A 57,671-nucleotide genomic window follows, 5' to 3' on the forward strand; every position below is an offset into this window, starting at 1 on the left:
ACCTGGCCGCCGCTGGTGATCGACAGCACCTCGTCGCCCTCCTCCACGATGAACGCGCCGACCAGGCCGCCGCGGTCCTCGTTGCTGAGCCGGACGGCGCGGATGCCGACACCGCCGCGGTTGGTGATGCGGTAGTCGGTGATGCGCGTGCGCTTGGCGTAGCCGCCGTCGGTGATCGTGAAGACGTACTGCTCCTTCACGTCGGGCAGGTCGCCGGGCGCGATGTCGGCCGGCGCCTCGCCGTCCTCGACGAGGCGTGCCTCGGCGGCCTCCTCGGCGGCGACCTGCGCGGCGCGGATCACCGAGAGGGAGAGCACGGAGTCGTCGTCGTGCTTGAACTTCATGCCGCGTACGCCGCCGGTCGCGCGACCCATCGGGCGCAGCTGGTCGTCGCTGGCCTGGAAGCGGATCGCCTGGCCCTTGCGGGACACGAGCAGGATGTCGTCGTCGCCGTTGACCAGCTCGGCGCCGATCAGCTCGTCGTCCTCCTCGCGGAAGTTGATCGCGATGACGCCGGCCTGGCGCGGGCTGTTGTAGTCGCCCAGCTTGGTCTTCTTCACCAGGCCGTTGCGGGTGGCGAGCACGAGGTAGGGGGCCTGCTCGTAGTCGCGGATCGCCAGGACCTGGGCGATGTCCTCGTCGGGCTGGAAGCTCAGCAGGCCGGCGACGTGACCGCCCTTCGCGTCGCGCGCCGCCTCGGGCAGGTTGTAGGCCTTGGTGCGGTAGACGCGACCCGCCGTGGTGAAGAACAGCAGCCAGTGGTGGTTGGTGGTCGCGATGAAGTGCTGGACCACGTCGTCACCGCGCAGGGTGGCGCCGCGTACGCCCTTCCCGCCGCGCTTCTGCAGGCGGTACTGGTCGGCGCGGGTGCGCTTGGCGTAGCCGCCGCGGGTGATGGAGACGACCAGGTCCTCGTCGGGGATCAGGTCCTCCATCGAGAGGTCGCCGTCGGCGGCGATGATCTGCGAGCGCCGGTCGTTGCCGTACTTCTCGACGATCTCGGTGAGCTCGTCGGCGACGATCTGCCGCTGGCGGGCCTCGTTGGCGAGGATGTCCTCGAGGTCGGCGATCACGCGCTCGAGCTCGGCGAGGCGGTCCATGATCTTCTGGCGCTCGAGGGCCGCGAGGCGACGCAGCTGCATCTCGAGGATCGCGTTGGCCTGGACCTCGTCGATGTCCAGGAGCTCGATGAGGCCGGTGCGGGCCTCCTCGACGTCGGGACTGCGCCGGATCAGCGCGATGACCTCGTCGAGGGCGTCGAGCGCCTTGGCGAGCCCGCGGTAGATGTGGGCCTGGCGCTCGGCCTCGGCGAGGCGGAAGCGCGTACGCCGCTGGATGACCTCGATCTGGTGGGTCACCCAGTGCGAGATGAACTGGTCGATGGGCAGGGTGCGCGGCACCCCGTCGACCAGCGCCAGCATGTTGGCCGAGAAGTTGGTCTGGAGCTCGGTGTGCTTGAACAGGTTGTTGAGCACCACCCGGGCGACGGCGTCGCGCTTGAGGATGATGACCAGCCGCTGGCCGGTGCGCGAGCTGGTGTCGTCGCGGACGTCGGCGATGCCCTGGATACGGCCGGAGTCGGCGAGCTCGGCGATCTTGAGCGCGAGGTTGTCGGGGTTGACCATGTAGGGGAGCTCGCTGATGACCAGCATGACGCGGCCCTTGGCGTCCTCGTCGATCTCGACGACCGCACGCTGGGTGATCGAGCCGCGGCCGGTGCGGTAGGCCTGCTCGATGCCCTGGCGGCCGACGATCAGGGCGCCGTTGGGGAAGTCGGGGCCCTTGATCCGCTCGACCAGCGCGTCCTGGAGCTCTTCCTTGGTGGCGTCGGGGTGCTCGAGCGCCCACACGGCGCCCTCGGCGACCTCGCGCAGGTTGTGCGGCGGGATGCTGGTCGCCATGCCCACCGCGATGCCGGCCGAGCCGTTGACCAGCAGGTTGGGGAACCGCGACGGCAGGATGGTCGGCTCCTGCGACCGACCGTCGTAGTTGGGGCGGAAGTCGACGGTGTCCTCGTCGATGTCGCGCACCATCTCCATCGCCAGCGGCGCCATGCGGCACTCGGTGTATCGCATGGCGGCGGCGGAGTCGTTGCCCGGTGAGCCGAAGTTGCCCTGGCCGTTGATCAGCGGCGCACGCAGCACCCACGGCTGCGCGAGGCGGACCATGGTGTCGTAGATCGCGGTGTCGCCGTGGGGGTGGTACTGACCCATCACGTCGCCGACGACGCGCGAGCACTTCGAGAAGCCACGGTCGGGGCGGTAGCCGCCGTCGTACATCGCGTAGAGGATGCGGCGGTGCACCGGCTTGAGCCCGTCGCGTACGTCGGGCAGCGCGCGGCCGACGATGACGGTCATCGCGTAGTCGATGTAGGACTGCTGCATCAACGTCTGCAGCTCGATCGGCTGGATGCGGTCGTCGCCGAACCCGAAGCCGCCTGCTCCGGTGCCGGTAGGGGTCTCAGTCATGTCTGTCTCTTCTCCTGCGTTCTATCGATGTCTAGGTCTGGTCGTAGATGCGGCTAGCGACCTAGATATCGAGGAAGCGGACGTCCTTGGCGTTGCGCTGGATGAAGGAGCGGCGCTGCTCGACGTCCTCGCCCATGAGGATCGAGAAGATCTCGTCGGCCTGGGCGGCGTCCTCGAGCGTGACCTGCTTCATCAGGCGGGCGTCGGGGTCCATCGTGGTCTCCCACAGCTCGTCGGCGTTCATCTCGCCGAGACCCTTGTAGCGCTGGACCGGGTTCTCCTTGGGCAGCTTCTTGCCCTGGGCCTGGCCGTCGGCGAGCAGTGCGTCGCGCTCGGCGTCGGAGTAGACGAACTCGTGGTCGGCCGGCTTGTTCCAGCGCAGGCGGTAGAGCGGGGGCTGGGCCATGTAGACGTACCCGTGCTCGATGAGCGGCTTCATGAAGCGGAACAGCAGCGTTAGCAGCAGGGTGTTGATGTGGTGGCCGTCGACGTCGGCGTCGGCCATCATCACGACCTTGTGGTAGCGCAGCTTCTCGAGGTTGAACTCCTCGTGGATGCCGGTGCCGAGCGCGGAGATGATCGCCTGGACCTCGGAGTTGGCGAGCACCTTGTCGATGCGGGCCTTCTCGACGTTGAGGATCTTGCCGCGGATCGGCAGGATCGCCTGGATGCGCGGGTCGCGGCCCTGGCGGGCCGAGCCGCCGGCCGAGTCGCCCTCGACGATGAAGACCTCGCACTCGGCGGGGTTGGTCGACTGGCAGTCGCTGAGCTTGCCGGGGAGGCCGCCGCCACCGAGGAGTCCCTTGCGGTTGCGGGCCAGCTCGCGGGCCTTGCGCGCGGCGATCCGGGCGCTGGCCGCGGCCTGCGACTTGCGGACGATGTCGCGGCCCTCGGCGGGGTTCTGCTCGAGCCAGGCGCCGAGCTGGTCGTTCATGATCCGCTGGGTGAAGCCCTTGGCCTCGGTGTTGCCGAGCTTGGTCTTGGTCTGGCCCTCGAACTGCGGCTCTCCGAGCTTGATCGAGATGATCGCGGTCAGGCCCTCGCGGATGTCGTCGCCGGAGACCCGGTCCTCCTTCTTCTTGATCAGTCCCCACTCCTCTCCCCAGTTGTTGACCAGGGAGGTGAGCGCGGCGCGGAAGCCCTCCTCGTGGGTGCCGCCCTCGTGGGTGTTGATGTTGTTGGCGAAGGTGTGGACCGACTCGGTGTAGGAGGTGTTCCACTGCATCGCGACCTCGAGGCTCATGTGCTGCCCGGCGGCGCCCTCGGCGGTCTCGGCCTCGAAGGCGATGACGCTCGGGTTGGCCACGGTCTTGCGGCGGTTGAGGTGCTCGACGTAGTCGACGAGACCGCGGTCGTACTTGAAGACCTGCTCGAGGCCGCCGGTCTCCGCGCGCTTGATCGCGTCGTGGCCCGCGTTGTCGATCTCGTTGTCGATCGTCTCGTCCTGGACGGCGTCGACGCGCGACTCGGCGTCGGGGCGCTCGTCGCGCACGACGAACTCGACGCCCTTGTTGAGGAACGCCATCTCGCGCAGCCGCGAGGTGATGGTCTCGAGGTTGTAGTTGGTGTGCTCGAAGATCTCCTCCGAGGCGTACCAGGTGACCGTCGTGCCGGTCTGCTCGCCGTCCTCCATCGGGCGCACCTGCGCGAGGTCGGCGTCGGGCACGCCGAGCTGGAAGCTCTGGCGCCACAGGTGGCCGCGGTTCTTGACCTCGGCGACGAGGCGGGTGGACAGCGCGTTGACCACGGACACGCCGACGCCGTGGAGGCCGCCGGAGACCTTGTAGCCGCCGCCGCCGAACTTGCCGCCGGCGTGGAGCATGGTCAGCGCCATCGTGAGAGCCGGCATCTCCTGGCCCGGGGCGGTGTCGGTGGGGATGCCGCGGCCGTTGTCCTCGACCCGCACGCCGCCGTCGGACTGAAGGGTCAGCACGATCCGGGTGGCGTAGCCGGCGAGCGCCTCGTCGACGCCGTTGTCCACGATCTCCCAGATCAGGTGGTGCAGGCCGCGCTCGCCGGTGGAGCCGATGTACATGCCCGGGCGCTTGCGGACGGCCTCGAGGCCCTCGAGGACCTGGATCGCGGAGGCGTCGTACTCGACGCTGCCGTCGACGGCGGTGGTGGAGCGCTTCTCCTCGACGGCCTCGACCGCGTCCTCGACGGCCGCGGCGAGGGCCTCGGCGCGCTCGGCCTCGCTGGGCGCCCCGTCGGAGGGAGGGGAAGGCTGTGGAGTGGGGTCAGAATCGGGGGTGGTGGCCGGGGTGGACTCGTGATTCTGTTCGCTCAAGGCACAGCCTTCTGCTCGTCGCCGCGGATCTCGTCCGAGGGCGTTCGACATGAGTCGAGTCGCTGCGGTTGCGTCTGCAACACGACGTGCGACTCGTACGCTCATATTACCTGCCAGCAGCCCTGAACCGAAGCACCCACCCCGGGTTGGGGATGGATAGGTGCGAAAAATGCCCTCAGCGGCCCCGTGGGGGCCGTTCAGCCGGTCGAACAGGGGGGTCGGTGGGGCCCCATGTGGTCGTACGGCTCCCAGATCGGCAGAACGGTGCTCTCGCGCGATCAGCCGTAGGTGTCGCGCGGGCCGCGGCCGTCGCGGCTCGACAACCGGCCCTTGGTCCAGCTCGGCAGGTGCGGTCCGAGCACCTCGATCACGGTCACGGTGCCGTGCCCGAGGTCCTCGTTGAGCCGGCGCACGATGCTCGGGGCGAGCAGCTTGAGCTGCGTGGCCCAGGCCGTGGAGTCGGTGCGGACCACGAGGCGTCCGTCGTCGAAGGACTCCGGCGTGCAGTGGTCCGCGACCTCGGACCCGACGAGCTCGGCCCAGCGGCCGAAGACGCCCTGCACGCGGAGGTCGACCTCCCAGCCGTGGTTGGCGATCAGCCGGCCCATCGCCTGCTCGAGCAGCTGGGGGTCGCGGTCGTCGGGACGGGCGCCGGACGACGTGGTCCTGGTCCTCTTCCGGAAGGAGGAGGACGTACGCCGCCGCGCGGGGGACCCGCCCGGGTTGGCCGCTGCTGCTCGGGCTGCCGCACGTGCGAGGTCGAGGCCGTCGGGGCGGTGCTCCTCGGCTGCCGCGTCGGGGGTGGCCTCGGCGGGGGTGGCCTCGTCTGGCCCCTGCCCCTCATCCGTCACGGGTCACCGTCCCGTCGGCCACGATGAACCGCACGCCCTGCAGCGAGGCCGGCACGTCCGCGGCGACCGCCGCGGTGACGAGGACCTGCTCGGCACCGGCCACGAGCTGGGCGAGCTGGTTGCGGCGCTCGGCGTCGAGCTCGGCGAAGACGTCGTCCAGCACGAGGATCGGGTCGTCGCCGTCGGCGCGCAGCAGGTCGTACGACGCCAGCCGCATCGCGAGCGCGAACGACCAGGACTCCCCGTGGGAGGCGTACCCCTTGACCGGGAGGCGCAGCTGCGGGTCACCGAGGGTGAGCAACAGCTCGTCACGGTGCGGGCCGACGAGGGAGATGCCGCGGTCGAGCTCCTCCTTGCGACGTGCCGCGATCGCCTCGAGCAGGGCACCCTGCAGCGCTGGTTGAGCAGGTTGCGCAGCAACCGTGTCGAGACCCGGATCATCCAGAGCCTCGGTTTCGACACGGGCTCGTCCCTCGCCCTGCTCAACCAGCGGACGTTCGATGTCGATGCTGGCCTTGTACTCGAGGTCGGCGTCGTCGCGGCTCGCGCCGCGGGCCACCGCCTCGTAGGCCTTGCCGAGGTAGGGCCGGAGGTCGTCGACCAGCCGCAGCCGGGCCCCCAGGATCTCCGCGCCGACGCGGGCGAGGTTGTCGTCCCAGATCTCCAGCGTCGACATCGCGGCGTCCCGCGAGGAGCCGCGGGCGAGCCCGGCGGTCTTGAGCAGGCTGTTGCGCTGCTTGAGGATCCGGTCGTAGTCCGACCGGACGCCCGCGAGGCGCGGCGTACGCAGGATGAGCAGGTCGTCGAGGAACTTCCTGCGGTCCGACGGGTCGCCCTTGACCAGGGTGAGGTCGTCGGGCGCGAAGACCACCGTGCGCACGAGGCCGATGATCTCGCGCGGCCGGGGGAGCGGGGACCGGTTGATGCGGGCGCGGTTGGCGCGGCCCGGGTTCAGCTCGACCTCGAGGAGGGCCGTACGCCCCTCCTTGACCACCGACGCGCGCACGACCGCCTGGTCAGCGCCCGCCCGCACCAGCGGCGCGTCGGTCGCGACGCGGTGGGAGGACAGCCTGGAGAGGTAGTCGATCGCCTCGACGAGGTTGGTCTTGCCCTGGCCGTTGCGGCCGATGAAGGCCGTGGCCCCCGGTTCCAGGGCGACGTCGATGTCGCCGTAGGAACGGAAGTCGTGGAGGGTCAGGTGCGCGACGTGCACGGGTGCATCAGCTCTCGGCCGGCTCCTCGGCGCTGCCGGCGCCGGCCTTCTGGGAGCTCTCGGTCTGGTCGGCGGGGCCGCCGTCCTCGACGTCGCCGCCCTTGGGGGCCGGGGTGCGCACCGCGTGGCCGCCGAACTGGTTGCGCATCGCGGCGACCGCCTGCATCGCCGGGCTGTCGTCCTGGCGCGAGACGAAGCGGGCGTAGAGCGCAGCGGTGATCGCCGGGGTCGCGACGGCGTGCTCGATGCCCGCCTCGACGGTCCAGCGACCCTCGCCGGAGTCCTCGGCGTAGCCCGCGATCTTGCTCAGGCCGGGGTCGTCGTCGAGCGCGGCGACCATGAGGTCGAGCAACCAGGACCTGATGACGGTGCCCTCGCGCCACGAGCGGAAGACCTCGGTCACGTTCTCGACCATGTCGACCTTCTCGAGCAGCTCCCAGCCCTCGGCGTAGGACTGCATGATCGCGTACTCGATGCCGTTGTGGACCATCTTGGAGAAGTGCCCGGCGCCGACCTTGCCGGCGTGGACGGAGCCGAACTCGCCCTCGGGTGCCAGGGCGTCGAAGGCCGGCTGCACCTTGGCGATGTCGTCGGCGTCGCCGCCGTACATCAGGGCGTAGCCGTTCTCCAGACCCCACACGCCGCCGGAGACCCCGCAGTCGACGTAGCCGATGCCCTTGCCGGCGAGCAGCTCGGCGTTGGCGAGGTCGTCGGTCCAGCGCGAGTTGCCGCCGTCGACGACCACGTCGCCCTCGCCGAGGAGGTCGGCGAGCTCCTTGACGGTCGCCCGGGTCGGGTCGCCGGCGGGCACCATGACCCACACGACCTTCGGGCTGGGCAGGGCCTCGACGAGCGCGGCGAGCGAGTCGACGTCGCTGACGTCGGGGTTGCGGTCGTAGCCCACGACCGTGAGTCCCGCACGGCGCATGCGCTCGCGCATGTTGCCGCCCATCTTGCCGAGTCCGATGAGTCCGATGTCCATGGCGGTGAGCCTAGTCCCCACCCCTCGGTGGTCGGCCTACGAGAGGAGGCGGCGGGGCATCAGCAGGTAGCGGAAGGAGCTGGCGTCGTCGTCCGCGGCATCGGTGCCGGAGATGACGACCGGCTTGGTCGCCTGGGTGAAGGCCAGGTCGACGAACTCCCCGTCGATGGCGGTGAGGCCGTCGAGCAGGAACTGCGGGTTGAAGCCGGTCGTCAGGTCGTCGCCGTTGATGTCGGCGTCGACGGCCTCGGTGGCCATCGCCTCGTCACCGGAGCCGGCGTCGAGCACGATCTGGTTCTCGCCGAACTTCATCTGCACGGCCGTGTTGCGCTCGGCGACCAGCGCGACGCGCTTGACGGTCTCGATCAGCTCGGCCTTGTTGACCTTCGCGACCGTCAGGTGCTCGGCGGGGAACAGCGAGCGGACCTTGGGGAACTCGCCGTCGAGGAGGCGGGTCGTGGTGCGGCGTACGCCACCGAGGCCGGTGCCCTCGAAGCCGATGAGGCCCTCGCCGGTGCCGCTGGTGCTCAGCGCGATCGTGATCTCGGCCCCGGAGGTGAGCGACTTGGCCGTGTCGCCGAGGACCTTGGCCGGCACGAGCGCGGCGACGGACACGTCGGGGGACTGCGGGTTCCAGGTCAGCTCGCGGTGCGAGAGGCGGAAGCGGTCGGTGGCGAGCAGCGCCATCGTCGAGCCGTCGATCTCGATCCGTACGCCGGTGAGGACCGGCAGCATGTCGTCGCGGCCGGCAGCGGTGACCGCCTGGGCGACGGCGTGCGCGAAGTCGGCGCTGGAGACCGTCCCGGTGGCGGACGGCATCTCCGGCAGCGTGGGGTAGTCGGAGACCGGCATGGTCTGGAGGCTGAAGCGCGCCGACCCGCAGGTGAGCGACACACGCGGGCCCTCGAGGGTGAGCTCGACGGGCTTGGCGGGGAGGCTGCGGCAGATGTCGGCGAGCAGGCGGCCGCTGACCAGGGCGCGACCCTCGTCGTTGACCTCCGCGGACAGGGTGGCGCGGGCCGAGGTCTCGTAGTCGAAGGTGGAGAGCACCAGGCCGGCGTCGCTCGCCTCGATCAGCAGGCCAGCCAGGACCGGGGAGCTGGGGCGGACGGGCAGGCTGCGGGCAGCCCACGCAACGGCATCGGCGAAGACGTCGCGTTCGACGCGGAACTTCACAAGGGTCTCCTCGACGAGGGGTGGGGCGAGCACCTGGTGGGCAGGGGCTCAGGCAGACAAGGACCACACACGTACGCGTGGGAAGTGCATCCTGCCACGCGCCGGTGACGCTTCGGCAGGGTTCTCCCCAGAGGGAGGTCGGTCAGTCGTTGGTGGGAGATCGGACCAGTGTTGAGGTTCATAGCAGTCATAGGGTCGGTGGAATCTGTGGAGAACTCACGTTCGTGCAGGTCAGCGGCCGGGAACTGTGTGGATGACGGGTGTGGACGCGCGCTGGTCAACCCGTGGGGCCGTGTGGACGCCGCGCCTCCGCTTGTCGTTCGTCCCGAGGTGTCCACAGGGGCTGGGGACGAAGCGCCGTACCGAATCACATGTTCTCCACACGAACGCGCGGCGATCGACGGCCAGCGGGCGCGAGCGGCTCAGGCCTGACGCGCCTGCATCTTGACCCGGTTGGTGAGCTCGCTGACCTGGTTGAAGACGGCGCGACGCTCGGCGAGCAGCTGGCGGATCTTGCGGTCGGCGTACATCACCGTGGTGTGGTCGCGGCCGCCGAACTCGCGGCCGATCTGTGGCAGCGACATCGAGGTCAGCTCCCGGCAGAGGTACATGCCGATCTGGCGTGCCATCACCAGGTGGCGGCCCCGCGAGGGGCCGGTGAGGTCCTCGAGCGAGACGCCGAAGTAGGCCGCGGTCTGCGCGATGATCAGCGCGTGGGTGATCTCCGGCTCGCCGCCCTCGGGGATCAGGTCCTTGAGGACGATCTCCGCCAAGGTCATGTCGACCTCCTGGCGGTTGAGGTTGGCGAAGGCCGTGACCCGGATCAGCGCGCCCTCGAGCTCGCGGATGTTGGTCTGGATCTTGGAGGCGATGAACTCCAGCACGTCCGGCGGCGCCGTCAGCCGGTCCATGGCGGCCTTCTTGCGCAGGATCGCGATGCGGGTCTCGAGGTCGGGGGGCTGGACGTCGGTGATCAGGCCCCACTCGAACCGGTTGCGCAGCCGGTCCTCGAGTGCCTCGAGCCGCTTGGGCGCGCGGTCGGAGGTGAGCACGATCTGCTTGTTGGCGTTGTGGAGGGTGTTGAACGTGTGGAAGAACTCCTCCTGCGTCTGGGTCTTGCCCTCGAGGAACTGGATGTCGTCGATGAGCAGGACGTCGACGTCGCGGTAACGCCGCTTGAACCGGTCCTGGCGGTCGTCGCGGATCGCGTTGATGAACTCGTTGGTGAACTCCTCCGACGAGACGTAGCGCACCTTGGCGTTGCTGTAGAGGCTGCGGACGTAGTGGCCGATCGCGTGCAGCAGATGGGTCTTGCCGAGACCGGACTCGCCGTAGACCAGGAGCGGGTTGTACGCCTTGCCGGGCGCCTCGGCGACGGCCACGGCGGCGGCGTGAGGGAACCGGTTGGACGAGCCGATCACGAACGTCTCGAAGGTGTACTTGGGGTTCAGCCGCGTCTCCAGCGCGGACGGCCGACGCTCGCCCGTGCTCGGCGTGGGCTCCAGGTGGTCCAGCTGGTCCGGGACCGACGCCTCGTAGGACGGCTGGTCATTTGTCGACATGGCGACAGATCGATCTGTCGATTCGTCGACCGGAGCGGGCTGGGCGTCCTCCAGGGCAGGGTTGACCGTGACGAGCATGCGGATCTCGCGACCGAAGCCCTCGCTCAGCGCGTCCTCGATGTGGTTGCGGAGCCGGCCCTCGAGCTGGTTGCGGGTGAAGTCGTTGGGCACTGCGATGATCGCTGTGTTCTCGTGGAGGGTCATCGGGACGCTGGGGCGCAGCCACGCACGCTGGTTGGGCTGGAGGTCCGCGACGATCTGCTGCCACGCCGTCCCGAGATCTACCTGCTGGTCGTCCACCGGACCGCCTTCGCTTCCACCATGTCGTCGTGCCAGTCGTGTCGCCCACGGGCACGTGGATCCGTGCCCGTCCCGGTCTGTCAGGTGTGTTCTGCGCGACCCTGACCGGTTGTGCTTCCACAGAGTTGTCCACAAGCTGTGCACTGATTGTCCCGACCCGGGTGGTCGAGGCCCCCGGGCGACGCCGTCGCGTGATCCTTCCAGCGTTTCCGCAGGTCAGAGGCCTGTTTGTGCGGCGTGTGAGCCAGATCACAGCAGGCTTCGGACCCTGGAGGGACCGTGGTCGGACGCGACCGCGGAGACATGGAACGTAACAACCGGGACGCGTACGGAGCAAGACGTCATCCACAGGCTGGCTCCCGGAGGGGCCGCGAGGGTTTGACCCCCACTTTCCCCTCCGCGTACCGTTGGCCGGTCGCTCCCTGTCGACGGGTGCCGCATGTCCACGATCCGCCACCTGGCGGCCGCGTGGGTGGGCGGTGCCGGCCGAAGTACCTGATCTTTGGGGCCTGAACCTGGGCCAGCGCCGATTCCTCGCGCGGAGTGGACATCCCTCGAAACCTTCGGAGAAATAGCCGTGAGCAAGCGTACGTACCAGCCGAACAACCGTCGCCGTCACAAGGTGCACGGCTTCCGCCTCCGCATGCGGACCCGTGCCGGCCGCGCGATCCTGTCGAGCCGTCGCCGCAAGGGCCGCAAGAGCCTGGCCGTCTGAGGCCCAGGGCTCACGGCAACCCGCCGTGCTCTCCGCTGACCATCGCCTCACCGACAGTGACGGCTTCCGCCGCACGGTCCGCAACGGGCGACGCGCCGGGTGCTCGACGCTCGTCGTCCACCTGTGGGTGGACCAGGCCTCGGCGCCCGGTCCGGCACAGGTGGGCTTCACGGTCGGCAAGACCGTGGGCGACGCCGTCACGCGCAACCGCGTGAAGAGGCGACTGCGGCACCTGACCCGGGAGCACCTCCCCGCACTGGAGGAGCTCCCGGGTCGTGCTGCGCTCGTGGTCCGCGCGCTGCCGGCGGCTGCCGAGGCGTCGTACGCCCGGCTGGGTGCTGACCTGACGCGTACGCTCGACCGGGTGAGCGCGTCGTGAAGCACCTCCTGATCGGCTTCATCCGCGCGTGGCGCTTCGCCATCAGCCCGCTCTACGGCCAGGTCTGCCGCTACCACCCGAGCTGCTCGGCGTACGCCCTCGAGGCCGTCACGGTGCACGGGTCGGTGCGCGGCACCTGGCTGGCCGGGCGGCGCCTCGTCCGCTGCCACCCGTGGTCGGACGGCGGCTACGACCCGGTCCCGCCTCGTGACCAGCCCCGTGTTCCTCCCCACGCCACTGGCGTGGGCCCCACCACCCCGAGCCAGGGAGCTTGAGTGATCGACTTCTTCACCTCCATCGGCGGCGCCATCATGCTGCCGCTCTACTACGCGATCTCGTTCGTGCTGGTGGGCTTCCACAACGTCTTCGGGGACATCTTCGGTCCCACGTCCGGCACCGCCTGGGTGCTGTCGATCATCGGGCTCACCCTCGTCGTGCGGGCCGCGCTGATCCCGCTCTTCGTGAAGCAGATCAAGTCCAGCCGCAACATGCAGCTCATCCAGCCCAAGGTGCGTGAGCTCCAGAAGAAGTACGGCCACGACCGGGAGCGTCTCGCGCAGGAGACGATGAAGCTCTACAAGGACTCGGGGACGAACCCGTTCTCGTCGTGCCTGCCGATCCTGCTGCAGATGCCGATCTTCCTCGCGCTGTTCCGGATCCTCGACCAGGCCGCCCGCAACCCCGAGCGCAAGCGCGGCCTGATGACGCCGGAGCTCAACGAGCAGCTCAGCGCCGCGGTCTTCGCCGGCGGCAAGATCTCCGACACGTTCCTCAACGCCGACGGCGTCGAGGTCCGCGTGCTGGCGGCGGTGCTGGTGCTCGCGATGACGCTGACCACCTTCCTCACCCAGCGCCAGCTGATGAGCAAGAACATGCCGGCCGACGCGCTGTCCGGCCCGTACGCCCAGCAGCAGAAGATGTTGCTCTACGTCCTCCCGGTGGTCTTCGCCGTGGGTGGCATCGCCTTCCCCGTGGGCGTCCTCTTCTACTGGACGACGTCGAACCTCTGGACCATGGGCCAGCAGTTCTACGTGATCCGCAACAACCCCGCGCCCGGCACTCCGGCGGCCGACGCCAAGGAGGAGCGCGACCGCGCCAAGGCGGCGCGCAAGGGCCTCAAGACTCCGGCGCAGCTCGAGGAGGAGCGCCTCGCGGCCGAGGCAGAGGCCCGCCGTGAGGAGAAGTCCCAGACGCGCCAGCAGCCGCAACGCCAGACCAAGGCCCAGCGCAGCAAGAAGAAGCGCTGACCCAGACATCCGCGCGCGTCGCTCCGGTGACGGCGCACCTGATCGAGAAGCAGGGAGACACACTGTGAGTGAGCAGCTGACGAACGGCGCGGCCGTGGACCACGTCGAGCACGACGGAGAGGACGCGGGCGCGTCCGCGCCGGAGGACGGCGGGAAGCCCCGCCCCTCCAAGGTGGAGCGCCTCGAGCACGAGGGCGACATCGCGGCGGACTACCTCGAGGAGCTGCTCGACATCGCGGACCTCGACGGGGACCTGGACATGGACGTCGAGGGTGACCGCGCGAGCGTGCAGATCGGTGGCGCGGACCTGAGCCAGCTGGTGGGCCGCAACGGCGAAGTCCTGGAGGCGCTCCAGGAGCTGACCCGCCTCGCGGTCTACCGCGAGACCGGCGAGCGCTCGCGACTGATGCTCGACGTCGGTGGCCACCGTGCCGAGCAGCGCACGCGGCTCGTCGCCATCGCGGAGAAGTCGATCGCGGCGGTTCGGGAGTCCGGCGAGTCCGTGTCGCTGGAGCCGATGAGCGCGTTTGAGCGGAAGGTCGTCCACGACGCGGTCGCTGCCGCCGGCCTCACGTCGGAGTCCGAGGGTGCGGAGCCCAAGCGCTACGTGGTGATCCTCCCCGCGTGAGCGATGACGTTTCACGTGAAACACCCTCCGTGCCCGCTGAGGCGCGGAGGGTGTTCGCGTCCGAGCGACTGTCCCTCGCGGAGCGATACGCCGACCTGCTGGCGACGGAGGGTGTCGTCCGTGGGCTGATCGGGCCACGCGAGGCTCCGCGTCTCTGGGAGCGCCACCTGTTGAACTCGGCGGTGCTGGCCGAGGCCATCGCGGAGGGCTCGTCGATCTGCGACATCGGGACGGGGGCTGGACTGCCCGGTCTCGTCATCGCGATCGCGCGACCGGACGTACGGATCACTCTGGTGGAGCCGCTGCTGCGGCGCACCACGTTCCTCGAGGAGGTCGTCGCCAACCTCGGCCTCGACCACGTCTCGGTCGTGCGCGGGCGGGCGGACGACCTGCACGGCCGGCAGACCTTCGACGTGGTCACGTCCAGGGCGGTGGCTCCACTCGAGCGGCTGCTGGGGTGGTCGATGCCGCTCGTCGCTCCCGAGGGCGCGCTGGTGGCGATGAAGGGTCGATCTGTTCGCGAGGAGATCGAGGCCGCGCGGTCGTTCCTGAGGACCTGGCGCTGCGCCGAGCCGGAGGTTCTCGAGGTCGGCCTCGACGTGGTTTCTCCACCGACGACGGTGGTACGGGTGTCCTGGGCCGATCCGTCCCGGATAGGTTGGCCCCTTGCCCGTGAAGGAAGGCGGCGTTCGCCGCGACACGACCGACGCGCAGCGCGCGAGAGGTGAGCTGAGTTGACGACCGAAGGTTCCTCCCACGACGCGGGCTGGCGTTCTCGCGAGGACGCCCCGTATCCGTTTTCCACTGGTCCGGACCGGGCCCCTGAGCGCAGCTATCCACAGACTGAACCAGTTCATCCACAGGCTGCAGGTGAGCCCGATGTTTCACGTGAAACGACCGAAAGGGACGTTTCACGTGAAACGCGGCCGGCGTGGCAGGTACGTACGGCGGGCGACCTCGCGGCACGGGACGCCGAGTTCGCCGACCACGGGACGCCGCTCGCGCAGGCCGCCCAGCACTCGGTCCTCGCCCGGTCGGGGGGCTTGCGGCGCCAGGGTGTCCCGCGACCCGACGAGACGAGGGTCGTGGTGGTCGCCAACCAGAAGGGCGGTGTCGGCAAGACCACGTCCACGGTGAACGTCGCGGCCGGGCTTGCCCAGCTCGGGCAGAAGGTGCTGGTGATCGACCTCGACCCGCAAGGCAACGCCTCGACAGCCCTCGGCGTGGAGCACCACCGCGGCGTCCCCTCGACCTACGACATGCTCGTGGACGGGCAGCCGTTGACCGACGTCACGACGGAGTGCGCCGAGCTGCCCGGTCTGTGGGCCGTCCCCGCCACGATCGACCTGGCCGGCGCCGAGATCGAGCTCGTCAGCGTGGTCGCACGCGAACAACGCCTGGCCCGGGCCATCGCCGCGCACCCGCTGGTGGGCACGGCGGCGGAGATCGGCGACGACCGCTTCGACTACGTGTTCGTCGACTGCCCGCCGTCGCTCGGGCTGCTGACCCTGAACGCTCTCGTCGCCGGGCGCGAGATGTTCATCCCCATCCAGGCTGAGTACTACGCGCTCGAGGGCCTCGGCATGCTGCTCGAGACCGTCGAGATGGTGCGCCAGCACCTCAACCCGCGGCTCACCATCTCGACCATCCTGTTGACGATGTACGACGCGCGTACCCGCCTGGCCGCCGGCGTCGCCGACGAGGTGCGCAGCCACTTCGGTGACCAGGTGTTGAAGACCGCCGTACCCCGATCGGTACGTGTCTCCGAGGCGCCGTCCTACGGGCAGACCGTGATGACCTACGATCCTGCGTCGGCGGGAGCGCTTTCCTACCTGGAGGCCGCCCGCGAGATCGCCAGCAAGGGAGCCCCGTCATGAATGCCAACCCCCCTCGTCGTGGGCTCGGACGCGGTCTGGGCTCCTTGATCCCCACGACCCCCAGCCAGTCGACACCCTCGCCGGCGCCCGGTGCCGACGCTCCGAGAGACTCGGGGTCGAGCAACGGAGCACCCCGGACGGACGCCCGCAACGGCGTGGAGGCGACGGCCTCGGTGGGCGGCGGTGAGGTGGCGGGCGCCTACTTCGCCGAGCTCCCGATCACGCAGGTGCGCCCCAACGCTCGCCAGCCGCGGCAGGTCTTCGAGGAGGAGGCCCTCGCCGAGCTCGTCCACTCGATCCGTGAGGTCGGGTTGCTCCAACCGGTCGTGGTGCGCCGGACCGGCGAGGACGCGTACGAGCTCATCATGGGCGAGCGTCGCTGGCGTGCGTCGCAGGAGGCCGGTCGCGACACGATCCCCGCCATCGTGCGCGAGACCGACGACAACGACATGCTGCGCGACGCGCTCCTGGAGAACCTCCACCGCTCCCAGCTGAACCCGCTCGAGGAGGCCGCCGCCTACGGCCAGCTGCTCGAGGACTTCGGGTGCACCCACGACGAGCTCGCGCAGCGCATCGGTCGGTCCCGGCCGCAGATCTCCAACACGCTGCGCCTGCTCAAGCTGTCCCCTGCCGTCCAGCGCCGGGTCGCCGCCGGCGTCCTGTCCGCCGGCCACGCCCGGGCGCTGCTCTCCGTCGAGGACGCCGGCCTCCAGGACAAGCTCGCCGCCCGGGTCACCGCCGAGGGCATCTCCGTGCGCGGTCTCGAGGAGATCGTGTCCGTCGGCGTCGCCCAGGACGACGCGCCGCGTGCGCTGCGGGCGAAGCCGGTCGCTCCCGGCCTCGCCGAGCTAGCCGATCGGCTCTCCGACCGGTTCGAGACGCGGGTCAAGGTCGACCTCGGCAAGGCCAAGGGCAAGATCACCGTGGAGTTCGCGAGCCTCGACGACCTGCGTCGCATCGTGGATGTCATGGACCCTCGCAACCGGAACGACCGGCCGATCTGAGACGCGCAGCCGACCGCGAGGCACGAGCGGTCGGCGTGGGCTCGGCCAGGTTGAGCAAGCGACACGACCGAGGGACGAGGTCGTACGAGCGCGTCGAAACCCTGAGGGGAGGCGAGCCCGCTCGACAGCCGGGCCAGCGGACGAGGTTGTCAGGCTCTCCCTGAAGTTGTCAGGCGTTGCAGAGGCCGACACCATCAGCGATCCCCGGCTGAGCCGGGGATCACTCCAGGAGCACACCGCCACCAAATGTCGACAAAACCACAAAGCGACAAGTCGCCCTGTCGACTGATCTATTTGTCGCCTTGTCGCTTCGCCCTCTTGGCGGCACGCTTGCGGGCGCGGTCGCGCTTCTCCTCGGCGTCGAGGCGGGCCGCCTCCTCGAGCGTGGGGGCGGATCCGCCCATCGACGCCGGCACCCACCAGGACCCGGGGGGTTGTTCGTCGGCCGGGTAGGCGGCGACGGTGTCGGCGAGCATCTGCGACATCTGCGCCTTGAGCCGGGCGGTGTCACCGATGGGGTCGTCGCCGGTGGGCCGCATCGGCTCGCCGACCGTGAGCGCGATGGTCTTGCCGCGCGAGAAGTCGCGCGGGTGGTCCTTGGTCATCATCCGCTGGGTGCCCCACATGATGACGGGGACGAGCGGTACGCCGGCCTCGGCCGCGAGGCGTACGGCACCGGTCTTGAACTCCTTGAGCTCCATGGCGCGTGAGATCGTCGCCTCGGGGAAGATTCCGACGGCCTCGCCCTGTCGCAGGTAGTCGACGGCCGTGCGGAAGCTCTGCAGGCCTTCGCCGCGGTCGACCTCGATGTGGTGCAGCGAGCGCATCAGCGGGCCGACGTAGCGATGGTCGAAGAGCTCGCGCTTGGCCATGAACCGCACCAGGCGACCAGAGGGGTTGGCAGCGAGGCCGCCGTAGACGAAGTCGACGTAGCCGATGTGGTTGTAGGCGAGCAGCACGCCGCCCTCGCGCGGCACGTGCTCCGTACCGGTCATCACGATGCGCTGGCCCAGCACCTTGAAGGCCGCCTTGGCGGTGACGATGATCGGGGGATAGGTCACATCGCGCATGGCGAGGAGCCTAGGGTCCACGGGGTCGGGACCGCGACCCTTCGTGATCAGCGTCGCGTGGCGAGGAAGTCCGCGATCCGGCCGATCGCCTCCTCGAGGACGCCGGCCTCGGGGAGCGTGACGAGACGGAAGTGGTCGGGCGTGGGCCAGTTGAAGCCCGTGCCGTGGGTGACGAGGATCTTCTTGGCCCGCAGCAGGTCGAGGACGAACTCCTGGTCGTCGTCGATCGGGTAGACCTCCGGGTCGAGCCGGGGGAAGCAGTAGAGCGCCCCACGGGGCTTGACGTTGCTGACACCCGGGATCTCGTTGAGGAGCCGGTGCGCGAGCATCGACTGCTCGTAGAAGCGGCCGCCGGGGACGATGAGCTCCTCGACCGACTGGTAGCCGCCCAGGGCGGTCTGGATCGCGTGCTGCGCGGGCACGTTGGCGCACATGCGCATGTTGGCAATGAGGGTCAGGCCCTCGAGGAAGTCGGTCGCGACCTCCTTGGGGCCGGAGATCATGACCCAGCCGGCGCGGTAGCCGCAGACCCGGTAGGCCTTGGAGAGCCCGGAGAACGTCAGGCACAGCACGTCGTTGCCGCCGTAGCTGGCCGCATGGTGGTGCTGGGCGTCCTCGAACAGGATCTTCTCGTAGATCTCGTCGGCCATCACCACGAGCTCGTGGCGTCGCGCGATGTCGACGAGCGCCTTGACCGTCTCCTCGCTGTAGACGGCACCCGTGGGGTTGTTGGGGTTGATGATGACGATGGCGTGGGTGTTCTCGGTGATCTTGGCCTCGATGTCGGCAAGGTCCGGGTTCCAGTCGTCGTCCTCGTCGCACCGGTAGTGCACGGGGATGCCGCCGGCGAGCGTCACGGCGCCCGTCCACAGCGGGTAGTCCGGGGCCGGCACGAGGATCTCGTTGCCGTCGTCGACGAAGGCCTGCAGCACCATCGAGATCAGCTCGGAGACCCCGTTCCCGATGAAGATGTCCTCGACACCCACGTCGCGAAGCCCGCGGGACTGGTAGTAGTGCATGACCGCCGTCCGGGCCGACCAGATGCCCTGGCTGTCGGCGTACCCCTGGGACTGCGGCAGGTGGTGCATCATGTCGGCGAGGATCTGCTCGGGGGCCTCGAAGCCGAACGGCGCGGTGTTGCCGATGTTGAGCTTGAGGATGCGGTGGCCCTCGGCCTCGAGCCGCTGTGCCTCGACGAGGATCGGTCCGCGCACGTCGTAGCGGACACCTTGCAGCTTCTTGCTCTGTCGGATCGGGCGCACGCCTCATCCTCTCAGGCGCCGTCCGCGGCTAGCATCGGAGTTGTGTCCCGCAAGACCGCGCGCCTGACGGTCGACCACCTCGCGGAGCTGGCCGACCCGGTCCGCTCGTGCCTGTTCTGGGAGCTCGGGCCGGTCGACCGGTCCCGGCTCGACGAGCAGGAGCGGATCGCGGAGAAGGAGAGCTGGCTCTCCTCGACGCTGCGCGACTGGGGCTCGTGCGGCCGGGTTGTCCGCGTGGACGGGCGCACGGTCGGCCACATCGTGTACGCCCCGGCGGCCTACCTCCCCGGGGCCGCCGCGCTGCCCACGGCACCGACGTCACCCGACGCGATCGTGGCGGCGACGGCGTGGATCGAGCCGGGCCTGCGCGGGGGCGGGTTGGGACGCCTGCTCGTGCAGGCGATGGCGGCCGACCTGGTCGAGCGTGGACACACCGCGATCGAGGCGTACGGCGACACCCGCGGGCGTACGCAGGGCTGCGTGCTGCCCGCCGAGTTCCTCGGAAGCGTCGGGTTCAAGACCCAGCGTGCTCACCCGACGACCCCACGCATGCGGATGGAGCTGCGGACCGCCCTGAGCTGGAAGGACGAGGTCGAGCTGGCGCTCGAGAAGGTGTGGGGCGTCGTGCGCCCCACGCAGAAGGCGACCCGCCCGATCGGATCGGTGCGGGCCGCCTCCGGCGACTGACGGGTCTCGTGACGGGCGCTGGGCGCCCTCCTCGACCAGCGGGTCAGATGATGCCCTCGAGCTCCTTGAGGAGCGCGGCCTTGGGCTTGGCGCCGACGATGGACTTCACGACCTCGCCGCCATGGTAGACGTTGATGGTCGGGATGCCGGTCACGCGGTAGGACGAGGGGGTGACCGGGTTCTCGTCGACGTTCATCTTGAGGAACGTGAGCTTCTCGCCGTGCTCGGCGTTGAGCTCGTCGAGGATCGGGGCGACCTGGCGGCACGGACCGCACCACTCGGCCCAGAAGTCCACCAGGACGGGCTTGTCGGACTTGAGGACCTGCGCCTCGAACTCGGCGTCGGTCACGGCGGCGATGTTGGCCACGGAACTGCCCCTTTCACATGAGGTCTCTGCGTCGGGTGTCGGTCCCCGACGGGGATGTCCAAGTGAACACCACCCCGGTGACAGTTGTTCCCGACCCGCGACGCAGGAAGGACCGCGACTCCCCGTGGCGCGACAGGGATCGACGGGTCGCCGGCACCGCGTACGGGGACGGACACCCGCAGCCTCCTCGCGACCGACCCGACGTTGGGGCGGCCACGACATCCTGAGGTGAGGACAGCGACGACTGAGTGAAAAATTTCACTCAGGCGCGAGCGGTCTCCTTCTGCTCCTCGATGGCCTCCACGGTCGCAGCGGCGTCGCCGGCGGTCGAGGCCTCGTGGTCGAGGGCGGCGATGAACCGCTCGGCGTCGAGCGCCGCGGCGCAGCCGGTGCCGGCCGCGGTGATGGCTTGGCGGTAGTGGTGGTCGACCAGGTCGCCGGCGGCGAACACGCCGGGCAGGTTGGTGGCCGTCGACGGGTGCTTGACCAGCACGTAGCCGTCGTCGTCGAGGTCGACCTGGCCGGTGAGCAGCTCCGAGCGCGGGTCGTGGCCGATCGCGATGAACAGGCCGGTGACGTCGAGCTGGCGCTCCTCGCCGGTGACGGTGTCGCGCAGGGTGATCGACTCGAGCTTGTCGGCCCCGTTGATGGCCGCGACCTCGGAGTTCCACACCATCTCGAGCTTGGGGTCGGCGAACGCCCGCTCCTGCATGATCTTCGAGGCGCGCAGCTCGTCTCGGCGGTGGATCAGGTAGACCTTCGAGCCGAAGCGGGTCAGGAACGTGGCCTCCTCGACGGCGGAGTCGCCACCGCCGATCACGGCGATCGCCTGCTCGCGGAAGAAGAAACCGTCGCAGGTCGCGCACCACGAGACGCCGCGGCCGGAGAGCTCCTCCTCGCGGGGCAGGCCGAGCTTGCGGTAGCCCGAGCCCGTCGCGAGGATCACCGAGCGCGCCGTGTAGGTGTCGGTGGCGGTCTTCACGACCTTCACCTCGCCGGTGAGGTCCACCTCGACGACGTCGTCGGAGACCAGCTCGGCGCCGAACCGCTCGGCCTGCGCGCGCATCTCGTCCATCAGGGCCGGGCCCATGATGCCGTCCCGGAAGCCGGGGAAGTTCTCGACCTCGGTGGTGTTCATCAGCGCACCGCCGGCGGTGACCGATCCCTCGAACACCAGGGGGTGGAGCGAGGCACGGGCCGCGTAGACGGCGGCCGTGTAGCCGGAGGGCCCCGAGCCGATGATGATGACGTTGCGCGTCTCGGTGCTGGTGCTCATGGGTGGATCGGACTCCTGGGTGATCGGGGGAGGTGACCGCGGGAGGTGAGGGTCAGCCTCGGTGGGCCGTACGCCGTGCTCAACCGATCGTAGGCGACGGTTGTTCCGTGGCCGGCCCCAGCGCTCAGGGCGCGGGCAGCGTGAGCGTACGCACCGGGTCGGGCGTGCCGCACACGTAGAGCTCGACCTGCTGGGCCGCGCCGTCGGGGCGGCGGAAGACGACGACGCCGCGCCCGCCGTCGACCTCGGCGAGGAGCCGGCGACCCTGGCCCAGGCTGGGCAGGGCGCAGCTGCCCAGGGCGTCGGCCGAGCCGAGGTACTGCGACCGCGCGGCGGCGTCGGGGCGCAGCTCGAGCACCCGCTCGTCGAGCGCCTGGTCGGTGGACGACAGCGTCGGGTAGCCGGCGAGCGGGGTGGGAGCGGAGCTCTTGAGCGACTCGGGTGCGAGCTCGGCGCCACCGGCGTCGGAGTCATCGGACCCGGACTCCGACTCGGACTCTGACTCCGACCCTGCCCCCGCCTCGGCGGGTGCGTCGGCGACCGAGGAGTCCGCGCCGGCGGTGCCGGCGTCCTCGGAGCCGCGCGGCAGGACCTGTCCGATGGCGACGCCTGCGACGACGACCGACGCGGCGGCCAGCAGCCCGACGCCGGCCATCCGACGCCGGCGGGAGGCGAGGTCGACGACCGGGGCTTCCCGGTCGGAGGCGTCGGGACGCGGCGGGTCCAGGGGCTTCGAGCCGCGGTCGGCGACGAGCGCGGCCAGCGTCTCGTCGAGGCGGGCGACGACCTCGGCCGGCGGCGGCCCGTCGTGGCGGGCGTCGGCCAGCAGGCGACGTACGGCGTCCTGCTCGGGCGGCAGGTCGGACGCGTCGGCCATCGTGGGTCACCTCCTCGGGGGTCGGGTGGGGAACGGGGGCGGGCTCAGGGCGCGGGCGGGCCGCGGGGCCGCACGGTGGGTTGGACGGGACCGTCCGGGGGCGGGTTCCCGGGAGGGGGGTCACCCGCGGGGTGGCGCAGGTCGCCCAGCAGGCCGGCGAGCCGGGTGCGCCCGCGCGAGCAGCGTGACTTCACGGTGCCCTCGGCACAGCCGAGCATCTGCGCCACCTCCGCCACCGGGTAGCCCTCCATGTCGACGAGGACGAGCGCGGCCCGCTGCTCGGGCGGGAGGGTGGCCAGCGCGTCGAGGACCCGGCGGCGGCGCTCGGCGACCTCGGCCGCCTCGTCGGGCCGGTCGTCGCGGGCGTCGGTCGCGACCACGGTCCCGCGGTCGTCGACGTCGTCGGGGAGCGCGTCGAAGCGCCGGATCTTCGCGGCACGGAGCCGGTCGAGGCAGGCGTTGACCACGACCCGGTGCAGCCAGGTCGTGACGGCCGCCTCGCCACGGAAGGAGCCCGCCCGCCGGAACGCGGCGACCATTCCGTCCTGCAGTCCGTCGGCGGCGTCGTCGGGGTTGCCCATGGTGCGCAGCGCGACGGCCCACAGCCGGTCGCGGTGGCGGGCGAAGAGTGCGCCGAAGGCGTCCGGGTCGCCGTCTACGTGGGCGCGGAGCAGCTCCTGGTCGGAGCGTTCGTCGCTCGCCGGCGTGGTCATCCGAGGACCTGCACCTCGGTGATCGTCCCGCGGAACCCGCCCTCGACCGGCGGCAGGATCGTCAGCCAGACCGTGACGTAGCGACCCGAGACCGCCTCGTCGAGGTCGATGGCCAGGTCGCCGGCGCCGGACGCCGTCCCGACTGGCGTGAGGCCGGCGATGCCGGTCGGCGGCTCGGAGGTGACGTACGCGGCGAGCGCGGTCTGGCCGCCCTCGGTCGACACCAGCACCTGGCGCACCGCCCGCGTCGAGCCGAGGTCGACGACGAGGCCCACACCGGTCTTGAGGCCGGCGGGACCGAAGTTCTGCAGGTAGGTCGAGGTGCTCCACGAGGTGGCCGGGTCGCCGTCGAGGACGTTGGGCACGGAGTCCGGGTTCTCCACGCCGCCGTCGGTGCCCTGGGGGTCGAAGTCGTCGGCGACCAGGTCCTCGAACGGTGTCGGCTCGGCCACGGTCGGGGACGGGGATGTCGTCGGCTCGTCGCTGGAGCCGGGCGTCGGCGGCGTGAGTCCGAGCTGGTAGGCCGCGACCGCCGCCACCCCGACCAGCAGGCAGGCGCCGACGATCATGGCGAGCCGGATCCAGCTGCGACCGGGCACCTGCTCGCCGGTGTCGTCGAGACCGTCGCTGGTCCCCCAGCGGTCGCCGGGCCAGGACCCCGATCCCCACGACCCGGTGTCACGACCCGCAGGCTGCACGCCGGAGCCGCGGCCCGCATCCTGGCTGGACTCCCACGGCCAGTAGTCCGGGTTGGCCGAGGCGGCGCGACTGCCGGCGCGCGGGCGGCGTACGGGCTCTCCCTCGGGCGGGTCGGGAGCGAACAGGGGCTTGGGCGCGGGCTCGTGGAGCGGGGGCGGAGGTGCGGGCTTCTCGGCGCGGGCGCGGAGCCAGTCGACCTCGTCGTCGTCGTGGAAGACCGGCATCCCGGCCTGGGTGGGCAGCTCGGTGACCGGGACGGCGTCGACCTCGGTCGCACCCTCGGGCTCCGGCTCGGGCTGGGGCTCCGGCTCGGGCTCCGGCTCGGGGTCCGGCTGGGGCGCGGGTGCCGGGTCGTCGGCAGCCACGACGGGAACGACCGCCGTCGGCGTCGGGGGCGAGGACGGGTCGGCCGCCTCGGGGACGGCCGGTCGTCCGCCCGCCACCGGCACGTGGGTCCCGGTCATCTCGCCGACGTAGTCGAGCAGGAGGTCGCGGATGGTGCGCGCCGACGGGTGTCCGCTGGTGGCGGCATCGTGCGGGTTGAGCACCTGGTCGCAGAGCGCGTCGAGCACGCGGGGGATGCCCGCGCGCACCCGCCGGGGGCGCAGCACCTCGCCGTGGACCTCGGGCGCGGGCGGCACGGCCGACTCCGACACGCCCGCCCACTTGCCGGTGAGGGTGCAGTAGAGCAGGCCGGCGAGGTCGATCTCGTCGACGTTGGTGCGCCCGGGCGGCAGGCCGCGCAGGGCCGCCTCGACACCGAAGCCGATCAGGCGCACCTGGCCGTGCTGGTCGACGAGCACGTTCTCCGGCGTCAGGGAGCCGTGGGCGAGTCCGGCGTCGTGGGCCTCGGCGATGCTGTCGGCGACCTCGGCGACCAGCCACGCGGCGCGACGGGGCGCGAGTGGACCCTCGCGGGTGAGCAGGATGTCGACGGAGTCCCCCTGCCCCCACTCGTGGACGACGAAGCACAGCCCGTCGGCCGACTCGGCGTCCAGCACCCGCAGGAGGCGACGGTTGACCACCGGGCCGGTGCGGCGGGCCGCGTCGAGCATCGGCTGGGCGCGCTCGTCGTCGGCGGAGAGGATGTGCACGGCCACGGGCCGGTGCAGCACGAGGTCGTGGGCTCGCCAGAACCTGCCCGACCCGGCCTCGGCCAGGAGGTCGTCGAGGCGGTAGCGCTCGGCGAGCACGTCACCGGCCTGCTTCGACGTCGGCACCGCTCACCCCACCTCCCTCACGCTTCCCACTGCTTCCCACTGCTTGCCGCCACTCTAGGGAGTCTCACGTCCTCCGCAGCCGCGCCGCGACGGTGTCGACCAGGCCGGTGACCTCGCTCACCCGCAGCAGACGCGCACCGAGGAGCACGACCACGCCGCCGGCGAGCGTGCTCAGCCCACCGCGGGTCACTCCGACGAGCGGGCCGGGCTGGTCCCCGAGTCCCGCCATCGACAGCCCCACCAGCCACGTCACGGCCGCGGCGGCAGCGAGCACCACCGCCATCCGGACGAGGAACCGCAGCAGCTGGGGCGTCTCCAGGCCACCGACGGTCCGACGGAGCAGGACGAAGCTCGCCAGCGCGCCGACGGCGTACGAGGCGAGGTAGGCGAGCACCAGCATCGGTGCGGTCTCCGAGGCCGGGCGGTTCGGCACGAGCGCGGTCGCGACGGCGATGTTCGTCAGCGAGACGGCGAGCTGGATGAAGAACACCAGCCGGGTCATCTCCATCGCGTAGAAGCCGCGCAGCATGAAGTAGTGGACGGTGAAGAAGACCAGCGCCGGCCCGAACAGCGCGAGGGTCGGCGCGAAGCTGGCGGCCCGCTCGGCACCGTCGCCCCACCCGAAGGCAGCGCCCGCGACGTCGCCCGCGACGATCGGCAGCAGCACGGCGAAGGGCAGCACCAGTGCGAGCGAGGTCCGCAGCGTGGAGCCGACGGTGCTGCCGAGCTCGGGGAGGCGGTCCTCGTGCGCGAGCGAGGAGAGCCGCGGCAGGACGGCCGTCGCCAGCGAGACCGTGACGATCGCGTGGGGCACCATCATGATGAGCAGGCTCGTGGAGTAGATCGTGATGCCGGTGCCGTCGCCGCCGTCGGCGGTGCCGCCCGAGGCGAGCTTGACCACGACGAGGTACGCGGCCTGGGTGGCGATGACGAACAGCACCGTCCACACGCCGAGCGACAGCGTCTTCCTGAGCTCGGGGTCGCGGAAGTCGAAGCGCGGCCGGTAGACGAAGCCGGACGACCGGAGGTAGGGCAGCAGCACCAGGCACTGCGCCGCGATGCCGATCGTCGAGCCGAGGCCGAGCAGCACCTCCTGCGCGGCGTCGAAGGGGGCGTACTGGGCGACGGTCTTGCCGGCGGGGCCCCAGACGACGAGGTAGACCACGAGCATCGCCATGGCGATGAGGTTGTTGGCGATCGGCGCCCACATCATCGGACCGAAGCGGCCGCGCGCGTTGAGCACCTGCCCGACCAGCACGTACATGCCGTAGAAGAAGACCTGGGGCAGGCACCACCGGGTCAGGTCGATGATCGACTCGAGGTGCGCGGCACGGTCCGGGTCGAGGTAGCGGTCGTCGAGGTAGATCTTCAGCAGCTGGGGTGCGAGGACGACCAGGAGCACGGTGACCGCGCCGAGGAAGAGCGCGGAGAGCGTGATGACCCTGCTGGCGTACGCGTCGCCGCCGTCGGGGTCGTCCTTGATCCGACGGACGAGCTGCGGCACCAGGACGGCGTTGAAGATGCCGCCGGCCAGCAGGATGTAGACCATGTTGGGCAGCGTGTTGGCGATGGTGAACAGGTCGGCGCGCAGGAAGGCGCCCAGGGCGGTCACCAGGAGGGCTGCCCGGACGTAGCCGGAGGCCCGCGAGACCACCGTGCCCGCCGCCATCACCGCCGACGAGTGCAGGATGCGCTGCTCGGTCATGGTCGCTCCGCGGTCGTGCCCTCGAGGTCGGCGCGGTCGACGTCGCCTGCGGCCCGCTCCGTGATCGGCGCCGTCCCCGGCTCTGCGTCGGATGCGGCCAGCTCGGCCCGGCGCTGCCGGATCTGGCCGGGCAGCCGGTAGCCGATCATCCCGAACAGCACGAGCGCACCCACGACCATGACGATCCAGATCAGCGCGCTCACCCGCGCCGCCCGGATCGGCAGTTCCGCCGACGAGCCGAGCGGGACCCCGTCGGGGCTGGTGACGGCGAGGCGGAGGTTGTGCACGCCGCCCTGGGTCGTGCTCGCCTCGAACCGCACGACGCTGCGCGCGCGTGGTCCGAGCTCACGCACGCCGTCGCCGCCGGTGACGGTCATGTCGCCGTCGGTCGCCACCTGGATCCGTACGCTCACCGGCTGGTCGAGGCCGTTGACCAGGGTCACGCCGAGCGGCCCGGAGTCGCTGGAGAGCGTCACGGCGGGCGGCACCTCGATGGAGACCTTGTCGAGCTCGGCCTGGAGCGCCGCGTCCACCCGGGCGGCTGCGGCCCGCCCCAGGCGCGGGCGCTCGCGGTGCTGCTCCGACAGGCTCACCAGCACCTCGTCGCGGACCTGGTTCTCGACGAGGGTCTGCTGCGTCAGCACCTGCTCGAGGAGCGTGGCCTTGGCGGAGGCCCGGTTCGCCACCGCGAAGTTGGAGGGGTCGAGCTCCTCGCCCTGGTCCTCCTCATTGTAGGCGAGTCTGGACGTGGCCACGTCCGTCGCCGGGCCGTCGGCGACCTGCTCGACCGGGACGACCTCCAGCCACGACTGCTCGAGGTCGGTGAAGAACGAGTCGGCGTCCTCCCCGCGCCAGACCGTGGGCAGCGTGACCACGAGCGGGGCCCGCTGCCCGTCGATGAGGCGGATCGCTGCCTCGCTCAGCAGCCGCTGCCGCAGCGCGAGTGGGTCGTTGGCCGCGGTCGGCCCGGGACCGCCGGCCTCGGCACCCGTGCTGGTGACGACCACCTCGCGGTCGAGCAGGCGTACGACCGAGCGCTCGGGCGGGATGGCGAAGGCGTTGTCGCCGAGCAGGACGACCGCACTGGTGGGCGTGCGGGCGAGGGCCTCCGCGCTCAGCACGTCGCTGGCGGGCGCGATGGCGAAGCGGGCCGAGATGCCCATGGCGCCCATCACCTCGGCGCTCCGGTCCAGGGCCTGGTCGTAGCGCGTCGCGTCGTTGCGCACCGCGGCCGAGACGTCGAGGTCGCCGTAGGGGAGCACGAGGACCTGGTCGGTGCCCACGAGCGCCTTGAACCGGAGGAGCCAGTCCGACGCGGCCTCGGCCAGCGCGGCCTCCTCCTCGCTGGGCTCCTCGGTGGGCTCGGGCTGCGTGGGGGACAGGGACTCGGTCGGGCTGGCGGTGCTGGTGTCGTCCGTGGCGCCGTCCTCGGTGCCCGCCTCGGGCTCCTCGGTCGGGGTCGGCTCCGGGAGCGTCGCCGGGTCGGGGGCCAGGGTGCGTGGCCCGTTGCCGTTGGCCAGCCTGCTGAGGGCGACGAGCACGGCCGGGTCCACGAGCCAGCTGTACGGCGTGGTGCCGGCCGACTCGGCCATGTCGAGGACGCCGTCGAGGCTCCCGCCCTCTTCGAGGCGCGCGGCCCAGCGCTCGGCTCCCGCGACGGACCCGTCCCGGGCGTACCAGATGCGGTGGCGGACCGGCAGCACGACCGACGCCTCCTGGGTGCGGTCGCCGGTGGGCCGCATCGGGATGAACGTGCGGGCCCGGCCGTCGGCGATGTCGTCGCGCGGCACGGAGCTGTCGCCGAGCGCGTGGATCCCGATCCAGTAGACGCCCGGCTGGCCGGACGTCTCGAAGAGCTCCACCGGGACGGTGTCGGTGAAGGTCGCGGTCTGGCCCGGCGCGAGGGTGTCGACGGTGTCGAAGGTGCCGGGCGCGGTCACCCGCTGCCCGACGAACTCGCTGGCCGGCACGGTCAGCGACGCCTTCAGCGTGGCGGCGTCGAGGATCGGGGTCTGTGCGGAGAACGCATGGAGGTTGACCCGCGTGAAGGTCTCGTCGCTGACGTTGGTCACCGTGCCGGTGATCTCGACGTCGCCGTTGCGCGGCAGCTCGGGGCTGATCGTGTCGATGTGCACGACGAGCGGGTCGGGGTCCTCCGCGGCGGCCGCCGCCACGGACGGCGCCGCGGCGAGCCCGGCGACCGCGCCGCCGAGGGTCAGGAGCCCCGCCAGGGCAGCACGGAACACGGACGGGCGGGGCACGCACCGATGCTAGTTGTTAGGTGGTCCCTGACCGGCACCTAGACTGTCCTGTCGTGTCCGACGCCGCCCTGCCCCCGCTCACGATCGTCGAGATCCAAAGCCGCGTCGCCGCCGAGCTGAGCCGCATCGGCTCGGTCATCGACGAGCTCGGTGCCCGGTTCGCCGAGGCCGGCGAGGAGCTGGCGCTGGTCGGCGGGCCGGTCCGCGACGCGATGATCGGGCGACTGCAGAACGACCTCGACTTCACCACCTCCGCACGCCCCGACGTGACCGAGAGGCTGGTCGCCGGCTGGGCCGACGCGGTGTGGGACATGGGCCGCGACTTCGGCACGATCGGCTGCCGCAAGGGACCGTGGCAGGTGGAGATCACGACGTACCGCTCGGAGACGTACGACCCGTCCTCCCGCAAGCCCGACGTCGACTTCGGCGACACCCTCGAGGGCGATCTCGGGCGACGCGACTTCAGTGTGAACTCGATGGCCGTCCGGGTGCCGGGCCGCGACTTCGTCGACCCGTTCGGCGGCATCGTCGACCTCGCCGAGCGGGTGCTCCGCACGCCCGGAGCACCGGAGGACTCGTTCTCCGACGACCCGCTGCGGATGATGCGGGCCGCACGCTTCGCCGCACAGCTCGGCTTCTCGGTCGCTCCCGAGGTGGTCGAGGCGATGACGGCGATGGCCGGACGGATCGAGATCATCTCCGCCGAGCGGGTGCGTGACGAGCTGGTCAAGCTGGTCTGCGCGCCGTACCCCCGGCTCGGCCTGACCCTCCTCGTCGAGACCGGCCTGGCGACGTACGTGCTGCCGGAGCTGCCCGCCCTGGCGCTCGAGCGCGACGAGCACCACCGCCACAAGGACGTCTACGAGCACACCCTGACCGTCCTCGAGCAGTCCATCGACCTCGAGCACCGCCTCGGCGGCGGCCCGGACTTCGTCAGCCGGTTCGCCGCGCTGATGCACGACGTCGGCAAGCCGCGGACCCGCAGGTTCGAGGACGGCGGCATCGTCACCTTCCACCACCACGACGTGGTGGGCGCCAAGATCACCCGCAAGCGGATGAAGGCGCTGCGCTTCTCCAACCACGACATCGACGCAGTCGCGCGACTGGTCGAGCTGCACCTGCGCTTCCACGGCTACGGCTCCGGCGAGTGGACCGACAGCGCGGTGCGCCGCTACGTCCGTGACGCCGGCGACCAGCTCGAGCGGCTGCACATCCTCACCCGGGCCGACTGCACCACCCGCAACCAGCGCAAGGCCGACCGCCTGCGCCGGACGTACGACTCCCTCGAGGAGCGGATCGCGCGGCTCTCCGAGGAGGAGGAGCTGGCCGCGATCCGGCCCGACCTCGACGGCAACCGCATCATGGAGGTCCTCGGCATCGGGCCCGGCCGCGAGGTGGGGCAGGCGTACGCCTTCCTCCTCGAGCTGCGGATGGACGAGGGACCGAAGTCGCGCGAGGAGGCCGAGGCCGCGCTGCGCGAGTGGTGGGCCGCGAGGTCGTGATGCCGGGCCCGGCTCAGCCGAGTCGGCTCGTCCTGCCCCCCGACATGCGCCGAGTCGGCGCATCCTGACGTGGTCAGGTGTCAGGACGCGCCGACTCGGCGGTGAACAAGTGCGAGGACGCGCCGACTCGGGGATCACGCCCCGGCGATCGAACAGCTCGAGCTCGCTGACCGGCTGGCGAAGCCCTGCCCGAGGATGCTCCGGACCTGTGCGCGATGACGCTGGTCTGACCACTTGACCATTGGTCTGACCAGTCGTAGCGTCGCGGGCATGCCGCTCTCACCCGTCGCCCGTCGTTCCGTCCCTGACGAGGTCTACGACCAGCTCGTCGGCGAGATGCTCGGGGGCGACCTCGCCGCGGGGGAGCCGCTCCCGAGCGAGCGACGCCTGGCCGAGGTGCTGGGTGTCTCCCGTCCCGCGGTGCGGGAGGCACTGCAGCGACTGGCCAGCGCCGGCTTCGTCGACGTGCGGCAGGGCGGCTCGACCACGGTCCGCGACTTCCGGCGCCTCGGCGGGCTCGACCTGCTGCCGCGGCTGCTGCTGGCCGGCGGCGGCCTCGACCTCGCCGTCGCCCGCAGCATCCTCGAGGCCCGTGCGCACGTCGGGCCCAGGATCGCGGAGCTCGCCGCGGCCCGCGGTGGGCCGGAGGCGGCCCGTCTCCTCGACCGGGCGGTGGCGGAGCTCGCAGCCGACGACGACGGCGTACGACGCCAGCACGTCGCCCTCGTCTTCTGGGAGCACCTGGTCGAGGCGGCCGACTCCATCACCTTCCGGCTGATGTTCAACAGCATGCGCGCGGCGTACGTCCCGCTCATCGAGGCGCTGGCGCCGCTGATGGCGGCCGAGGTCGACCGGGTGGAGGCCTACGCCGCCCTCGCCGAGGCGGTCCGGGCGGGCGACGCCGACCTCGCCGGGGCGCGCGCCGGCGACCTGCTCGGCGCCGCGACCACGAGCCTCGTCGACGCGATCGACCGGATGCAGGCGGGCGAGTCGTGAGCGACGACGCGGTGCAGCAGCTCGCCCGGCAGCGGCTCGAGGCCGCCGAGCGCCGTCACGGCCGCCGGCGGACGGTGAGCCTGGCGGAGACGGGCCGGGCGTTCTGGCGCTACCCGTCGCCGTGGATCATCAGCGGCTACCTCGCCGCGACGCTCGTGGCGCGGGTCGTGGTCGGCGGCTGGTCGTGGCTCGACCTGCTCGCGCCGCTGGTGTTCCTCGCCGTCTTCCCCGTGGTGGAGTGGCTGATCCACGTCTTCATCCTCCACTGGAGGCCGCGGACGGTCGCGGGGGTCGAGATCGACACCCTGCTCGCGCGCGACCACCGACGCCACCACGCCGACCCGCGCGACGTACCCCTCGTCTTCGTCCCGTGCCGGGCGCTGCTCTGGGTGGTGGCCCTGCCGGGCCTCGCGATCCCGCTCGGCGTCGGGGCGCTGCTCGGCGCGGAGCTGTCGGTGACGCTGTCGTTCGTGCTGACGCTTGCCGTCGTGCTGCTGACCTACGAGTGGACGCACTACGTCATCCACTCCGACTACAAGCCGCGCACCCGTGCCTACAAGGCGATCTGGCGCAACCACCGCCTCCACCACCATAAGAGCGAGCACTACTGGTTCTCGGTGACGACCTCGGGCACGAGCGACCGGCTGCTGGGGACGTACCCCGATCCGGCCTCGGTGCCGACGAGCCCGACCGCCAAGGACCTGCACGGCCGACCCGGCTCGTCCTGACCCCCGAAATGCGCCGAGTCGGCGCATCCTGACGTGGTGAGGTGTCAGGACGCGCCGACTCGGCGGCGAATCAGCGCGAGGACGCGCCGACTCGGGGATCACTCCCCGGCGATGAACTTCTCGAGCTCGGCGCGGCCGAGGTCGTCCGGCATCTGCACCGGGGGCGACTTCATCAGGTAGGTCGAGGCCGCGATGATCGGGCCGCCGATGCCGCGGTCGAGCGCGATCTTGGCGGCGCGTACGGCGTCGATGATGATGCCGGCCGAGTTGGGGGAGTCCCAGACCTCGAGCTTGTACTCGAGGTTGAGCGGGACGTCGCCGAACGCGCGACCCTCGAGGCGGACGTAGGCCCACTTGCGGTCGTCGAGCCACGCGACGTAGTCGGACGGGCCGATGTGGACGTTGCGGTCGCTGACCTTGTCGGCGAGCTCGCCCTTGAGGTTGGACGTCACAGCCTGGGTCTTGGAGACCTTCTTGGACTCCAGGCGCTCGCGCTCGAGCATGTTCTTGAAGTCCATGTTGCCGCCGACGTTGAGCTGGTAGGTGCGGTCCAGCGCCACGCCGCGGTCCTCGAACAGCTTGGCCATCACGCGGTGCGTGATGGTCGCGCCGACCTGGCTCTTGATGTCGTCACCGACGATCGGGACGCCGGCGTCCTCGAACTTCTTGGCCCACTCGGGGTCGGAGGCGATGAAGACGGGGAGCGCGTTGACGAAGCCGACGCCCGCGTCGATCGCGCACTGGGCGTAGAACTTGTCGGCCTCCTCCGAGCCCACCGGGAGGTAGGAGACGAGGACGTCGACCTCGGCGTCCTTGAGCACCTGCACGACGTCGACCGGCTCGGCCGCGGACTCCTCGATGGTGGCGCGGTAGTACTTGCCGAGACCGTCGAGGGTCGGGCCGCGCTGGACCTCGACGCCGAGGGTCGGGACGTCGGCGATCTTGATGGTGTTGTTCTCCGAGGCGTTGATGGCCTCGGAGAGGTCCTTGCCGACCTTCTTGTCGTCGACGTCGAACGCCGCGACGAACTGCACGTCATTGACGTGGTAGTCGCCGAAGACGACGTGCATGAGCCCGGGGACGGTCCCGCTGGGGTCCGCGTCCTTGTAGTACTCCACGCCCTGGACGAGGGAGGTGGCGCAGTTGCCGACTCCCACGATCGCTACTCGTACCGAACCCATCGGGCTCCCCTTCTCTCTGCTGGCCTGCTCTGGCTGGTGGTTGGTCAGTCGCTGCCGACTGGCTTGGTTGCTGGTGCGGTGGCCGGGTCCTCGTCGCCGCGCTCGGCCCGGATGAGGTCGGAGAGCCAGCGGACCTCGCGCTCCACCGACTCCACGCCGTGGCGCTGGAGCTCTCCGGCGTAGCGGTCGACCTCGGCCTGCGTGCGGGCAAGCTCGGCCTGCACGCGGGCGAGCCGCTCCTGGAGGCGCGAGCGCCGCCCCTCGAGGACCCGCAGCCGGATCTCCATGTCGGTGGAGGAGAAGAACGCGAACCGGATGTCGAAGTTGTCGTCCTCCCACGCCGTCGGCCCGACCTCGGACATCAGCCGCTGGAACTGCTCGGTGCCGGCCGGGGTGACCTCGTAGACGATCCGCGGCCGGCGACTCGTCGGGGTCGTGGCGGTGCTGACCTCGGTGATGAGGTTGGCCCGCAGCATCTTCTTCAAGGCCGGGTAGAGCGAGCCGTAGGACAGCACGCGACCCCACCCGAGCATCAGGTTCAGCCGCTTGCGCAGCTCGTAGCCGTGCATGGGTCCCTCGTGCAGCAGTCCGAGGACTGCGAGCTCGATGGTGTCGCCACGACGTGCCATGCGATCTATCGTAGCGATATATCCGCCAGTGACGAATCAGGGATGCCGGACCACTCCCCGTACCCTTTCCGGCGTGAGTGCGAAGAAGCGGAGGGCCGACGGCAAGGCCCAGACCCGACGGCCCGCGCGCCGGCGTACGGGCAAGCAGCGAGCGGCGAAGGTCGCCAAGGTCCTCGCGGTCCTCGGTGTCGTCGGCGCCCTCGTCCTCGGCGGCATCGTCGTGGTGCTCTACCAGGCGATCAGCATCCCGACGCCGAACTCGGCGTTCGAGGCGCAGACCACCTTCGTCTACTACCGCGACGGCGAGCAGGAGCTCGGCACCTACTACGAGGACCAGAACCGCGTCTCGATCCCGTTGTCGGAGATGCCGGAGACGATGCAGGACGCGGTGGTCGCCGCGGAGAACCAGACCTTCTGGACCGACAAGGGCATCGACCCCAAGGGCATCCTGCGCGCGCTCTTCTCCAACGCCCGCGGCAACGCCCGTCAGGGCGCGTCGACGATCACCCAGCAGTACGTCAAGATCCTCTACCTCACCAGCGAGCAGAGCTACAAGCGCAAGGTCCGCGAGGCCGTCGTCTCGCTGAAGATCCAGCAGCAGCTCAGCAAGGAGGAGGTCCTCGAGGGCTACCTCAACACCATCTACTTCGGTCGCGGCGCCTACGGCATCGAGGCCGCCTCCGAGGCCTACTTCGACCACCCCGCCAAGGACCTCAACCTCCGCGAGTCCGCCGTCCTGGCCACCGTGCTCAACAACCCGTCGCAGTACGACCCGGCCAACGGCAAGGAGGCCAAGGAGGACCTCAAGGTCCGCTACGCCTACGTCCTCGACAGCATGGCCGAGATGGGCACCATCACGACCGAGCAGCGCGACAAGGCGCTCAAGCGGCTGCCCAAGTTCCCCAAGATCGCCGCCCAGAGCCAGTACGGCGGGCAGCGCGGCCACATGCTCGCGCTCGTCAAGCAGGAGCTCCTCGCCCGTGGCATCGCCAGCGAGGACGAGATCGACGGCGGCGGACTGCGCATCACCACGACCTTCGACCCGCAGGTGATGGCCGACGTCGAGGAGGCGGTCACCGAGCAGCGCCCCGACGCCGGCATGCCCGGCGCCGCCGGCAACAAGGACCTGCACGTCGGCGCGGCCACGGTGGACACGCGCACCGGCGAGCTCCTCGGCTTCTACGGCGGGCAGGACTACCTCGAGTCCCAGATCAACTGGGCCGTCTCCGGCGGCATGGCCGGCTCGACGATGAAGGCCGCCACCAACGTCGCGGCGATCCGCGACGGCTTCTCCCTCGAGGACACCTTCGAGGGCAACAGCCCGATCGACATCGCGGGCACCGAGTTCGGCAACCAGGGCGACACCGACTACGGCCCCGCCGTCTCGATGCTCGACGCGACGGAGAACTCGGTGAACACCGCCTACGTCGACATGGTCGACTCGATGGACAACGGTCCGCAGAAGGTCATCCAGGCAGCCGAGGACCTCGGCATCCCCGGCAACGAGGGAGCGCGGTGGGGCATCCCGCGCCGCTCGATCGACTTCCAGGAGAACGTCGGCGTCACCCTCGGCACCGCGCAGGTCAGCCCGATCAACATGGCCAACGCCTACGCCACGCTCGCGAACGGCGGCGTGCGCAACGAGGTCCACGTGCTGCAGAAGGTCGTCGACCGGCGCGGCGAGGTCCTCTACGAAGCCAAGAAACGCAGCAAGCAGACCGTCGACCCCGACATCGCCGCGGACGTGACGTACTCCCTCCAGCAGGTGGTCGAGTCCGGGTCCGGCACCGAGGCCCTCGCCCTCGCCCGTCCCGCGGCCGGCAAGACCGGCACGGCCACCAACGACGACGACGAGGTGTCCTCGTCGTGGTTCGTCGGCATGACCCCGCAGCTGTCGACGGCGGTGATGTACGTCCGCGGCAAGGGCCGCGAGGGGCTCGACGTCGTGCGGCCGGACGGTGCCGACCTGTGGCTCCCGACCAGCTCGGACGGCAAGTCGGGCTACTTCGGCGGCAACTACCCGGCCAAGACCTGGACCGCGATCATGCAGCGGGTGATGGAGGGCATGGAGGTCGAGGAGTTCCCGGAGCCGGTCTTCCTCGACGGCGACGCACCGGAGGAGGGCCACGAGTACACCCCGCCGCCGCCCCCGCCGCCGAAGCCCACCAAGACGCCGACCCAGACGCCCACGGTCGAGCCCGAGGAGCCGACGGAGGAGCCGACCGAGACTCCCACCGAGACGCCGGTCCCCACCGAGACCCCGGTCCCGACGGAGACCCCGGTGCCCACGGAGACCCCGGTCCCGACCGAGACCCCGGTCCCGACCGAGACGCCCCCGGCCACCCCGACCGGGCGGGCCCCGCTGCGCCAGCAGCCCGACGCGCGCCCCTGAGCACGCCGGTGGACCCCCACCCGACGGATCCGGTCGCGTACTCCCACGAGGCGCCGACCCGGACCGACCCGGTCGCGGCGGCGATGTCGGAGGTGGTCGGCGGACCCCTCGGGGCGCACGCGGCGGGACACCGCTGGTGGAACGCCCAGCGGGTGCTCCTCGGTGCGACCGCGGTCGTGCTGGCCGGCGGGATGGTGGGCAAGTCGGCCTGCGTGCCGTCCGGTTGGAGCAAGGCCGACCAGCCCTACGCCCAGCTGTGCTGGAGCGACCTGGCCGGCGCGTCCGCCGACGCCGGGTCGCCGCCGCACGTCGCCACCTGGCTGGTCCGGCTGGCCGAGGCGCTCCCCGGCTCGGGCACGGTCGCGACGACCGCCGTCCTGGCCGTCCTCCTCGCCGCGCTCGCGCTCCTGACGACGGCCCTGCTCGTCCGGGTGGACGTACGCCGGCCGTGGGCCGCGGCCGGCTGGGCGATGGCCCCGGTCCTGCTCGTGCACTGGCTCTCGTGGGAGCTCGTGGCCGCGGTGGGCGTGGCGGTGCTGCTGTGGGGGTGGACGTCGGGCCGGCCCTGGCTCGCCGGTGTCGGAGCGGGTGTGGGCGCCGCCTTCGCCCTCCCGGTGGCCGTCGCGCTCGTGGGCGTCATCGCCGTCGGGGGTCGTCTGCGCGATCGCGTGGACGCGCTGCTCGCGGCAGCCGCGGCGTACGTCGTGGTCACCCTGCCCGGGCGGGCGAGAGTCGAGTCCCCCGACCTCGGGTCGATCTGGCTGCTGCTCGAGCAGCTCGGTCTCGGCGGGTCGGCACGGTCGCGGACGCTCGTGCAGCTCGCCGTCCTCGCGGTGGCCGGAGGTGCGGTGTGGTGGCTGCTGCTGAGGCGCGGTCGGCCCACGGCGCTGACCACCGCGCGTGCCGGCCTGGTCCTGCTCGCCACCGCGCTCGTCGTGGCGCCGGCGGCCCCGCCCGAGACCGCCTTGCTCGTGCTCCCACTGGCTGCCCTCGCCGTACGCCGCTGGCGCGACCTGCTCGTCTGGCAGGGGCTGCACCTGGTCAGCTGGGTGATCACCGGGTGGTACGTCGGGCAGGCGATCGTGCCGACGGTCGCCGACGACGGCCGGGCCTACTGGCTCGCGATCCTGCTGCGGGTCGCCGGGCTGGTGTGGCTCGTGGTCGCGGTCCTCAGGGACGCGTCAGCCGACGACGACCCGGTCGAAGTCGGTGGCGGTGAAGCGGACCCGGACGTCGATGTCCTCACCGATGCGGGGCACCCGCGCCCCTGACGGGACGAACAGCATCGAGGCCTGCATGTGCGGGGGCTCGGCGAACAGGCGCTGCTTGCCGTCGATGGAGAACGGCGACCGGACGAAGCCGACCGCGTCGAGGCCGCCGCGCGCCAGGGTCGCGGCGCGTGCCTTGAGGGACTGGTCGCCGGTGGGCGCCTCGAGGCCGATGCCGTGGGCCGTCCCACCGCTGACCACCACGATGTGGCCGTGCTTGGGAGCGCTGCGCCCGCGGTAGCCGAAGGTGTCGCCGCGCTCGACCTCGTGCACGTCGAGCACCGTCGCGGTGACGGCGAGCGCGCCGCGGTCGCCGAGCCACAGGTCGGTGCCGACGCGCGGACGGACGGTGAAGTCGGGATAGCTCGTGGCCAGGCCGGCCAGCTCGGCGCCGGTCAGGTGCGAGACGAACACCGTGCGCGTGGACAGGCCCGAGGCGACGACGTCGTTGATCAGCCGGCTCACCTCGCCGAGGTGCGAGGTGGTGTTGAGGGGCAGGTGCATCGCGACGCCGCGCAGCCCGCTGCGCGCCGGACCGAGCGCCTCGGCCGCGGCGGCGAGGTCGCGCCGGGTCATGCCGTGACGCAGCATCGACGTGAGCTGCTCGAGGACGAAGCGCGCGTCCGGGTCCCGCTCGCGCAGCGCGGCGAGGTCCTCGACCCGGCTGACGGTGTGCACGACCCGCGCCGACGTACGCGGGTCGAGGTCGAGCGCGGCGCCGAACGGCCGCCACGGGGTGAGCACCAGCAGGTCACCGGCGTAGCGCGAGGCCGCCTGCTCCACCTCGTCGTACGTCCCGACGGCGAGCAGGTCGAGCGGAGCCCCCGTGTCGGAGGCGTGGTCGGCGAGCCACTGGGCGCGGCGGGCGAGGCGACCGAGGGTGAGGCCGTAGCCGTTGCCCTTGGCGACCGGGACGATGCCCGGCTGCTTCTCGACGGTCGCGAGCAGGTGCCTGCGCCACCGCTCGCCGTCGACGGTGAGCGTCAGGCTCATGCACGTACTCGCTTCGCTCCGTGCGCGCATGAGGCACGAGCGGTGCTGTGCTCGATGACTCGCTCGCTGCGCTCGCTCATCCGCGCCTCGCCAGGTAGAGTTGGAAGGCCTTGTAGATCACCCGGTTGACCGGCAGGTCCCACTCCCCGGCGTACTCGACGGCCTCGCCGCCCGTGCCGACCTTGAACTGGATCAGGCCGACGTGCGGGTCGTCGGCGTCGAGGGTCTCGGTGATGCCGCGGAGGTCGTAGACGTGGGCGCCGGCAGCCATGGCGTGGCGGATCATCGCCCACTGCACGGCGTTGGACCCGCGCACCTCACGCTTCTCGGTGGAGGAGGCGCCGTAGGAGTACCAGGCGTGGGTGCCGACCCGGATCGCGATGGTCGCGGCGACGAGGTCGCCCTCGTGCCGGGCCAGCCACAGCTGGATCCGGTCGGGGTCCTCGGCGCCGAGGGCGTCGTACATGGTCTGGAAGTAGGACAGCGGCCGCGGCGTGAAGTAGTCGCGCTCCGCGGTGTGGACGTAGAGGTCGTGGAAGGCCTTGAGGTCGGCGCGCTCGCCGCGGGAGACCTCGACCCCCGACTTGTCGGCCTTCTTGATGTTGCGGCGCCAGAGCTGGTTCATGCCCTTGAGCACGTCGTCCTCGCTGCGCGGGACACCGTCGCCGTCGACGAGCGGCACCTGGAAGTTGAACTGCGGCTGGCCGGCCGAGAAGCCGCCCTCCGCCGTCTGCTGCTGCCACCCCAGCTCGTGCAGCTGCGCGATGACCCGCGCGCCGTCCTGCGACCGCTCGAGGGGAGGCACGTCGCCGAGCCGGCGTACGGACTCGTCCGCGACGCCGGCCTTGATCTGCGCGGCGGACCACCGGCGGGTCACCACCGGCGGGCCCATCCGGACGGCGAACGCCCCCTGGCGCTCGAGGTGCGCGACCATCGGTGCCAGCCACGCCTCGAGGTCGTCGCCGGTCCAGTCGATCACGGGGCCCTCGGGCAGGTAGGCGAGGTAGCGCCGGACCTTCGGCAGCTGGCGGTAGAGGACGAGACCCACTCCGACGACGTGGCCGTCTCGGAACCAGCCGATCGACTCGGCCCTCCACTCGGCCTTCACGCTCGCCCAGGCGGGGGTCTGCAGGAAGCTGGCGGACGACCGGGTGGTGATGAAGTCGCGGTGCTCCTGCGCAGAGATGGGGCGGAGCGTCAGGGGGGTCGTCACCCCGGACACGCTACAAGGGACCAGACACGACCCCCGTACGTGTCTGGTCCCTTCGTGAGGAAAGACGCAGCGGGCGCACGCTCGGTTGCGTCCACTCGGAACATTGCCGTGGGAGGGAGATCGGTCGTTTCCTCAAGTTCGTCCAGACTGGTTCAAGAAAGGTTGCACGTTCAACCGAATCCGCCCTTTGGGCGTACCTCCTGTGGTTGCACCGACGTTCTCTGGAGTGAGGGGCCGCGGCGCGGTCTGTGGGAGACCGAGGTGCTCCGCGGCCCCCATCCATCTCCTCGCGCGCCGGCGCGACACCGACCCCTGGGGGATCAGCATGTCCTCGAACGACCACTACCGTCTCGCCCCGCGACTCGGCCTCGCGGCCCTGGTCTGCCTCGGAACCGTGATGGCCGCACCTGCCGCCCTCGCGGACCCGCCCGGCAACAACGGCACGGTGAAGATCGCGCCGCTGGGCGACATCGACTCCATCCCGAACAACACTCCTCACGTCGGCTGCAGCTTCGACGTCGAGTGGTACGGGTTCGACGAGGGACCCGACATCGTCTCGACCGTCTCCTTCGAGGAGCAGGCTCCGACCACCGGGGTCGGGATGGCTGTCTCCGGCCCCTCACAGGTCTTCGTCGGCGGCGATCCCGCGACGGGCGCGGGCACGCCGACCGGACTCGACGGCCGACAGACCTACACCCTGTCGTTCACCGGCGCGCCGCACCCGCAGCAGGGCTACCACGTGAAGCTCACCATCGCGACGCCCGGCTCCATCGGCAACGACACGAAGTCGAAGGTCTTCTGGGTCGAGGGCTGCGCGCCGACGACCCCGCCGACGACCCCGCCCGTCACCCCGCCCGTCACCCCGCCCGTCACCCCGCCCGTCACCCCGCCCGTCACCCCGCCGACCGACGAGCCGGAGACCCAGCCGGAGGAGACCGAGGAGCCGGAGGTGCTCGGCGAGCAGGCGTTCGCCGACGACGACAACGACGGGGGCAACGCCGCGGAGCACTCGACGAGCCCGTCGGCAGCTCCGGCGCAGCAGCAGCAGCTCCCGACGGCGGTCAACGCCGGCCTCGACCAGGTGCAGCCGGTCGGACCCGGCCTGGCGCAGGTCGTCCTCGGGGCACTGCTGGTGCTGCTCGGCGGCGTGTGCGCCCGCCTCGGGTGGCTCCGCGCCCGTGGCTGACGTCCGCGGTCGTCGACTGACGGCCGTCCTGCTGGGGGCAGCCGCACCCGCGCTCGCCGCGGGTGGGCTGCTCCTCGCCGGTGGCGTCGGCGGGCCGCCGCCGGCCGAGGTCACGCCGACCTCGCCGCCACCCGCGGCGGTGCAGGTGGCGGAGCCGGTTCGTACGCCCGCTCCGTCGGCGACACCCTCGCCGGCCTCGTCCCCGGCCGACCCGGGCGTACGGCCGGAGCTGCTCGTCGTGCCGGCGCTCGGTGTCGGGGCGCCGGTGGCGGGGATCCGCACCGAGGGCGGCGTGCTCACGCCGCCCTCCGACCCGCGGCAGGTGGGCTGGTGGACGGGAGGGGCCCGACCCGGGGCGTCCGCCGGCGCCGCCGTCGTGACCGGCCACACGGTGCGCGCCGGCGGGGGAGCGTTCGACGACCTCGAGACCCTGGCTGCCGGCGACGACGTCGTCGTCCGCTCCGGGGCGCGCGAAGTGGCCTACGCGGTCGACACCGTCGAGGTGCTCAGCCGGGACGAGCTGGCGCGCAGGAGCGCGTCCCTGTTCGGCCGGACCGGTCCTGGCCGGCTGGTGCTCATCACCTGCGAGGACTGGGACGGCACCGCCTATCGCAGCAACGTGGTGGTCACGGCGCGGCCGGCCGGCTGAACCCCGTCAGGGGCGACCGGTGCGGCTCACAGGTGCTCGCGGAGCCACGCGAAGTCGGCGAGGTGCTCCGCGGGCCCGCCTGGCGTCTCGCAGATGACCGGCGCCCCGGCCTCGCGCACCACAGCGGCGAACTCGTCGGCCGGGAGGTGGCCCCGGCCGAAGTTGGCGTGGCGGTCGGCGCCGGAGTCGAAGGCGTCACGCGAGTCGTTGGCGTGGACGAGGTCGATGCGGCCGGTGATGGCGCGGACCCTCTCGACGGCGTCGCCCAGCTCGATGCCGCCGGCCCATGCGTGGCAGGTGTCGAGGCAGAACCCGACGTGCTCGGCCCCCTCGGCCGACGAGATCGCGTCCCACACGCCGGCGATCCGGTCGAGGTGGCGTGCCATCGCGTTGTCGCCGCCGGCGGTGTTCTCGATCAGCAGCGGGATCCTGAGGTCGGTGGCCTCGATCGCCTTGCGCCAGTTGTCGAAGCCGACCGACGGGTCGTCGGACTTGTTGACGTGCCCGCCGTGGACGATCAGGCCCTTCGCGCCGATCTCGGCGGCCGCGTCCATGTGCTGCTGGAGCAGCTTGCGGCTCGGGATGCGGATTCGGTTGTTGGTGGTGGCGACGTTGACGATGTAGGGCGCGTGGACGTAGAGGTCGACCCCCGCCTGCTCGGCCGCGGACCGCAGGGCCTCAGGCCCGCCCTCGAAGCGCACCTCGGGGCCCTTGTAGCCCTGGGGGTCGCCGAGGAAGAACTGCACCAGCGTGGTGCCGCGCGCCGCCGCCTCGGCGACGGGGTCGGTCTGCTCGACGTGCGCGCCGATCGGCAGTGGGGTGCTCATGGAGACCACCCTAGGAGGACGTACAGACACCAGGCGACCACGCCGGCGAGCGCGGCGACCGCGAGCCAGCCGGGCCAGTCGACCGCGTCCCGGGGTGCGGGGCGGGGCGCACGCCGGCCTCGCGGTGGCGGCCCGAGCCGGTCGCGCACGGGCGGGCCGGCCGGCGGGGGTACGGGCAGCCTGCGGAGCAGCCGCAGCGCCGCGTCGGCGGTGGCGATCCGCTGCTCCGGGTCGGTCACGAGCAGGCGCTCGACCAGCGGTCGGAGCGGGTGGGAGGGGATCTCCCGCTGGCGCGCGGGAGGCAGCCCGGTGACGAGCTCGAGGGCCACGCGCCCCACGGCGTACAGGTCCTGCGTCGGCTCCGGCGGCGCCCCGCGCGCCTGCTCGGGCGCCATGTAGCCGTCGGTGCCGATGGCGCCCGGCACGGTCGTGAAGCGCCGGTCGGCGATCGGTGCGGCCACGCCGAAGTCGCCGAGCCGCAGGTGCGGTGGACCGTCGCCGGTGGCTTCGAGGAGCAGGTTGGCGGGCTTGACGTCGCGGTGCACCAGCCCTGCTCCGTGCACGGCGCCCAGCCCCAGCAGCAGCTGCTCGACGAGGAGCGCGGCGGTTCCGGGGTCGAGCGGCCCGTGCTCACGCAGCAGGTCCGCGACCGACCCGCCGGGCACCAGCTCCATCGCGAGGACCACGAGATCGTCCTCCGCGGCCCACCCGTGCGGTGCCACGACGTGCGGGTGCCGCACCCGGATCGCCTGCTCGCGCACGAACCTGGCGAGCAGCGCCGAGCCGTGCCGGCCGAGCACCTTGAGGGCCACGTCCTGCCCGGTGCGTACGTCGTGGGCGCGCCACACCGACCCCATCCCGCCGCTGCCCACCTGGTCGAGCAGGCGGTAGCGCCCGGCCACCACGGTGGCGGAGCGGGGCGCTGTCGCAGGCACCCTCCGACGCTAGCCCGGGCCTCGCGCCGGCAGGGCGTCGTCCACAGGAGCAGCGACGATTCCGGGCCCGCGGCGTGGCGCTGGTAATCTTCCCCGGTTGCCTTCGGGCGACCGCGGTGCCGCGACCCACGTCGTACGCCCGTGAACGCACAGTCCCTCCTGCCACGGAAAGCCCGTGGCCGCTCTAGCCCAGAGGAGGTGGAGACCGCTATGCGTGCCTATGAAGTGATGGTCATCCTCGACCCGAGTCTCGACGAGCGCACCATCGAGCCGTCGCTCGACAAGTACCTCAACGTGATCCGCAAGGACGGTGGCTCGATCGAGTCGCTCGACGTGTGGGGTCGTCGCCGGATGGCGTACGAGATCAAGAAGAACGCCGAGGGCATCTATGCCGTCGTCAAGCTGACGGCCGAGCCCGCGACGGTCAAGGAGTTCGACCGCCAGCTCACGCTGAACGAGTCGATCCTGCGCACGAAGGTCATGCGTCCCGACGCCCACTGATCGCCCGCTCGGGCATCTGTGGAAAGACCCTTCCCGCTGTCGGTGAGTGCCTGTTTGATGGGCGCAACACCGAGAGCACTCCCGGATCAACTCCGGACAGCACAGGACATCTAGAGGAGACCTGACATGGCAGGCGAGACCACGATCACCGTCATCGGCAACCTCGTCGACGACCCGGAGCTGCGGTTCACCCCCTCGGGGGCACCCGTGGCCAACTTCCGGATCGCGTCGACGCCGCGCACCTTCGACCGCCAGAGCAACGAGTGGAAGGACGGCGACACGCTGTTCCTCTCCTGCGCTGTGTGGCGGCAGGCCGCGGAGAACGTCGCCGAGTCCCTCCAGCGGGGCATGCGGGTGATCGTCCAGGGTCGCCTCAAGTCACGTCAGTACGAGACCCGCGAGGGTGAGAAGCGCACCGTCTTCGAGATCGACGTCGAGGAGGTCGGCCCGTCGCTGCGTTCCGCATCGGCCAAGGTCACCAAGACGACGCGACAGGGCGGCGGTGGCGGCTACTCCGGCGGTGGCGGCGGCGGTGGCTACTCGGGTGGCGGCGGCGGTGGACAGCAGTCCGCCCCGGCCGACGACCCGTGGGCCAGCCCGGCGCCCGCGCAGGGTGGCGGCGGCTGGGGCGGTCAGCCCCAGGGCGGCCAGCCCCAGGGTGGCGGTCAGTCCGCCCCGCCCAACGACCCGTGGGCCACGCCCGGGGTCAGCGGCGGCAACGACGAGCCGCCTTTCTAGTCCTGGTCCGGGAGACCAGACAAGACATTCATTCCATTCCGTCCCTGATTTGCCTCAGGGCCGGGCTCACTGAAAGGGAGCACCACAATGGCCAAGGCAATTCTGCGCAAGCCCAAGAAGAAGGTTTGCCAGTTCTGCAAGGAGAAGGCGACCGGTGTCGACTACAAGGACACCACCCTGCTCCGCAAGTTCATCTCCGACCGCGGCAAGATCCGCGCCCGCCGCGTGACCGGCAACTGCGTCCAGCACCAGCGCGACGTGGCCATCGCCGTCAAGAACGCGCGTGAGCTCGCCCTGCTGCCCTACACGTCCACCGGTCGCTGAGAGGAGCGGGAGACATGAAGCTCATCCTGACCCAGGAGGTCGACGGCCTCGGTGCCCCCGGTGACGTGGTCGAGGTCAAGGACGGCTACGGCCGCAACTACCTCGTTCCCCGTGGCCTCGGCATCCGTTGGAGCCGTGGCGGCGAGAAGACGATCGAGTCGATCAAGGCCGCCCGCACCGCCCGCGCGGTGCGCGACGAGGACCACGCCAAGGACGTCAAGACCAAGCTCGAGGCCAACGCCGTCATGGTGAAGGTCCGCGCCGGCGAGGGTGGCCGCCTGTTCGGCGCCGTCACCACCACCGAGATCGCCGACGCCATCACGGCCGTCTCCGGCGAGAAGGTCGACCGCCGCACCATCGTCGTGGTCAACCCGATCAAGACGCTCGGCGCCCACGAGGTGTCGGTCAAGCTGCACGACGAGGTGTCCGCCACGGTGGCCCTCAACGTCGTCCCCGCCTGACGCGACCCGCACCAGCACGACCACGCTCGGCCCGCTGCCCCTCATGGGGTGGCGGGCCGTCGTGCTGTCCGGGCTACTCGGTCGGCTTCTCGCAGAGCGCGGGCGGCTGGCTGCCGCCGGAGTGGTACTCGTACGTCCGCCCGCCGACCCGCAGCGTGATACGCAGGCCGTCGACCAGTGCCTGGGTGTACATCTCGCCCGGCTTGGCGCAGCCGCGGCTGCCGTCGCGCCAGGTGACCTCCTCGGTCGAGACCACCTCGACCTCGTCGACACCGACGTCGAGGGTGGCGGCCAGGTCGTCCGCAGCGCGCACGGCGTCGGCCGGCGCACCGGACGACGGGCTGGACGACGGGCTGGATGAGGGACTCGGGTCCACGGCTGTCTCCTCGCCGCTCGGGGGATCGGTGGTGCCGCCACAGGCTGCCACCAGCACGGAGGTCACGAGCAGCAGGGGGAGACGGCGCATCGTGTGCATCATCCCAGTCTGACGGGACGGCTCCGGGAGCCGTTCCGCGCACGACCTCCCACACATGACGAAGGGGCCGACGGTGTCGCCACCGCCGGCCCCTCCCTGTCGTTCAGGTGAGGATCACCTCGATCAGTCCTTGACGACCCTGATCTTCAGCTTGTCCTTGCTGCCGAGCACCGCGGCGTCGCCGAGGTACTCCACCTTCACCTTGATCTTGCCGACCCTGGTCGCCTTCGGCAGCTTGAGACGGACCTTGCCGTACTCGTTGAGCGTCAGCGTCCAGGTCTTCTTCTTGAGCGCACCACGGACCGTCACCTCGACCGTGCCGGTGGGCACGACCTTGGGGGCGGACACGGCGATCCTGAGCTTGGCCCTCTTGCCCTTCTTGATCACCTTCGGCGCGTCCACGTCGATCCGCGACTTCACCTTGACGACGTCGCCCACCACCAGGTTGACCGGCGACGAGGTCGCCGCCGCGGTGGTGCCGTCGCCGAGGTACTTCGCGACCACCGGGAAGGTCCCGGCCGTCGTGAAGCCCGTGAGCGTGGCCGTGGCCTTGCCCGTGGTGTCCAGGGTGCCGGTGCCCGCCAGGCGGGTGCCGGCCCAGAACTCGACCGTGCCCGTGGGGGCGGTCGGGCCCGTGCTGAACACCTGGGCCGTGGCCGCCGTGGTGGCACCCGTGTCGATCGTGGTCGGGTTGAGCGACAGCGCCACGTTGGCGCCGACCGCGGAACCCTTGATCTTCACGGTGTGGCTGACCGACACGGGCTTGGCGCCCGGGTTGTCGGTCGTGTGGACGACCTTGTTGGTCAGGTCCTTGACACCCACGGTCGGGTCGACGGTGACCTGGTAGCTGAAGCTCGCCGACTCGGCCTCCGGCTCGGAGTAGGTGGCGCAGATGTTGAGCCCGTCCTCGATGACGGTGCTTGCGTCACCCGCGTTCACCAGGGCGGCACCCACGGAGCCGTTGGCGTTCTCCGTGCCGATGGTGACGCCCTCGAGGAGGGCGCCCGTCTCGACGTTGTCGTAGGCGAAGACGAGGTCGTTGCTGCCGGTGAAGGCGAAGACCTCCATGTCCAGCGAGCCTCCCTCGCCGGCCTCGTCGCCGTAGAGACGCATGTCGTCGAACTCGACCACTGCCACGTCGGGACCCGCGGTCGCGAGCGAGACACCCGCGTTGGCTGCCTCGTCGTAGCGGATCTGCATGTCCTGCCACAGCATCGCGGCGAGGTTGTTCGGCGCCAGGGCGTTCGGCACCGACTGCGGGTTCCACGGCTGCCCGCCGTAGCCGGAGCCGTAGACCAGGAACCCGTCGTCGCTGAACCGCAGGCCGTTGTAGGCCTCGCCGTAGAAGCCGTACGCGCGGCTGGCGAACGCGGAGTAGGTGACGGTGTCACCGGTCTCCTCGTCGTAGCCGATGTCCGGCAGCGTGGTGATGGCGCCGTCGCTCGCCGTGAGGAGGTCGACGTAGCCCGGGCCGAACGGCGTCTGGCAGGACGGGTCCTGCGCGCTGGTGGTCAACGTGTAGTTGCCCTCCTCGCCGAAGGTCGACTCGAGGTCACCGCTCCACGACACCACGCCGTCGGCGAAGGTGGCGCCGTCGGTGGCAGAGCCCTCGACGTACGTCGTGCCCTCGGGCAGGGCGTCGGTGATGGAGTAGGTCACGTCCTCGCGCGAGACGTTGGGCGCGACGTCGACGGTGTAGGTGATGGTGTCACCCGGTGCCGCCTCGTCCACGTCGGCCGTCTTGGTCACGTCGTCCTCGACGCGCTCGACCGTCACCGGCACGACGCCGATGTCGCCCGGGGTGGCCGGCGAGGTGCCCAGGGTCAGCGTGCCGTGCCAGGTCTCCCCGGCGTCCATCCCGCTCTCGTCCCAGAAGGTGCGGATCGAGAAGGGGGTGGCGGCAGGCAGGGCGCCCTCGGGGCCCTCGGCGCGCAGGTTGCCCTGGTCGCCGGCGACCACGGCGGTCACCAGGTCGGTGGTGTCGGTGCCACCGGCCGTGGAGGCCTCCCAGTTCTGCACCAGGACCCAGTAGGTGCCCGGCTCCGGGTCGGCGATCTCGATGACCTCGTCCGAGCCCGCGCTCGCACTCATGGCGATCTCGTTGGCCGCGGAGATCTCGCCCGTCCCGACGTAGAGGTCGAAGTCGGGCGCCGTCGGGTTCTCCAGCTTGGCGATGAGGCTCGTGGCGCCGGCGGGCACCTCGAGCATCTCGACGTGCGTGCCGTTGCCGTCGTAGGGGTCGGTGTTGGTGCTGTCCTCGGCGATCGCGAGCTCGACGCGGTCCTCGGGGACCAGACCGCTGGCGTCGATCTGCAGGTCGCTGATGGCGATGGCCTCGAAGCCCGACTCCACCTGGGAGCCGGCGTCACGACGGGTGGTGATGTCGATCGACTCGGGGAGCACGCCGGCCGACGGCAGGACGCCGACGGGGAGGTGCGCCTCCGGTGCCTCGGAACCGGCGGGCGGCGTCAGCACCAGGGTGCCGAAGAGCCACTCGTCGGTCGCCACGCCGGCGTCGAGGGTCGCGGTGACGGTGACGTCGGCGGTGCCGCCGTCGGTCAGCGCGACGGTGTCGACGTCGGTGTCGAGCGTGATGCCCTCGGAGATGTTCTCCACCGACACGGTCCACGTGCCGGCGCCGGTGGCGGTGCCGGTGAGCGTACGGGTCCACTCACACGTCTGCAGGCACTCGTCGTCGGCCATGCTGGCCGTGTTGAGCTCGCGGACGTCGCCGCCGCTCGCCGGGTTCGCGGCGAGGTAGCCCGCACGGTCCTCGTCGAGCACGAAGCCGGCCTTGGCGGCGCGACGGAGCTCGATGCGTCCCGAGCCCATGTCGAACCAGTCGGCGGCGGTGCCGTCGGAGTCGGTGATGTCGCGCTCCGAGGTGGTCATCAGCGCGGACTGCGCCTCGGCCGGGCTCCACTGCTCGGCCTCGGGGACGTCGAGCTGCATGCCCCTGAGGAGCGTGAGCGCACCCGCGGTGTGCGGGCTGGCCATCGAGGTGCCCGAGATGAACTCCCAGACGACCTCGTTGTCCGCGCCGGCCGCGGCGAGGATGTCCACGCCGGGAGCCGAGACGGACGGGCTGATCATCGACACCGCGCGGTTGGGGCCGCGGCTGGAGAAGGCGGCCATGATGTCGCCGTTCGCGTCGTTGATGTCCTCGACGGCGCCGGAGAGCGCCGCCTCGGTGCCCGCGTTGGCGGCCATGAACGCCCGGAGGGCCTGGCCGTCGGCGTAGCTGATGTGTGCCGTCGGCAGGGCGTGCGCGTCGCCGTTGAGCGAGTTGCCGCTGGCCTGGTCGTTGGCGAGGATCATGCCCTCGGCGTTGAGCCCGGCGACGACCTCGCCCTTCTCGACGCGACCGGTCACGCCGCGGTTGCAGATGACGATCTTCCCGGTCAGGTCGGTGCCGGTGGGGAACTTGCCCACCTCGCACAGCGAGTTGTTGTTGATGGTCGCTGCGTCGACGACCGGGAACGCGCCGTCGGTAGGGCCGGAGAGGCCGGCGCCGGCGATGTCGTCCAGCGTCGCACCACCGTCGGCGGCGATGTCGACGACCGAGGAGACGTACTTGCGGTCGTGCGTGGTCGCACCGACCGTCGTCATCCACGGCACGTCACCGGGGCTGCCGAGGGTGGCGGCGCCGGGGCCGGCGTTGCCGGCGGAGGTGGCGACGTGGATGCCGGCCTCGCGGGCGTTGAGGAACGCGACGGCGTCGGTGTCGGTCCAGGGGTTGGACGCGGCCGAGGAGCCGATCGAGTAGTTGATCACGTCGACGTCGTCGATGATCGCCTGGTTGATGGAGGCCAGGATCGAGAAGCCCTGGCAGCCGCCGTCGCAGACGTCGTAGCCGATGATGTTGGCGTGGGGCGCGACACCCTTGATCTGCCGGGTGACGGAGAACTCGCCGCCCTCCGCGTAGGCGGTGGCGTCGACCTGGTTGCCGGCCGTGGTGCTGCCGGTGTGGCTGCCGTGGCCGTCGTCGTCGTAGGGGTCGTCGAACGGGTCGCCGCCGGCTGCGGGGTTCTCGAAGTTGTAGTAGCCGATCAGCTTGTCGTTGCAGCCCCAGTCCGCGACGTACTGCGCGGTGTTGGCGGGGTCGCACATGCCGAGGTAGTTGCCGGCGCCGAGCGGGTTGGTGTGGTCGTAGCCGTCGCCACCCTGCTCCACGGGCACCACGTCGGCGAACGACGGGTTGTCCGGGTTGAGGCCGGAGTCGAGGATGCCGACGACGACGCCCTCACCCTTGTTGCCCTCGAAGGCCGCGGGGACGTTGGAGCCGTCCCAGATGGTCGGTGCTCCGATCCACTCGGGGCCCTTGTCGGTGGTGAGCTCGCGCTCGAAGTCGACCTGGACGGCGGCGACGCCGTCGAGGCGGGAGACCTTCTGCGCCTGCGCGCGGGTCAGCGTGACCGCGATGCCGTTGATCGCCTCGGTGTAGCGGTAGAGCACCTTCGCGCTGCCGCCGGTGACGTCGGAGATCGACGAGACCAGGTCGGCCTGCTCGGACTTGAGCTCCGAGCGGTAGGCAGACTCCGACTGCGTGCCGGCCTCGCCGCGGCTCTCGGCGCTGGCGCGGGTCGGCACGGCAGGGGCGTCCAGCTGGACGATGTAGGTCTCGGCCTTCGTGCCGGTGCCCAGCTCGAGCACCGTGCCCTTCTTCAAGGCCTGCGCGGGTGAAGCCTTCGCGGGCTTCAGGGTGCCGGGGTCGAGGTCGGCTGCGTTGGCAGCCGTCCCCCACGGCACGAGTAGTGCGGCAGCGACGCTGGTGGCAGCGCCTGCCGCGATGGTGCGACGGATCACGCGGATCTCCCGTTCGACGAGACTGGTCCGACCGCATGACGACGCGCCCCGAGAGCGAATGCGTACGTCATCCAGGCGGGATGAGGTGTGAAACCCCTGTATCTGAAGTCACACGTGGGGCGCCTGTCAACGAAAACCGCGTCTGAAGATTCTCTCGTGACGGAGACGTGACCCCGCAGTGTCTCCGTACGCGTCAGCGTGAGGGCCGCGGACCGTCCGTCCGGGTGGCGGCTGGGAAGCGGTCGGGCCTGGCCACGACGGCGTCGAGGACGACGCGCCTGTTGCTCAGCGACTCGATCACGATCCGGCCCGACCGGACACCGGAGTAGCGGTCGATGACGACGACCTGACGCAGGGCGGCCTTCGGGCCGGAGAGGTCGACGACGTGCCACGCGCGCCTGCCGACCCGTACCCGCACCTTGCCGTGGCGCGGGCCGCGCGGGGCGATGAGCCGGAGCTCGCCGACCATCGTCCGGGGCAGGACGAGCCGGGCGCCGCGCCGCGAGGCAGCGAGCGCGTCCCCGCGGAAGAAGCCCGCGCCACGGACCTTCGTCCAGCCGCGCTGGCGGGCGAGGTTGCGGGGGACGAAGAACTCGACCGGCTCCGACCAGGCGCTGGTGTTGCCGGCGGCGTCGACGGCGCGCGCGGCGAACCGGTGCCGCCCGGCCCGCGGGTCGGCGAGCTCCCACCGACCGGCGGAGCAGGCGACGGGTCGGCCGTTGTCGGTGCACTCGATCGTCGAGCCCGCCTCGCTGCTGTTGAGCCGGATCGGCACCCCGGCGCCGGTGACCACCGGCTGGGTGGGGGTGATCTCGTCGTAGGACGTGGAGGTCACGAAGACGAAGGGCGCCCGGGTGTCCTGGCCCCAGCGGACGATGGCCGGGGTCGGGTCGAGGTCGGGGGTGTCGGCGACCGCGGGGGGGAGCAGCGGGTTCACGTCGGGGTTGCGGCCGGCGTCGCCGAGGTCGACGGCGCGCGCCTGGAAGACGTAGGTCCCGGCGGGGGCGTCGGGCAGGTCGGCGTAGGTCACGGGGCTGGTGCAGGTGCGCCAGTCGTGGGCCTGCGGGCCGCCGGCGAGGGTGCACTCGAGGCCGAACGGGCCGGCGTCGGCGTCGGAGACCTGCGGCTGCACGGTGAAGGTCATCGTGGAGACGGCGAGCATGCCGGCGGCGTTGGGCGTGGTGGACGCGGCGAGGGTGGTGTCGGGCGGCGTGCTGTCGTCGCAGCCGTTCTCCAGGATGCTGGGCGCCGTCTCGTCGACGCACCCCGGCTCGGCGGCGGCGGGTGCGGCTCCCGCCAGGGGGACGAGTGCCCCTGCGACGAGCGTGACGATCCCCCACCGGACTGCCAGCCGGACGGTTGCACGCTGCTTCTCCACCTGACCCACCTCGGACCCTCCCTGGTCGTGATGCCTGCTCAACGAGCCGACCTCGCTCCGGTCACGAGCCACCGGTCACCGCGTGCCCGCCGCGACAGCAGGACCCCGCGCGCGCCCATGAAGACGAACGCCATCGCGACCCAGACCGCGACCAGGCCGTGGGGGAGGGTGGCGGCCCAGAGCGCGGCGGGGGCGTACGCCGCGAGCACGACCAGCCCGGCCCACGCGAGGTAGGCGCCGTCGCCGGCGCCGATGAGGACGCCGTCGAGGACGAAGACCATCCCGGCCAGCGGCTGCCCGAGCGCAGCGACGAGCAGGACCGGCACCAGCTGGTCCCGCACCGCGGGGTCGGTGGTGAACAGGGCACCGATGAACGGGGCGACCGCCGCGAGGGCGAGCCCGGCCACGAGCCCGCTGCCCCAGCCCCACCTCACCATCCGGCGGGTGAGCCGGCGCGTGCCGTCGACGTCTCCGCTGCCGAGGGCCCGCCCGGTGAGCGCCTGCGCGGCGATCGCGACGGCGTCGAGGGCGAAGGCGAGGAAGCTCCAGAGGGTGATGGCGATCTGGTGGGTGGCGACGTTGACGTCGGTGGCCTGGGTGCCGACCCGGGTGGCGGCGTACGTCCCGACGAGCAGGCAGGCGCGCAGCGCGATCGTGCGGACGACGAGCGCGACGGCGGCGTGGGCGGCTGCGGCGATCCCGGCGCGGTCGGGGGCCAGGGGCGCGTCGTGCTCTCGTGCCGCGCGCACGACCACGACGAGCAACCAGGCGGCGCTGAGCACCTGCGCGAGGACCGAGCCGATGGCCGAGCCCGCGATGCCCAGGTCGAGGCCGTAGACGAGCACGACGTTGAACACGATGTTGAGGCCGTTGCCCACGACGGCGACCAGCAGCGGCGTACGGGTGTCCTGCAGGCCGCGGAGCACGCCGGTGGTGGCGAGCATGACGAGCAGCGGCGTGGTGCCGAGGAAGGCGATGGCCAGGTAGGTCTCGGCGTGGTCGGCGACCTCCGCGCCCACGCCGAAGGCGCCGACCAGGGTCGGCGTGAGCACGATGCCGAGGGCGGTGGCGAGGGTGCCGATGAGCACGGCCAGCCAGACGCCGTCGACGCCCTGGGCGAGGGCGCCACGGAGGTCGCCGGCGCCGAGGTGCCGGGCCACGCTCGCGGTCGTGCCGAAGGCGAGGAAGACACACAGCCCGACGACGGTCTGGAGGACGACCGCGGCGACGCCCAGGCCGGCGAGCTCCGGGGTGCCGAGGTGGCCGACGATCGCGGCGTCGGAGAGCAGGAAGAGCGGCTCGGCGACCAGCGCGAGGAAGGCGGGCACGGCCAGGCGCAGGATCTCGCGATCGGTCTCGCGGTGGGTCGCCCGCTCACGCTCTCGGTCGGTCGTCACGTGTGGAACTCTAGGAACGACGGCCGACGACGACCGTGCCGGACCGGATACCGGTCGGTTCCGCTCGCGTACATAGTCCCTTCGGACTACCTGTGAATGGCCGTGTGGATGACGTGCCGGGGGCACCGGTCACGGCGGGTCGCCGACCGAGCGGACGGCATCTTCCAGATGACGGACAGGTGAACGACCTGTGCGGGCGTGTATTTCTCCTCCACAGGCTGTGCGTCGTGTTTTCGCAGGTCAGACGCGTCATGCTCGGCATTTCCAAGCTCGTGTCCACAGGCTCGTCCACGTCGTGTGCACCACGGCGTGCGTGTCGTCCACGCTCGTCCGCAGGTTCTCCACAGAGCCTGTGGACAACTCTGCCGCGCTGGCTTCCCCTGGGCCGTCGCGAGGACGTACGGTCTCGCGCGGACGCCGAGCAGGAACGGGCTCACGGGCGGGGTCCGACGCGGCTCGCCGGGCGCAGGTCACCGGCGGTGTCGGTGGTCGTGCCTACCGTCGAGGACGGTGGGTCGTGAGTGGGTCGTGGGTGGCACGAGATGGAGGAGCGCGGAGTGAGCATCGCCTTCGAGGGGGACACCGACGAGGCCTGGGGCGACGGCCCGGCGGCCTACGAGCCCGGCCAGTCGCCGCGCTCGGCGGGTGACCGTACGCCTCCGCAGGACAACGCCGCCGAGCAGAGCGTGCTCGGATCGATGCTGCTGTCCAAGGACGCCATCGCCGACGTCGTCGACGTCATCAAGGGCGTCGACTACTACCGCCCGGCCCACGAGGTCATCCACGACTCGATCATCGACCTCTACGGTCGCGGCGAGCCGGCCGACCCGATCACCGTGGCCGCCGAGCTGCAGAAGCGCGGCGAGCTGGTCCGCGTCGGCGGCGCCCCCTACCTGCACACCCTCTCGGCCAACGTCCCGATCGCGGCCAACGCCGGCTACTACGCCGAGATCGTGCGCGACAAGGCGATCCTGCGCCGCCTGGTCGAGGCCGGCACCCGCATCGCCGCCCTCGGCTACGCCGGCGAGGGCGAGATCGACGACGTCGTCGACAACGCGCAGGCCGAGGTCTACAAGGTCACCGACCGGCGCGCGGCCGTCGACTACGCGCCGCTGAGCGACATCATGAGCGGCGTCCTCGACGAGATCGAGGCGATCGGCAACCGGGAGGCCGGGCTCTACGGAGTGCCCACGGGCTTCGCCGACCTCGACGACCTCACCAACGGTCTGCACTCGGGCCAGATGATCATCGTCGCGGCGCGACCCGCCATGGGCAAGGCGCTGGCGCTCGACACCCCGCTCCCCACCCCGACGGGCTGGACGACCATGGGCGAGGTGGCCGTGGGCGACGAGCTGTACGACGCGCAGGGGCGGCCGACCCGGGTGGTCGCTGCGACCGACGTGATGCTCGACCGGCCGTGCTACGAGGTGACCTTCTCTGACGGCTCCGTGATCGTGGCGGATGCCGAGCACCAGTGGTTGACCACGCCACTGTCGGGTCCGGCGGCGGCACTTGAGGACGATCGTGGAGTTCCTGTGTCATCGGGTGACTCGCAAGCTCCACGATCATCGGTCACGACGACCGAGGTCCTCGCTCGTACGCTCGATCGGACCCACACGGTCGCGATGCCCGACGGCACCGTGGTCAAGGTGGAGTCGGTCGGTGCTGTTGCCTCCGTGCCCGTGCGATGCGTGCAGGTCGACAACGAGGACCACCTCTACCTGGCCGGTCCCACGGGGATCCCGACGCACAACTCCACCCTCGCCCTCGACTTCTGCCGCGCGGCGTCGATCCACAACAACCTCACCAGCGTCTTCTTCAGCCTCGAGATGACGCGCTCGGAGATCATGATGCGCCTGCTCTCCGCCGAGGCGAAGGTGCCCCTCAACCACATCCGCAACGGCACGATGCGCGACGACGACTGGGAGAAGCTCGCCCGCAAGATGGGCCAGGTGTCGGGGGCGCCGATGTTCATCGACGACAGCCCCAACATGACGATGATGGAGATCCGGGCCAAGGCGCGACGCCTCAAGCAGCGCCACGACCTCAAGCTCATCGTCATCGACTACATGCAGCTGATGAGCTCGGGCAAGAAGGTCGAGTCCCGCCAGCTCGAGGTCTCGGAGTTCTCCCGCAACATCAAGCTCCTCGCCAAGGAGCTCGAGTGCCCGATCATCGCGCTGTCCCAGCTCAACCGTGGTCCCGAGCAGCGCGGCGACAAGCGACCGATGATGAGCGACCTGCGTGAGTCGGGCTCGCTCGAGCAGGACGCCGACATGGTGATCCTGCTCCACCGCGACGACGTCTACGAGAAGGAGTCGACCCGCCCCGGCGAGGCCGACCTGATCGTGGCCAAGCACCGCAACGGCCCGACCCGCGACCTCACCGTTGCCTTCCAGGGCCACTACTCACGGTTCGTGGACATGGCCCAGGGCTGAGTGTCAGCCCCGCTGTTGTCGAGCTCCAGCCACCAAGTCGCGTGCGGCAGTGCTGCGGTGCGTGTGCGTCGACAGGAATCGCTCAGGTTCCGGGAGGTCGACGTTGCCGGCGGCGATCCACTCCTGGGAGACCTGCCGCGAACGGGCGATGAGCTCGTCGCCGTGGCTGAAGTCCGCTGCCGAGATGGTCAGCGGACACAGGGGAGGTAGGATCTTCAGCGTCGCTGCCGTTGCGAACTCGGCCACCTCACGGGCAAGACGCTGCTGCATGAGCAGCGCGAGGGCATGCAGCGCTGCTCCGATTGCGGAGCACGGTGGCGTGGGCAGCGCACACGAGGTCCCCGCGGGGAGTACGTAGATGATGGTCGCGCCCAGGTCGAAGGCTTCGGTGACGCCCGTGTGTGGGGCGACACCGCCGTCGATGAGGTGACGGCCGCTGTGGGTGATGGGCGGGAAGATCCCGGGGATGGCAGCACTTGCCAGGACCCCGGTCACCAGCGGTCCGTCGGAGAGCCTGACATTCTGGCCGGTGAGAAGCTCTGCGGTCACCAGGTGCACAGGGATCCTCGCCTCCTCGAGCGTGTCGATGCCGGCGTGGCGGGCAACGAGCTGGCCCAGGCGGTCCGGAGCGGTCAGGCTCGGGCTGCGCCCCAAGATCCCCCTCAGTGCGACGCCGAGCTGGAGCGGGAAGACGTCGCGGCGCGTGAGCCGGCCCCAGACCTCGGCGAGACCGGCGAGGGAGTCAGCCGAGGCTCCATGCGCAGCCACCCAGGCCGCGTTCATCGCGCCCACAGAGGTGCCGACCAGTAGGTCGGGTTCGATGCCGTGAGCCGCGAGCGCCTGCAGCATTCCGACCTGGACGGCTCCCAGGCTGCCCCCGCCGGAGAGGACGAAGGCCGTGGTCATCGGGGGCTCCGACCCATGGCTCAGCTCCTCGGTCTGTGTCGTCGCAGGCGGCATCGCTCCGCGCGGTCTGCACGGGTGGTCAGCCGGCGTCTTGGCCCAGGAACTCCTGGAGGGTCTCGGCTTCCTCGGCACACGCCCCGCACCCGGCCAGGTGGGCCTTCATGGCGGCGTCCTCGTACTGCGGGTCCGCGATTCGCCGCTCGATGTACACGTCGATCGTCGCGAAGCAGTCGTCGCAGGAGAGATAGGGACTGGTGTCTGCCAGCAGGCCACGGATCGTCTCGGCGCTCAGGTCGCGGGTCGGGTCGGTCATGGTGTGCTCCGGTGCGTGCGGTTCTCAAGATGGCCGCTGTCGGTGAGCGCCGCCCGCATTCGGCGGCGGGCGTCGTGCAAGGTCTTGTAGAGGGCGTTGCGGGTGCTGCCCATCCGGTCGGCCAGCACGTCGATCGGCACCTCCTCCACGAGCAGCGCCAGCACCACACGTCGCTGGTGTGGTGTGAGCTCGCTGGCGATCGCAGCCCGCACGGCCCGGGCCAGCTGTGCGCCCTCGCTGTGCATCTCCGGGCCCGGCGAGCTGTCGACCAGGGCGATCGTGTCAGGGAGGGGGACCTCTCGGTGCCGCCACGCCTGGCGGCGCACCGCGACGCCCGCGTGCAGCACCCCGAACTTGTAGGCCCAGGTGCTGAAGCGGCTGCGTCCCTCGAAGGTGCCCAACTGACGCAGCACCGCGACCAGGGCGTCGTCGGCGGCCTGCTGGGCCAGATCCTCCAGCTCCCCGGCGCCGGCTCCCGGCAGCAGATTGCGCAGCCGCCAGACCTGGTGCCGGGCAGCGCGCAGCAGCAGCTGGTGAAGGTGTCCCAACGCCTGCTGACCGGCTGGGCCGTCATCGGTCAGGTCGCTCAGCCACGCGTCATCCGAGGGC

General features: G+C 71.2%; 50 protein-coding genes (2 of these 50 running past the window's edge). 21 read left to right on the top strand and 29 right to left on the bottom strand.

Annotated elements, in window-relative coordinates:
- The 7 genes from gyrA to dnaA form a co-directional block, all read right to left on the bottom strand.
- On the bottom strand, positions 1 to 2,468 hold the 5' portion of the coding sequence (gene gyrA / locus EXE59_RS04020; protein WP_135837742.1) for a DNA gyrase subunit A. It extends 205 nt beyond the left edge of the window; only the first 2,468 of its 2,673 coding nucleotides appear in the window; it begins with the start codon at positions 2,466 to 2,468; its stop codon lies off the left edge, out of view.
- A 61-nt stretch (positions 2,469 to 2,529) separates the two neighbouring features.
- Positions 2,530 to 4,755, bottom strand: coding sequence for a DNA topoisomerase (ATP-hydrolyzing) subunit B (gyrB, locus tag EXE59_RS04025; protein ID WP_135837743.1), 2,226 nt, complete (start codon positions 4,753 to 4,755; stop codon positions 2,530 to 2,532).
- A 278-nt stretch (positions 4,756 to 5,033) separates the two neighbouring features.
- Positions 5,034 to 5,606, bottom strand: coding sequence for a DciA family protein (locus EXE59_RS04030; protein WP_135837744.1), 573 nt, complete (start codon positions 5,604 to 5,606; stop codon positions 5,034 to 5,036).
- Positions 5,596 to 6,819 (bottom strand): DNA replication/repair protein RecF, encoded by a 1,224-nt coding sequence (gene recF / locus EXE59_RS04035; protein WP_135837745.1) that lies wholly within the window; start codon positions 6,817 to 6,819, stop codon positions 5,596 to 5,598. The genes EXE59_RS04030 and recF overlap by 11 nt, the downstream gene beginning before the upstream one ends.
- A 7-nt stretch (positions 6,820 to 6,826) precedes the next feature.
- Complete coding sequence (gnd, locus tag EXE59_RS04040) at positions 6,827 to 7,822, bottom strand: phosphogluconate dehydrogenase (NAD(+)-dependent, decarboxylating) (protein WP_281280286.1); 996 nt, start codon at positions 7,820 to 7,822, stop codon at positions 6,827 to 6,829.
- A 15-nt stretch (positions 7,823 to 7,837) separates the two neighbouring features.
- A complete protein-coding gene (dnaN, locus tag EXE59_RS04045) occupies positions 7,838 to 8,977 on the bottom strand; it encodes a DNA polymerase III subunit beta (RefSeq protein WP_135837747.1) in 1,140 nt (379 codons plus the stop codon).
- Positions 8,978 to 9,399: 422 nt separating this feature from the next.
- On the bottom strand, positions 9,400 to 10,875 hold the full coding sequence (gene dnaA / locus EXE59_RS04050) for a chromosomal replication initiator protein DnaA (protein WP_168218657.1): 1,476 nt from the start codon (positions 10,873 to 10,875) through the stop codon (positions 9,400 to 9,402).
- Positions 10,876 to 11,416: 541 nt separating this feature from the next.
- On the opposite strand from dnaA, the gene rpmH reads away from it, so the two are divergent.
- From rpmH to EXE59_RS04090, 8 genes are all read left to right on the top strand, one after another.
- Positions 11,417 to 11,554 carry a 50S ribosomal protein L34 gene (gene rpmH / locus EXE59_RS04055; protein ID WP_011758123.1) on the top strand — a complete coding sequence of 46 codons (138 nt, stop codon included), beginning with the start codon at positions 11,417 to 11,419 and terminating at the stop codon, positions 11,552 to 11,554.
- Positions 11,555 to 11,579: 25 nt separating this feature from the next.
- Positions 11,580 to 11,933 (top strand): ribonuclease P protein component, encoded by a 354-nt coding sequence (gene rnpA, locus EXE59_RS04060; protein ID WP_135837749.1) that lies wholly within the window; start codon positions 11,580 to 11,582, stop codon positions 11,931 to 11,933.
- A complete protein-coding gene (gene yidD, locus EXE59_RS04065) occupies positions 11,930 to 12,208 on the top strand; it encodes a membrane protein insertion efficiency factor YidD (protein WP_135837750.1) in 279 nt (92 codons plus the stop codon). Before rnpA ends, yidD begins: the two co-directional genes overlap by 4 nt.
- Positions 12,209 to 13,180, top strand: a complete 972-nt coding sequence (gene yidC, locus EXE59_RS04070) for a membrane protein insertase YidC (protein WP_135837751.1) — start codon at positions 12,209 to 12,211, stop codon at positions 13,178 to 13,180.
- 64 nt (positions 13,181 to 13,244) lie between these two features.
- Entirely contained in the window at positions 13,245 to 13,808 is a 564-nt protein-coding gene (locus EXE59_RS04075; protein WP_425464507.1) for a Jag family protein, read from the top strand.
- Between the two features lie 50 nt (positions 13,809 to 13,858).
- Positions 13,859 to 14,536 (top strand): 16S rRNA (guanine(527)-N(7))-methyltransferase RsmG, encoded by a 678-nt coding sequence (gene rsmG, locus EXE59_RS04080; protein WP_246056483.1) that lies wholly within the window; start codon positions 13,859 to 13,861, stop codon positions 14,534 to 14,536.
- A 360-nt stretch (positions 14,537 to 14,896) separates the two neighbouring features.
- Positions 14,897 to 15,685: a ParA family protein gene (locus EXE59_RS04085; RefSeq protein ID WP_342777188.1), complete on the top strand. Its 789-nt coding sequence runs from the start codon at positions 14,897 to 14,899 to the stop codon at positions 15,683 to 15,685.
- The gene (locus EXE59_RS04090) at positions 15,682 to 16,689 is read left to right on the top strand and encodes a ParB/RepB/Spo0J family partition protein (RefSeq protein ID WP_135837754.1); all 1,008 of its coding nucleotides are present in this window, start codon (positions 15,682 to 15,684) and stop codon (positions 16,687 to 16,689) included. Before EXE59_RS04085 ends, EXE59_RS04090 begins: the two co-directional genes overlap by 4 nt.
- Positions 16,690 to 16,979: 290 nt before the next feature.
- Here EXE59_RS04090 and EXE59_RS04095 read toward each other — a convergent pair whose 3' ends face one another.
- Both EXE59_RS04095 and EXE59_RS04100 read right to left on the bottom strand, forming a co-directional pair.
- Positions 16,980 to 17,759, bottom strand: a complete 780-nt coding sequence (locus tag EXE59_RS04095) for a lysophospholipid acyltransferase family protein (protein ID WP_135837755.1) — start codon at positions 17,757 to 17,759, stop codon at positions 16,980 to 16,982.
- Between the two features lie 47 nt (positions 17,760 to 17,806).
- Positions 17,807 to 19,021 (bottom strand): pyridoxal phosphate-dependent aminotransferase, encoded by a 1,215-nt coding sequence (locus tag EXE59_RS04100; RefSeq protein WP_135837756.1) that lies wholly within the window; start codon positions 19,019 to 19,021, stop codon positions 17,807 to 17,809.
- Positions 19,022 to 19,063: 42 nt separating this feature from the next.
- Between EXE59_RS04100 and EXE59_RS04105 the strand changes: the two genes are divergently transcribed.
- The gene (locus EXE59_RS04105) at positions 19,064 to 19,708 is read left to right on the top strand and encodes a GNAT family N-acetyltransferase (RefSeq protein ID WP_135837757.1); all 645 of its coding nucleotides are present in this window, start codon (positions 19,064 to 19,066) and stop codon (positions 19,706 to 19,708) included.
- 43 nt (positions 19,709 to 19,751) lie between these two features.
- Here EXE59_RS04105 and trxA read toward each other — a convergent pair whose 3' ends face one another.
- The 7 genes from trxA to EXE59_RS04140 all read right to left on the bottom strand — a co-directional run bounded on the left by trxA (position 19,752) and on the right by EXE59_RS04140 (position 28,826).
- A complete protein-coding gene (gene trxA / locus EXE59_RS04110; RefSeq protein ID WP_135837758.1) occupies positions 19,752 to 20,075 on the bottom strand; it encodes a thioredoxin in 324 nt (107 codons plus the stop codon).
- 262 nt (positions 20,076 to 20,337) lie between these two features.
- Positions 20,338 to 21,351, bottom strand: a complete 1,014-nt coding sequence (trxB, locus tag EXE59_RS04115; protein ID WP_135837759.1) for a thioredoxin-disulfide reductase — start codon at positions 21,349 to 21,351, stop codon at positions 20,338 to 20,340.
- A 124-nt stretch (positions 21,352 to 21,475) separates the two neighbouring features.
- A complete protein-coding gene (locus EXE59_RS04120) occupies positions 21,476 to 22,228 on the bottom strand; it encodes a hypothetical protein (RefSeq protein ID WP_135837760.1) in 753 nt (250 codons plus the stop codon).
- A gap of 44 nt (positions 22,229 to 22,272) precedes the next feature.
- Positions 22,273 to 22,941 carry an RNA polymerase sigma factor SigM gene (gene sigM / locus EXE59_RS04125; RefSeq protein WP_135837761.1) on the bottom strand — a complete coding sequence of 223 codons (669 nt, stop codon included), beginning with the start codon at positions 22,939 to 22,941 and terminating at the stop codon, positions 22,273 to 22,275.
- The gene (locus tag EXE59_RS04130) at positions 22,938 to 24,860 is read right to left on the bottom strand and encodes a protein kinase family protein (RefSeq protein WP_135837762.1); all 1,923 of its coding nucleotides are present in this window, start codon (positions 24,858 to 24,860) and stop codon (positions 22,938 to 22,940) included. Before EXE59_RS04130 ends, sigM begins: the two co-directional genes overlap by 4 nt.
- Positions 24,861 to 24,924: 64 nt before the next feature.
- Positions 24,925 to 26,565, bottom strand: a complete 1,641-nt coding sequence (murJ, locus tag EXE59_RS04135) for a murein biosynthesis integral membrane protein MurJ (RefSeq protein ID WP_135837763.1) — start codon at positions 26,563 to 26,565, stop codon at positions 24,925 to 24,927.
- Positions 26,562 to 28,826: a DUF6049 family protein gene (locus tag EXE59_RS04140; RefSeq protein WP_135837764.1), complete on the bottom strand. Its 2,265-nt coding sequence runs from the start codon at positions 28,824 to 28,826 to the stop codon at positions 26,562 to 26,564. The genes murJ and EXE59_RS04140 overlap by 4 nt, the downstream gene beginning before the upstream one ends.
- 53 nt (positions 28,827 to 28,879) lie before the next feature.
- Between EXE59_RS04140 and EXE59_RS04145 the strand changes: the two genes are divergently transcribed.
- The 3 genes from EXE59_RS04145 to EXE59_RS04155 all read left to right on the top strand — a co-directional run bounded on the left by EXE59_RS04145 (position 28,880) and on the right by EXE59_RS04155 (position 32,052).
- On the top strand, positions 28,880 to 30,328 hold the full coding sequence (locus EXE59_RS04145; protein ID WP_135837765.1) for a CCA tRNA nucleotidyltransferase: 1,449 nt from the start codon (positions 28,880 to 28,882) through the stop codon (positions 30,326 to 30,328).
- 270 nt (positions 30,329 to 30,598) lie between these two features.
- Positions 30,599 to 31,324: a FadR/GntR family transcriptional regulator gene (locus EXE59_RS04150; protein WP_135837766.1), complete on the top strand. Its 726-nt coding sequence runs from the start codon at positions 30,599 to 30,601 to the stop codon at positions 31,322 to 31,324.
- Positions 31,321 to 32,052, top strand: coding sequence for a sterol desaturase family protein (locus tag EXE59_RS04155; protein ID WP_135837767.1), 732 nt, complete (start codon positions 31,321 to 31,323; stop codon positions 32,050 to 32,052). The genes EXE59_RS04150 and EXE59_RS04155 overlap by 4 nt, the downstream gene beginning before the upstream one ends.
- A gap of 98 nt (positions 32,053 to 32,150) precedes the next feature.
- On the opposite strand, the gene EXE59_RS04160 is transcribed toward EXE59_RS04155, so the two are convergent.
- Both EXE59_RS04160 and EXE59_RS04165 read right to left on the bottom strand, forming a co-directional pair.
- The gene (locus EXE59_RS04160) at positions 32,151 to 33,233 is read right to left on the bottom strand and encodes an inositol-3-phosphate synthase (protein ID WP_135837768.1); all 1,083 of its coding nucleotides are present in this window, start codon (positions 33,231 to 33,233) and stop codon (positions 32,151 to 32,153) included.
- Between the two features lie 44 nt (positions 33,234 to 33,277).
- Positions 33,278 to 33,862, bottom strand: a complete 585-nt coding sequence (locus EXE59_RS04165; protein WP_135837769.1) for a PadR family transcriptional regulator — start codon at positions 33,860 to 33,862, stop codon at positions 33,278 to 33,280.
- A gap of 73 nt (positions 33,863 to 33,935) precedes the next feature.
- On the opposite strand from EXE59_RS04165, the gene EXE59_RS04170 reads away from it, so the two are divergent.
- Complete coding sequence (locus tag EXE59_RS04170) at positions 33,936 to 36,254, top strand: transglycosylase domain-containing protein (RefSeq protein WP_135837770.1); 2,319 nt, start codon at positions 33,936 to 33,938, stop codon at positions 36,252 to 36,254.
- A gap of 8 nt (positions 36,255 to 36,262) precedes the next feature.
- On the top strand, positions 36,263 to 37,525 hold the full coding sequence (locus tag EXE59_RS04175; RefSeq protein ID WP_135837771.1) for a hypothetical protein: 1,263 nt from the start codon (positions 36,263 to 36,265) through the stop codon (positions 37,523 to 37,525).
- Here the strand turns inward: EXE59_RS04175 and EXE59_RS04180 are convergent.
- Positions 37,436 to 38,515 carry an alanine racemase gene (locus EXE59_RS04180; RefSeq protein WP_135837772.1) on the bottom strand — a complete coding sequence of 360 codons (1,080 nt, stop codon included), beginning with the start codon at positions 38,513 to 38,515 and terminating at the stop codon, positions 37,436 to 37,438. The genes EXE59_RS04175 and EXE59_RS04180 overlap by 90 nt on opposite strands.
- Before the next feature lie 76 nt (positions 38,516 to 38,591).
- Complete coding sequence (locus EXE59_RS04185; RefSeq protein WP_246056486.1) at positions 38,592 to 39,728, bottom strand: lipid II:glycine glycyltransferase FemX; 1,137 nt, start codon at positions 39,726 to 39,728, stop codon at positions 38,592 to 38,594.
- 325 nt (positions 39,729 to 40,053) lie between these two features.
- Here EXE59_RS04185 and EXE59_RS23640 point away from each other — a divergent pair, with 325 nt between their 5' ends.
- The gene (locus EXE59_RS23640) at positions 40,054 to 40,914 is read left to right on the top strand and encodes a hypothetical protein (RefSeq protein ID WP_168218337.1); all 861 of its coding nucleotides are present in this window, start codon (positions 40,054 to 40,056) and stop codon (positions 40,912 to 40,914) included.
- Positions 40,907 to 41,563: a class F sortase gene (locus tag EXE59_RS24375; protein WP_246056488.1), complete on the top strand. Its 657-nt coding sequence runs from the start codon at positions 40,907 to 40,909 to the stop codon at positions 41,561 to 41,563. Before EXE59_RS23640 ends, EXE59_RS24375 begins: the two co-directional genes overlap by 8 nt.
- A gap of 26 nt (positions 41,564 to 41,589) precedes the next feature.
- On the opposite strand, the gene EXE59_RS04200 is transcribed toward EXE59_RS24375, so the two are convergent.
- Complete coding sequence (locus tag EXE59_RS04200; RefSeq protein WP_135837773.1) at positions 41,590 to 42,390, bottom strand: deoxyribonuclease IV; 801 nt, start codon at positions 42,388 to 42,390, stop codon at positions 41,590 to 41,592.
- Complete coding sequence (locus EXE59_RS04205; protein ID WP_135837774.1) at positions 42,387 to 43,325, bottom strand: serine/threonine-protein kinase; 939 nt, start codon at positions 43,323 to 43,325, stop codon at positions 42,387 to 42,389. Before EXE59_RS04205 ends, EXE59_RS04200 begins: the two co-directional genes overlap by 4 nt.
- A 210-nt stretch (positions 43,326 to 43,535) precedes the next feature.
- Between EXE59_RS04205 and rpsF the strand changes: the two genes are divergently transcribed.
- The 4 genes from rpsF (at position 43,536) to rplI (ending at position 45,349) form a co-directional block, all read left to right on the top strand.
- The gene (gene rpsF, locus EXE59_RS04210) at positions 43,536 to 43,826 is read left to right on the top strand and encodes a 30S ribosomal protein S6 (protein ID WP_135837775.1); all 291 of its coding nucleotides are present in this window, start codon (positions 43,536 to 43,538) and stop codon (positions 43,824 to 43,826) included.
- A 126-nt stretch (positions 43,827 to 43,952) separates the two neighbouring features.
- Positions 43,953 to 44,564: a single-stranded DNA-binding protein gene (locus EXE59_RS04215; protein WP_135837776.1), complete on the top strand. Its 612-nt coding sequence runs from the start codon at positions 43,953 to 43,955 to the stop codon at positions 44,562 to 44,564.
- An 87-nt stretch (positions 44,565 to 44,651) separates the two neighbouring features.
- A complete protein-coding gene (gene rpsR, locus EXE59_RS04220) occupies positions 44,652 to 44,888 on the top strand; it encodes a 30S ribosomal protein S18 (protein WP_056603689.1) in 237 nt (78 codons plus the stop codon).
- A gap of 14 nt (positions 44,889 to 44,902) precedes the next feature.
- Positions 44,903 to 45,349, top strand: a complete 447-nt coding sequence (gene rplI / locus EXE59_RS04225; protein ID WP_135837777.1) for a 50S ribosomal protein L9 — start codon at positions 44,903 to 44,905, stop codon at positions 45,347 to 45,349.
- 73 nt (positions 45,350 to 45,422) lie between these two features.
- Here rplI and EXE59_RS04230 read toward each other — a convergent pair whose 3' ends face one another.
- The 4 genes from EXE59_RS04230 to EXE59_RS04245 form a co-directional block, all read right to left on the bottom strand.
- Complete coding sequence (locus EXE59_RS04230; RefSeq protein ID WP_135837778.1) at positions 45,423 to 45,815, bottom strand: hypothetical protein; 393 nt, start codon at positions 45,813 to 45,815, stop codon at positions 45,423 to 45,425.
- Positions 45,816 to 45,947: 132 nt separating this feature from the next.
- Entirely contained in the window at positions 45,948 to 50,630 is a 4,683-nt protein-coding gene (locus EXE59_RS04235) for a S8 family serine peptidase (RefSeq protein ID WP_135837779.1), read from the bottom strand.
- 193 nt (positions 50,631 to 50,823) lie between these two features.
- Positions 50,824 to 52,008: a hypothetical protein gene (locus EXE59_RS23645; RefSeq protein WP_168218402.1), complete on the bottom strand. Its 1,185-nt coding sequence runs from the start codon at positions 52,006 to 52,008 to the stop codon at positions 50,824 to 50,826.
- Positions 52,009 to 52,046: 38 nt separating this feature from the next.
- Complete coding sequence (locus EXE59_RS04245; protein ID WP_135837780.1) at positions 52,047 to 53,405, bottom strand: MATE family efflux transporter; 1,359 nt, start codon at positions 53,403 to 53,405, stop codon at positions 52,047 to 52,049.
- Positions 53,406 to 53,962: 557 nt separating this feature from the next.
- On the opposite strand from EXE59_RS04245, the gene dnaB reads away from it, so the two are divergent.
- Positions 53,963 to 55,843 carry a replicative DNA helicase gene (gene dnaB, locus EXE59_RS04250; protein ID WP_425464508.1) on the top strand — a complete coding sequence of 627 codons (1,881 nt, stop codon included), beginning with the start codon at positions 53,963 to 53,965 and terminating at the stop codon, positions 55,841 to 55,843.
- Positions 55,844 to 55,846: 3 nt separating this feature from the next.
- On the opposite strand, the gene EXE59_RS04255 is transcribed toward dnaB, so the two are convergent.
- From EXE59_RS04255 to EXE59_RS04265, 3 genes are all read right to left on the bottom strand, one after another.
- Entirely contained in the window at positions 55,847 to 56,749 is a 903-nt protein-coding gene (locus EXE59_RS04255) for a patatin-like phospholipase family protein (protein ID WP_135837782.1), read from the bottom strand.
- Positions 56,750 to 56,828: 79 nt separating this feature from the next.
- Positions 56,829 to 57,062 (bottom strand): anti-sigma factor, encoded by a 234-nt coding sequence (locus EXE59_RS04260; protein ID WP_135837783.1) that lies wholly within the window; start codon positions 57,060 to 57,062, stop codon positions 56,829 to 56,831.
- Positions 57,059 to 57,671, bottom strand: the 3' portion of a protein-coding gene (locus EXE59_RS04265; RefSeq protein WP_246056490.1) for an RNA polymerase sigma factor. Its footprint extends 32 nt past the window's final position; 613 of the gene's 645 nt are visible here — the last part of the coding sequence; its start codon lies beyond the right edge, outside the window; its stop codon occupies positions 57,059 to 57,061. The genes EXE59_RS04260 and EXE59_RS04265 overlap by 4 nt, the downstream gene beginning before the upstream one ends.

It is taken from the genome of Nocardioides eburneiflavus, assembly GCF_004785795.1.
Lineage (GTDB): Bacteria > Actinomycetota > Actinomycetes > Propionibacteriales > Nocardioidaceae > Nocardioides > Nocardioides eburneiflavus.

Excerpts from the sequence above, each read along its gene's own strand:
- EXE59_RS04255 (WP_135837782.1), bottom strand. The coding sequence starts at position 56,749 with ATGACCACGGCCTTCGTCCTCTCCGGCGGGGGCAGCCTGGGAGCCGTC.
- EXE59_RS04120 (WP_135837760.1), bottom strand. The coding sequence starts at position 22,228 with ATGGCCGACGCGTCCGACCTGCCGCCCGAGCAGGACGCCGTACGTCGC.
- EXE59_RS04090 (WP_135837754.1), top strand. The coding sequence starts at position 15,682 with ATGAATGCCAACCCCCCTCGTCGTGGGCTCGGACGCGGTCTGGGCTCC.
- EXE59_RS04200 (WP_135837773.1), bottom strand. The coding sequence starts at position 42,390 with ATGAGCACCCCACTGCCGATCGGCGCGCACGTCGAGCAGACCGACCCC.
- EXE59_RS04230 (WP_135837778.1), bottom strand. The coding sequence starts at position 45,815 with ATGCGCCGTCTCCCCCTGCTGCTCGTGACCTCCGTGCTGGTGGCAGCC.
- rpsF (WP_135837775.1), top strand. The coding sequence starts at position 43,536 with ATGCGTGCCTATGAAGTGATGGTCATCCTCGACCCGAGTCTCGACGAG.
- sigM (WP_135837761.1), bottom strand. The coding sequence starts at position 22,941 with ATGACCACGCCGGCGAGCGACGAACGCTCCGACCAGGAGCTGCTCCGC.
- EXE59_RS04260 (WP_135837783.1), bottom strand. The coding sequence starts at position 57,062 with ATGACCGACCCGACCCGCGACCTGAGCGCCGAGACGATCCGTGGCCTG.
- EXE59_RS23640 (WP_168218337.1), top strand. The coding sequence starts at position 40,054 with ATGTCCTCGAACGACCACTACCGTCTCGCCCCGCGACTCGGCCTCGCG.
- EXE59_RS04095 (WP_135837755.1), bottom strand. The coding sequence starts at position 17,759 with ATGCGCGATGTGACCTATCCCCCGATCATCGTCACCGCCAAGGCGGCC.
- EXE59_RS04180 (WP_135837772.1), bottom strand. The coding sequence starts at position 38,515 with ATGAGCCTGACGCTCACCGTCGACGGCGAGCGGTGGCGCAGGCACCTG.
- trxB (WP_135837759.1), bottom strand. The coding sequence starts at position 21,351 with ATGAGCACCAGCACCGAGACGCGCAACGTCATCATCATCGGCTCGGGG.
- EXE59_RS04215 (WP_135837776.1), top strand. The coding sequence starts at position 43,953 with ATGGCAGGCGAGACCACGATCACCGTCATCGGCAACCTCGTCGACGAC.
- murJ (WP_135837763.1), bottom strand. The coding sequence starts at position 26,565 with ATGACCGAGCAGCGCATCCTGCACTCGTCGGCGGTGATGGCGGCGGGC.
- EXE59_RS04150 (WP_135837766.1), top strand. The coding sequence starts at position 30,599 with ATGCCGCTCTCACCCGTCGCCCGTCGTTCCGTCCCTGACGAGGTCTAC.
- EXE59_RS04165 (WP_135837769.1), bottom strand. The coding sequence starts at position 33,862 with ATGGCACGTCGTGGCGACACCATCGAGCTCGCAGTCCTCGGACTGCTG.
- rpsR (WP_056603689.1), top strand. The coding sequence starts at position 44,652 with ATGGCCAAGGCAATTCTGCGCAAGCCCAAGAAGAAGGTTTGCCAGTTC.
- rplI (WP_135837777.1), top strand. The coding sequence starts at position 44,903 with ATGAAGCTCATCCTGACCCAGGAGGTCGACGGCCTCGGTGCCCCCGGT.
- EXE59_RS04160 (WP_135837768.1), bottom strand. The coding sequence starts at position 33,233 with ATGGGTTCGGTACGAGTAGCGATCGTGGGAGTCGGCAACTGCGCCACC.